This is a genomic window from Xaviernesmea oryzae, assembly GCF_900109605.1.
Classification (GTDB): Bacteria; Pseudomonadota; Alphaproteobacteria; order Rhizobiales; family Rhizobiaceae; genus Xaviernesmea; species Xaviernesmea oryzae.
Window position 1 is genome coordinate 1 of the sequence record NZ_FOAM01000018.1, and the last position, 57,671, is coordinate 57,671.

Annotated in this window: 46 protein-coding genes and 2 pseudogenes (1 of these 48 running past the window's edge); 35 read left to right on the forward strand and 13 right to left on the reverse strand. The window is 63.8% G+C overall.

What is annotated here, in order from left to right:
• The 7 genes and pseudogenes from BMX61_RS24810 to BMX61_RS19440 form a co-directional block, all read left to right on the forward strand.
• On the forward strand, positions 1 to 428 hold a 428-nt coding region (locus BMX61_RS24810; protein ID WP_170854983.1), incomplete at its 5' end, for a hypothetical protein.
• Between the two features lie 551 nt (positions 429 to 979).
• A complete protein-coding gene (locus tag BMX61_RS19415; protein WP_075629609.1) occupies positions 980 to 2,026 on the forward strand; it encodes a LacI family DNA-binding transcriptional regulator in 1,047 nt (348 codons plus the stop codon).
• A 238-nt stretch (positions 2,027 to 2,264) separates the two neighbouring features.
• Entirely contained in the window at positions 2,265 to 3,536 is a 1,272-nt protein-coding gene (locus tag BMX61_RS19420) for an ABC transporter substrate-binding protein (protein ID WP_075629610.1), read from the forward strand.
• Positions 3,537 to 3,884: 348 nt separating this feature from the next.
• Positions 3,885 to 4,796 (forward strand): carbohydrate ABC transporter permease, encoded by a 912-nt coding sequence (locus tag BMX61_RS19425; protein ID WP_075629611.1) that lies wholly within the window; start codon positions 3,885 to 3,887, stop codon positions 4,794 to 4,796.
• Complete coding sequence (locus tag BMX61_RS19430; protein ID WP_234794748.1) at positions 4,793 to 5,650, forward strand: carbohydrate ABC transporter permease; 858 nt, start codon at positions 4,793 to 4,795, stop codon at positions 5,648 to 5,650. Before BMX61_RS19425 ends, BMX61_RS19430 begins: the two co-directional genes overlap by 4 nt.
• Positions 5,651 to 5,660: 10 nt before the next feature.
• Positions 5,661 to 7,910 (forward strand): glycoside hydrolase family 2 protein, encoded by a 2,250-nt coding sequence (locus tag BMX61_RS19435; protein ID WP_075629612.1) that lies wholly within the window; start codon positions 5,661 to 5,663, stop codon positions 7,908 to 7,910.
• A 10-nt stretch (positions 7,911 to 7,920) separates the two neighbouring features.
• Positions 7,921 to 9,003 (forward strand): annotated as a pseudogene (locus BMX61_RS19440) (ABC transporter ATP-binding protein).
• Positions 9,004 to 9,065: 62 nt separating this feature from the next.
• On the opposite strand, the gene BMX61_RS19445 reads toward BMX61_RS19440, so the two are convergent.
• A complete protein-coding gene (locus BMX61_RS19445; RefSeq protein WP_083639627.1) occupies positions 9,066 to 10,322 on the reverse strand; it encodes a GlxA family transcriptional regulator in 1,257 nt (418 codons plus the stop codon).
• Between the two features lie 436 nt (positions 10,323 to 10,758).
• Here BMX61_RS19445 and BMX61_RS19450 point away from each other — a divergent pair, with 436 nt between their 5' ends.
• From BMX61_RS19450 to derI, 3 genes are all read left to right on the forward strand, one after another.
• Positions 10,759 to 11,553, forward strand: coding sequence for a DeoR/GlpR family DNA-binding transcription regulator (locus BMX61_RS19450; protein WP_075629613.1), 795 nt, complete (start codon positions 10,759 to 10,761; stop codon positions 11,551 to 11,553).
• Positions 11,554 to 11,802: 249 nt separating this feature from the next.
• A complete protein-coding gene (locus BMX61_RS19455) occupies positions 11,803 to 12,585 on the forward strand; it encodes a triose-phosphate isomerase (RefSeq protein ID WP_075629614.1) in 783 nt (260 codons plus the stop codon).
• 107 nt (positions 12,586 to 12,692) lie between these two features.
• Positions 12,693 to 13,148: a D-erythrulose-4-phosphate isomerase gene (gene derI / locus BMX61_RS19460; RefSeq protein ID WP_075629615.1), complete on the forward strand. Its 456-nt coding sequence runs from the start codon at positions 12,693 to 12,695 to the stop codon at positions 13,146 to 13,148.
• Between the two features lie 75 nt (positions 13,149 to 13,223).
• On the opposite strand, the gene BMX61_RS19465 is transcribed toward derI, so the two are convergent.
• Complete coding sequence (locus BMX61_RS19465; protein ID WP_075629616.1) at positions 13,224 to 14,450, reverse strand: M24 family metallopeptidase; 1,227 nt, start codon at positions 14,448 to 14,450, stop codon at positions 13,224 to 13,226.
• A gap of 245 nt (positions 14,451 to 14,695) precedes the next feature.
• Between BMX61_RS19465 and BMX61_RS19470 the strand changes: the two genes are divergently transcribed.
• From BMX61_RS19470 to BMX61_RS19500, 7 genes are all read left to right on the forward strand, one after another.
• A complete protein-coding gene (locus BMX61_RS19470) occupies positions 14,696 to 16,177 on the forward strand; it encodes an ABC transporter substrate-binding protein (protein WP_075629898.1) in 1,482 nt (493 codons plus the stop codon).
• Positions 16,178 to 16,256: 79 nt separating this feature from the next.
• On the forward strand, positions 16,257 to 17,222 hold the full coding sequence (locus BMX61_RS19475; RefSeq protein WP_075629617.1) for an ABC transporter permease: 966 nt from the start codon (positions 16,257 to 16,259) through the stop codon (positions 17,220 to 17,222).
• Positions 17,219 to 18,073 carry an ABC transporter permease gene (locus BMX61_RS19480; RefSeq protein ID WP_075629618.1) on the forward strand — a complete coding sequence of 285 codons (855 nt, stop codon included), beginning with the start codon at positions 17,219 to 17,221 and terminating at the stop codon, positions 18,071 to 18,073. Before BMX61_RS19475 ends, BMX61_RS19480 begins: the two co-directional genes overlap by 4 nt.
• The gene (locus BMX61_RS19485; RefSeq protein ID WP_075629619.1) at positions 18,070 to 18,882 is read left to right on the forward strand and encodes an ATP-binding cassette domain-containing protein; all 813 of its coding nucleotides are present in this window, start codon (positions 18,070 to 18,072) and stop codon (positions 18,880 to 18,882) included. Before BMX61_RS19480 ends, BMX61_RS19485 begins: the two co-directional genes overlap by 4 nt.
• Complete coding sequence (locus BMX61_RS19490) at positions 18,879 to 19,658, forward strand: ABC transporter ATP-binding protein (protein WP_234794749.1); 780 nt, start codon at positions 18,879 to 18,881, stop codon at positions 19,656 to 19,658. Before BMX61_RS19485 ends, BMX61_RS19490 begins: the two co-directional genes overlap by 4 nt.
• A gap of 106 nt (positions 19,659 to 19,764) precedes the next feature.
• On the forward strand, positions 19,765 to 20,988 hold the full coding sequence (locus BMX61_RS25405) for a diguanylate cyclase domain-containing protein (protein ID WP_139198963.1): 1,224 nt from the start codon (positions 19,765 to 19,767) through the stop codon (positions 20,986 to 20,988).
• Between the two features lie 233 nt (positions 20,989 to 21,221).
• Complete coding sequence (locus BMX61_RS19500; protein ID WP_075629621.1) at positions 21,222 to 21,650, forward strand: OsmC family protein; 429 nt, start codon at positions 21,222 to 21,224, stop codon at positions 21,648 to 21,650.
• A 363-nt stretch (positions 21,651 to 22,013) separates the two neighbouring features.
• Here the strand turns inward: BMX61_RS19500 and BMX61_RS19505 are convergent, their stop codons facing one another.
• Positions 22,014 to 22,163 carry a DUF1127 domain-containing protein gene (locus BMX61_RS19505; protein ID WP_075629622.1) on the reverse strand — a complete coding sequence of 50 codons (150 nt, stop codon included), beginning with the start codon at positions 22,161 to 22,163 and terminating at the stop codon, positions 22,014 to 22,016.
• A gap of 450 nt (positions 22,164 to 22,613) precedes the next feature.
• Between BMX61_RS19505 and BMX61_RS19510 the strand changes: the two genes are divergently transcribed.
• The 8 genes from BMX61_RS19510 (at position 22,614) to BMX61_RS19545 (ending at position 32,628) form a co-directional block, all read left to right on the forward strand.
• A complete protein-coding gene (locus tag BMX61_RS19510) occupies positions 22,614 to 23,957 on the forward strand; it encodes an extracellular solute-binding protein (RefSeq protein WP_075629623.1) in 1,344 nt (447 codons plus the stop codon).
• Between the two features lie 108 nt (positions 23,958 to 24,065).
• Positions 24,066 to 24,956, forward strand: a complete 891-nt coding sequence (locus BMX61_RS19515) for a carbohydrate ABC transporter permease (RefSeq protein WP_075629624.1) — start codon at positions 24,066 to 24,068, stop codon at positions 24,954 to 24,956.
• Positions 24,957 to 24,963: 7 nt separating this feature from the next.
• Positions 24,964 to 25,851 (forward strand): ABC transporter permease subunit, encoded by an 888-nt coding sequence (locus BMX61_RS19520; RefSeq protein ID WP_075629625.1) that lies wholly within the window; start codon positions 24,964 to 24,966, stop codon positions 25,849 to 25,851.
• Positions 25,852 to 25,893: 42 nt separating this feature from the next.
• Entirely contained in the window at positions 25,894 to 27,006 is a 1,113-nt protein-coding gene (locus tag BMX61_RS19525; RefSeq protein ID WP_075629626.1) for a sn-glycerol-3-phosphate import ATP-binding protein UgpC, read from the forward strand.
• 69 nt (positions 27,007 to 27,075) lie between these two features.
• Positions 27,076 to 27,996, forward strand: a complete 921-nt coding sequence (locus tag BMX61_RS19530; protein ID WP_075629627.1) for a sugar phosphate isomerase/epimerase family protein — start codon at positions 27,076 to 27,078, stop codon at positions 27,994 to 27,996.
• A gap of 387 nt (positions 27,997 to 28,383) precedes the next feature.
• Entirely contained in the window at positions 28,384 to 29,040 is a 657-nt protein-coding gene (locus tag BMX61_RS19535; RefSeq protein ID WP_075629628.1) for an ABC transporter ATP-binding protein, read from the forward strand.
• Positions 29,037 to 31,454 carry an ABC transporter permease gene (locus BMX61_RS19540; protein ID WP_075629629.1) on the forward strand — a complete coding sequence of 806 codons (2,418 nt, stop codon included), beginning with the start codon at positions 29,037 to 29,039 and terminating at the stop codon, positions 31,452 to 31,454. The genes BMX61_RS19535 and BMX61_RS19540 overlap by 4 nt, the downstream gene beginning before the upstream one ends.
• 94 nt (positions 31,455 to 31,548) lie before the next feature.
• Positions 31,549 to 32,628, forward strand: a complete 1,080-nt coding sequence (locus BMX61_RS19545; RefSeq protein ID WP_075629630.1) for a lipocalin-like domain-containing protein — start codon at positions 31,549 to 31,551, stop codon at positions 32,626 to 32,628.
• A 111-nt stretch (positions 32,629 to 32,739) separates the two neighbouring features.
• Here the strand turns inward: BMX61_RS19545 and BMX61_RS19550 are convergent, their stop codons facing one another.
• Together BMX61_RS19550 and BMX61_RS19555 are read right to left on the reverse strand one after the other, a co-directional pair.
• Positions 32,740 to 33,996 (reverse strand): hypothetical protein, encoded by a 1,257-nt coding sequence (locus tag BMX61_RS19550; protein WP_234794751.1) that lies wholly within the window; start codon positions 33,994 to 33,996, stop codon positions 32,740 to 32,742.
• 326 nt (positions 33,997 to 34,322) lie between these two features.
• The gene (locus BMX61_RS19555) at positions 34,323 to 34,970 is read right to left on the reverse strand and encodes a TetR/AcrR family transcriptional regulator (protein ID WP_075629631.1); all 648 of its coding nucleotides are present in this window, start codon (positions 34,968 to 34,970) and stop codon (positions 34,323 to 34,325) included.
• Positions 34,971 to 35,311: 341 nt separating this feature from the next.
• Here BMX61_RS19555 and BMX61_RS19560 point away from each other — a divergent pair, with 341 nt between their 5' ends.
• The 6 genes from BMX61_RS19560 (at position 35,312) to paoC (ending at position 44,746) form a co-directional block, all read left to right on the forward strand.
• The gene (locus BMX61_RS19560; RefSeq protein ID WP_075629632.1) at positions 35,312 to 36,403 is read left to right on the forward strand and encodes an efflux RND transporter periplasmic adaptor subunit; all 1,092 of its coding nucleotides are present in this window, start codon (positions 35,312 to 35,314) and stop codon (positions 36,401 to 36,403) included.
• On the forward strand, positions 36,400 to 37,479 hold the full coding sequence (locus BMX61_RS19565) for an efflux RND transporter periplasmic adaptor subunit (RefSeq protein ID WP_075629633.1): 1,080 nt from the start codon (positions 36,400 to 36,402) through the stop codon (positions 37,477 to 37,479). Before BMX61_RS19560 ends, BMX61_RS19565 begins: the two co-directional genes overlap by 4 nt.
• Entirely contained in the window at positions 37,476 to 40,571 is a 3,096-nt protein-coding gene (locus tag BMX61_RS19570; protein WP_075629634.1) for an efflux RND transporter permease subunit, read from the forward strand. Before BMX61_RS19565 ends, BMX61_RS19570 begins: the two co-directional genes overlap by 4 nt.
• A gap of 350 nt (positions 40,572 to 40,921) precedes the next feature.
• Positions 40,922 to 41,584 carry an aldehyde dehydrogenase iron-sulfur subunit PaoA gene (paoA, locus tag BMX61_RS19575; RefSeq protein WP_075629635.1) on the forward strand — a complete coding sequence of 221 codons (663 nt, stop codon included), beginning with the start codon at positions 40,922 to 40,924 and terminating at the stop codon, positions 41,582 to 41,584.
• A complete protein-coding gene (locus BMX61_RS19580) occupies positions 41,581 to 42,531 on the forward strand; it encodes an FAD binding domain-containing protein (protein WP_075629636.1) in 951 nt (316 codons plus the stop codon). The genes paoA and BMX61_RS19580 overlap by 4 nt, the downstream gene beginning before the upstream one ends.
• Before the next feature lie 4 nt (positions 42,532 to 42,535).
• Positions 42,536 to 44,746, forward strand: coding sequence for an aldehyde oxidoreductase molybdenum-binding subunit PaoC (paoC, locus tag BMX61_RS19585; protein WP_075629637.1), 2,211 nt, complete (start codon positions 42,536 to 42,538; stop codon positions 44,744 to 44,746).
• A 48-nt stretch (positions 44,747 to 44,794) separates the two neighbouring features.
• On the opposite strand, the gene BMX61_RS19590 is transcribed toward paoC, so the two are convergent.
• Entirely contained in the window at positions 44,795 to 45,691 is an 897-nt protein-coding gene (locus tag BMX61_RS19590; RefSeq protein WP_075629638.1) for an AraC family transcriptional regulator, read from the reverse strand.
• 149 nt (positions 45,692 to 45,840) lie between these two features.
• On the opposite strand from BMX61_RS19590, the gene BMX61_RS19595 reads away from it, so the two are divergent.
• The 4 genes and pseudogenes from BMX61_RS19595 to BMX61_RS19610 all read left to right on the forward strand — a co-directional run bounded on the left by BMX61_RS19595 (position 45,841) and on the right by BMX61_RS19610 (position 50,159).
• On the forward strand, positions 45,841 to 46,803 hold the full coding sequence (locus BMX61_RS19595) for an SDR family NAD(P)-dependent oxidoreductase (protein WP_075629639.1): 963 nt from the start codon (positions 45,841 to 45,843) through the stop codon (positions 46,801 to 46,803).
• Between the two features lie 252 nt (positions 46,804 to 47,055).
• Entirely contained in the window at positions 47,056 to 47,814 is a 759-nt protein-coding gene (locus BMX61_RS19600) for a meso-2,3-butanediol dehydrogenase (RefSeq protein WP_075629640.1), read from the forward strand.
• A gap of 168 nt (positions 47,815 to 47,982) precedes the next feature.
• Positions 47,983 to 49,038: an ornithine cyclodeaminase gene (locus BMX61_RS19605; RefSeq protein WP_075629641.1), complete on the forward strand. Its 1,056-nt coding sequence runs from the start codon at positions 47,983 to 47,985 to the stop codon at positions 49,036 to 49,038.
• A 162-nt stretch (positions 49,039 to 49,200) separates the two neighbouring features.
• Positions 49,201 to 50,159, forward strand: a pseudogene (locus tag BMX61_RS19610) (IS481 family transposase).
• 66 nt (positions 50,160 to 50,225) lie between these two features.
• Here BMX61_RS19610 and BMX61_RS25145 read toward each other — a convergent pair.
• The 7 genes from BMX61_RS25145 to BMX61_RS19645 form a co-directional block, all read right to left on the reverse strand.
• Positions 50,226 to 50,987, reverse strand: coding sequence for a prepilin peptidase (locus BMX61_RS25145; protein ID WP_075629642.1), 762 nt, complete (start codon positions 50,985 to 50,987; stop codon positions 50,226 to 50,228).
• Between the two features lie 37 nt (positions 50,988 to 51,024).
• Positions 51,025 to 51,567 (reverse strand): hypothetical protein, encoded by a 543-nt coding sequence (locus tag BMX61_RS19620; protein ID WP_139198964.1) that lies wholly within the window; start codon positions 51,565 to 51,567, stop codon positions 51,025 to 51,027.
• Positions 51,564 to 52,154 carry a type II secretion system protein GspM gene (gspM, locus tag BMX61_RS19625; protein WP_075629644.1) on the reverse strand — a complete coding sequence of 197 codons (591 nt, stop codon included), beginning with the start codon at positions 52,152 to 52,154 and terminating at the stop codon, positions 51,564 to 51,566. Before gspM ends, BMX61_RS19620 begins: the two co-directional genes overlap by 4 nt.
• Positions 52,151 to 53,269 (reverse strand): PilN domain-containing protein, encoded by a 1,119-nt coding sequence (locus tag BMX61_RS19630; protein WP_075629645.1) that lies wholly within the window; start codon positions 53,267 to 53,269, stop codon positions 52,151 to 52,153. Before BMX61_RS19630 ends, gspM begins: the two co-directional genes overlap by 4 nt.
• Positions 53,270 to 53,297: 28 nt before the next feature.
• The gene (locus BMX61_RS19635) at positions 53,298 to 54,305 is read right to left on the reverse strand and encodes a hypothetical protein (protein ID WP_075629646.1); all 1,008 of its coding nucleotides are present in this window, start codon (positions 54,303 to 54,305) and stop codon (positions 53,298 to 53,300) included.
• A gap of 10 nt (positions 54,306 to 54,315) precedes the next feature.
• Complete coding sequence (gene gspD, locus BMX61_RS19640) at positions 54,316 to 56,589, reverse strand: type II secretion system secretin GspD (RefSeq protein ID WP_139198965.1); 2,274 nt, start codon at positions 56,587 to 56,589, stop codon at positions 54,316 to 54,318.
• A gap of 436 nt (positions 56,590 to 57,025) precedes the next feature.
• On the reverse strand, positions 57,026 to 57,671 hold the 3' portion of the coding sequence (locus tag BMX61_RS19645; protein ID WP_075629647.1) for a prepilin-type N-terminal cleavage/methylation domain-containing protein. The gene runs 8 nt beyond the window's last position; only the last 646 of its 654 coding nucleotides appear in the window; its start codon lies beyond the right edge, outside the window — the gene reads right to left on this strand; its stop codon occupies positions 57,026 to 57,028.

Genomic DNA, 57,671 nt, shown 5'->3' on the forward strand with positions numbered 1-57,671 from the left:
CTTCAATTGTCAAAAAACAGAGAGCAAAGCAGCCCTCAAACCCACACAAAACCAACCCAAAACGACACCAAATCAACCCCACCAGCCACAAGGGCCAACAAGGCAGAAACGCCGCCATCCGGCAGATCCTGTCGGAAAACATTCAGCCAAAAAACCGGCCAAACACAAAAACGAAGAAAACCAGCGCCAGAAGCGCCGCAACCCCTCGTTCGATGAGCGCCTTATACGGCCCCACACCCAAAAACGTCAATCCTCAAAATGAAGGAAACATGACGGATAAGCGTAACCCGCTGAAATGGCAGCAGGAAAAATGGCGTCCACAAGCCCGCACCCAACCAAGCCTCCCCGCAAACACGCCAAAGCGGACGCCAAACAGGCGCACAAATGGGAGCAGCAAGGAGGAAAAATGGAGGGAATGTGGAGAATAGGCTCGGCAATGATTTGGGACACCCATGCGACGTCTCGCGCGCGGACATGGCAGCAGATGCGCGGGACACGCCCGAGCATGACGAATGAGGGGCGGACAGGTGAAGACGGCGGCGGCGCGCGATCGAGTTCGCTCTTCAAGCGATGGCAGCGACCTCGCATCTCTGGATGTGTGCCTTGTCACGGAGGGGCGCGGAAATAGGACAACCGTCGCTGCATCCACTATCCCGGTAGTTTCGTCCCGTTCGAGGATGGGAGCTATTCCAGGGACCGCAGGGCCTTCACAGATCGAGACGGCGTCTGGTGGGCTACGGCCGGCCGGGATCCTGAGACGCTTATCCCTCCAATAGGACGCGCCACCGGACAGATATGCATTGGGCGACGCGTCCCATACGCGCACCAGCTTCAAACAGCGGTCATCGCCTTGATCTTCTCCTTAGGCTGCGCATAGCTTGACGGAGACGGTTTTCGCTTGAAGCCGCATAAGGCGGCCGGTAAATATTTACCTGGATTCGGCGGCCGCCCGGATTTCGCACAAGCCAGATGAGCATGCATGGTCACGATCAAGGAAATTGCCAAGGCTGTGGGCGTCTCTTCCGCGACCGTGTCGCGCGTGCTCAATTACGATCCAGCGCTGTCCATTTCTCCAGCCAAGCGCCAGGCGGTTATCGAGACGGCGGAGGCGCTGAATTATGCAACCCCACGCAGCCGGAAGGGTTTAGCCAGTCTGAGCCTTGCTCCCCTTCCCCTGGCACGCTTTGCCATCGTGCATTTTCTCCAATCGACGGAAGAGCTAGCAGACCCCTATTATATCGGCGTGCGGCTGGGGATCGAAGCGCGCTGCCGGGAGATCAAGGCCGAAATCGCCAAGATTTACCATGCGGATATGGCCGCCGATCCGCAGGTGCTGCAGTCCGTCTCCGGCACCATCGTCATCGGCAAACAATCGAACGACGTGATCGACTGGCTGGCCGCACAAGGACGGCCGCTGGTGTTTGCAGACTTCCTGCCGCCGTACGAGCGCTTCGACGGCGTGCATTGCGATCTGCCGCGGGCGACAGCTGATATGCTCGATGCGCTTGAAGCTGCCGGCTATCGGCGGATTGCCTTTATCGGCAGCCACGAACATCTGAATGGCGAGACCCAGCTTTACGGTGAGCGGCGATGCCGCGCCTATATCGACTGGATGACGGCTCACGATCTTTTCGACCCGTCGCTTCTGGTGCTTGGCGACTTCTGCAACAATGGCCAGAACCTGCGGCTGGAGGCGGGCTATGCATTGGCGCAGCAGGTGCTTGCCCTGCAGCCGCGGCCGGACATCGTGATGACCGCCAATGACAATATGGCGATCGGCGCTTACAGGGCGATCCGCGAAGCGGGGCTTCGCATTCCCGAGGACATTGCCGTCATCTCCTTCAATGACATTCCAGTCGCGCAGTTTCTGACGCCGCCGCTGTCGAGCCTGCGTATTCAAGGAGAGTACATTGGCGAGTCGGCGGTCGATCTGATGATCGAACGCCTGGCCGGACGCAGCTATACAAAAACAGTGACGATCCCCAGCGCCATGAGCTGGCGCGAAAGCTGCCGCGCGCCAGGCTGAGCCGGCACGAACGCCCCCGATATCCAAGAATATTGCCCGTGGTTTCGAAGCGACCGAAACCGCCTTCATGCCGCGCGAGGCCGCGACATCGCGCGCAGCATACACGCTGCGAAATGCTCTTCGCAGGTGCAATAAATATTTACTAAATTTTTGTTGCGCGTCCGCGCAAATTCGGAAATAGTCCTTGCCAGGACGGGGTTGGAGCCGTCCGAAACGAGCGACATCTGGAGGGACGTCCATGATACATTCAACGCTGAGGGCGCGTTGCGCCGCCGTGCTGCTGGCGGGCGCCAGTCTTCTGGCTGCATCCGCCGCCTTTGCCGGCGAGATCAAGGTCTGGTGCTGGGACCCGAATTTCAACGTGGCGATCATGAAGGAGGCCGGGGAGCGCTATGCCAAGGATCACCCGGACACCAAGGTGACCGTGATCGATTTCGCCAAGTCCGACGTGGAGCAGAAGCTGCAGACAGCGCTCTCGTCCGGCACGGCTGACGGCCTGCCCGATATCGTGCTGATCGAGGATTACGGTGCGCAGAAATATCTGCAGTCTTTCCCGGGCGCCTTTGCCGCCATGTCCGGCAAGGTCGATTATGCCGGTTTCGCACCCTATAAGGTGAAGCTGATGACGGTGGAGGGGCAGGTCTATGGCATGCCCTTCGATTCCGGCGTGACGGGGCTTTACTACCGCAAGGATTATCTGGAGCAGGCAGGCTTCAAGCCCGCCGATCTCGAAAACATCACCTGGGACCGGTTCATCGAGATCGGCAAGCAGGTGACGGAGAAGACCGGCAAGAAGATGATCGGCATCGACGTCAACGATGCCGGCTTTACCCGCATTCTCCTGCAATCGGCTGGCCGCTGGTATTTCGACAAGGACGGCAATCTCGACATCGCCAAGAACCCGGCGATGAAGGCGGCGCTCGAAGTTCAGCAGAAGATGTTCCGCGCCGGTATCCACCGCCCCGCGTCCGGCTGGACCGACTGGGTGAACGGCTTCACCTCCGGCGACGTCGCGGCCATCACGACCGGTGTCTGGATCACCGGTACGGTCAAGGCACAGGCCGAACAGTCCGGCAAATGGGGCGTTGCGCCCATTCCGTCCTTGACCGTCGAGGGCGCCACCCATGCGTCCAATCTCGGTGGCTCCAGCTGGTATGTCACCGAGAATTCCAAGGTGAAGGACGAGGCGATCGACTTCCTCAACACCATCTTCGGCAAGGATGTCAGCTTCTACCAGAAGATCCTGACAGAGCGCGGTGCCGTGGGCTCTCTGACGGCTGCCCGCACGGGCGAAGCCTATAATCTGGCCGATCCCTTCTTCGGCGGCGAAAAGGTCTGGCAGCACTTCTCCGATTGGCTGGCCAAGGTGCCTCCGGTCAATTACGGCGTCTACACCAACGAGGTGGATGCGGCCGTGAATGCCCATCTGCCGGAGCTCGCCAAGGACGGGGTCTCGGTCGACAAGGTTCTGGCCGAGATCGAGTCCCAGGCGCAGGGCCAGATCCAGTAAGGCACCCGGTCAGGCGCGGCACCTCTCCTTTCATGGGGTGGCAGCCGCGCCATCGCCCCGATCTGCGCGGTGTGGGTCGACGCTTGGCGTCCTCCAGGCGATGAGCCACGGTGATCGCGGTCGTGATCCCGCCGATGGTCATGCCCGGGCCTGTCCCGAGCATCGGCAAGGATCGAGTCTTATTGACGCGAGTAGATCCTCGGCACAAGGCCGAGGATAACCGCTCATGAGCAGCCAGGTCACTGCTCCTTCAAACCCTTCGCTGCTTATTGTCCCAAGGATGATCATGCCGCTGCGGAGGACGCTGCGACGTGCTGCCTAATTATATGGAATTGCCCGAGGTCGCCCATGGCACTCTCTTTTTCCCAGACCTCCCGGGGCCGCGCCGGCGCCCGAAGCGCCAGTCTCAATGGCTGGCTCTTCACCGCGCCGGCGCTCGCTCTGATCGGTCTGTTTCTGGTCTATCCGATCCTGCGCTCGCTGGTTCTGTCCTTCTATGCTGGCAAGGGCATGATGCTGAAGCCGGCAGGCTTCTCCAACATCGTCAGGCTCTGGAACGACCCGATCTTCATCAAGGCCCTGGTCAACACCACCACCTTCTTCGTGGTGCAGGTGCCGATCATGATCCTGCTGGCGCTGGTGCTGGCGGCGATGCTGAACAGCGAGCGGCTGCGCTTTGCCGGGCTCTTCCGCACCGCGATCTTCCTGCCCTGCGTCGCCTCGCTGGTCGCCTATTCCGTGCTGTTCAAGGGCATGTTCGCCGCCGATGGGCTGGTCAATTCGACGCTGATGGCGATCGGCCTGGTCGATCAGCCGATCGGCTGGCTGACGGACCCGTTCTGGGCCAAGGTCCTGGTGATCATCGCGATCACCTGGCGCTGGACCGGCTACAACATGATCTTCTATCTGGCCGCGCTGCAGAACATCGACAAATCGATCTATGAGGCCGCCCGCATCGATGGTGTGCCGGCCTGGGCGCGCTTTGCCCATCTCACCGTGCCCATGCTCAAGCCTGTCATTCTCTTCACCACGATCATCTCGACCATCGGCACGATCCAGCTGTTCGACGAGGTCTATACGCTGACGGAAGGGCGCGGCGGACCGGCGGATTCGACGCTCACCCTGTCGCTCTATATCTACAATCTCACCTTCAAATACATGCCGAGCTTCGGCTATGCGGCCACGGTTTCCTACGTGATCGTCGTGATGGTGGCGGTGCTGTCCTTCCTGCAATTTTACGCCGCGAGGGACCGGGCATGAGCATGGCTTCCACCGCCACACCGGCCGGCGCACCGGCACTGCCCTTCCGCAGGATCCTGGCACGCGCCGGGCTTTATCTGACGCTGTCCATTGCCGCCTTCCTGTCGGTCTTTCCCTTCATCTGGATGCTGATCAGCGCCACCAATTCCTCCGGCGACATCATCCGCGGCAAGGTGGCCTTCGGCGACCAGTTCTGGATCAACCTGACCAATTTCATGAACCAGGTCGATCTGGCGCTGGTCATGTGGAATTCGTTCAAGGTCGCGATCCTGTCGACGGTGCTGACCATCGCAGTCTCCTCGCTGGCCGGCTACGGCTTCGAGATGTTCCGGTCAAAGATGCGCGAGCGGCTCTATTCGCTGGTTCTGCTGACGCTGATGGTGCCCTTCGCGGCGCTGATGATCCCGCTCTTCATGATGATCGGCAAGGCCGGGCTCATCAACACGCACCTGGCGATCCTGCTGCCGACGATCGCTTCAGCCTTCATCATCTTCTATTTCCGCCAGGCGACCAAGGCCTTCCCCACCGAGCTGCGCGATGCCGCTCGCGTCGATGGCCTGAAGGAATGGCAGATCTTCCTGTTCATCTATGTGCCGGTGATGCGCTCCACCTATGCGGCGGCCTTCGTCATCGTCTTCATGACCAGCTGGAACAACTATCTCTGGCCGCTGATCGTGTTGCAATCCAACGAGACCAAGACGATCACCCTCGTCGTCTCGGCACTCGGTTCGGCCTATTACCCCGATTTCGGCATGGTGATGATCGGCACGATTCTCGCCACCCTGCCCACCCTCATCGTCTTCTTCGTCATGCAGCGCCAGTTCGTGGCCGGCATGCTCGGTTCTGTGAAATAGGATGTCGACTATGCGTCAGATGGAAAGCTTCAATGCCGGCTGGACCTTCCGCGAGGGCTTCGATCCCGCCGCCGTGGGTTCGCGTCAGTCCGGCGAGACCGTGCGCCTGCCGCACAGCGCGGTCGAGCTGCCCTATAATTATTGCGACGAAACCAGCTATCAGAAGGCCTTCACCTATCAGAAGCTGCTGAGCTATGACGGGCGTTTCGATGGCCGCGAGGTTTCACTCGTCTTCGACGGTGCGATGGCCGACAGCGAGGTCTTCGTCAATGGCGAAAAGGTCGCCGCCCATCCCGATGGCTATACACCCTTCGAAGCGCGGCTGACGCCGCATCTCAAAGCCGGCGACAACCTGATCACGGTGAAGATCGACGGCTCCGAAAATCCTGCCATCCCGCCCTTTGGCGGCATGATCGACTATCTCTGCTATGCCGGCATCTATCGTGACGTCTGGCTGAAGGTGACGCCGAAGCTTTCCATTGCCAATGTGAAGATCGAGACACCGGATGCACTCGCCGACACCAAGCGCGTCACTGCCCGCGTCGATCTCGTGGCCGCCGACGGTGTTGCCGTGGCCGGGACCATCAAGGTGACGCTGACGGATGCGAAAGAGGCCGCCATTGCCTCGACCGAGGTGCCGGTCGCCGGGCTGCAGACGCTGGTGACGATTGACGGCCTGACCGGCCTGTCGCTCTGGGATATCGATACGCCGACGCTCTATCGGCTGACCGTGGAGCTCGAACCGGAGACCGGACGGGATACGGTTTCCAGCCGCTTCGGCTTCCGCACCGTTGAATTTACCCCGACCGGCTTCCTCTTGAACGGCAAGCCCCTGAAGCTGCGCGGCCTCAACCGCCACCAGGCCTATCCGCATGTCGGCTACGCCTTCGGTCGGCGCGCGCAGGAGCTCGATGCCAACGTGTTGAAATTCGAGCTGGCCTGCAACATCGTGCGCACCTCGCATTATCCGCAGGCGAAAAGCTTCCTCGATCGCTGCGACGAGATCGGCCTCTTGGTGTTCGAGGAAATCCCCGGCTGGCAGCACATCGGCGACGAGGCCTGGCAACAGGAATCGATCCGCAATGTCCGCCGCATGATCGAGCGCGACTGGAACCACCCCTCGATCATCATCTGGGGCGTGCGCATCAATGAAAGCCAGGACAACCACGCCTTCTACGCCGAGACCAACCGCTTGGCGCATGAGCTGGACACGACCCGCCAGACCGGCGGCGTGCGCTTCATCACCAATTCCGAGCTGCTCGAAGACGTCTACACCATGAACGACTTCATCCTCGGCCAGGAGGAGATGCCGGGCAACAATCGCGGCCGCGTGGTGCTGCGCGATCGGGTGGAGACGACCGGCATCGCCCGGCCGATCCCCTATATGATCACCGAATATAATGGTCACATGTATCCGACCAAGCGCTTCGATCAGGAGCAGCGCCAGGCCGAGCATGTGACACGCCACCTGCTGATCCTCGACAAGGTCGCGAGCGAGGAAACGATTTCCGGAAGCACCGGCTGGTGCATGGCCGATTACAACACGCACAAGGATTTCGGCGCCGGCGACCGCATCTGCTATCACGGCGTACTCGACATGTATCGCGAGCCGAAATTTGCCGCTTACGCCTATGCCTCTCAGGGCGATCCGCGCAAAAAGCCGGTGCTGAAGCCCGTGACCTATTGGGCACGCGGCGAGCGCAATATCGGCGGCGTGCTGCCGCTGATCATTCTGACCAATTGCGATTATGTCGAGGTCGCCTTCGGCGACGCCGCGCCCAAGCGCTTCGAGCCCGACCGCGCCACCTATCCGGGCCTGGCGCATCCGCCTGTTATCCTTGACGAGCGCAATGTCGATCCGAAGGAATTCGGCACCTGGGGCCGTGTCTGGCGCGAGGGCACGATCACCGGCTATGTCGATGGCAAGGAGGTCATCCGCGTGATGCTGCCGGGCGATCCCCTGCCGACGCGGCTGGAGGTGGCGCCTGACGACACCAGGCTCAAGGCGGGCGAAAAAGACGCGGTGCGCGTGATCCTGCGCGCACTCGACCAGGGCGGCAATCCCCTGCCCTTCTTCGACGATCCGGTGGCGCTGACGCTCGAAGGCCCGGGCCGCATCATCGGGCCGGCGCTCGCAAGCTTCAAGGGCGGGGTCACCGGCCTCTGGGTCGAAGCGGGCGATGAAGCGGGCACGCTGACGTTGACGGCGCGTTGCGCGCCGTTTGGCGAGCAGACCGTCAGCTTCACGGTCGAGGCGTAAGGGAAAAGCCATGGCGGATGTTCGGCTTCAGGGCGTTAGAAAGACCTTCGGCGTTCTCGACGTGATCAAGGGCGTGGACCTCGATATTCGCGCCGGCGAGTTCGTGGTTTTCGTCGGCCCATCCGGTTGCGGCAAATCCACGCTTCTCAGGATGATCGCCGGGCTGGAGGATATCAGCGAAGGCACGCTGACGATCGGCGGGCAGCCGATGAACGATGTCGATCCCTCCCAGCGCGGGATCGCCATGGTGTTCCAGTCCTATGCGCTCTATCCACATATGACCGTGCGCGAGAATATGGGCTTTGCGCTGCGTTTTGCCGGCATGGGTAAGGACGAAATCGCCAAGCGCGTGGCCGCCGCCGCGCGCATTCTCGAACTCGAGCCGTTGATGGAGCGCAAGCCCAAGGCGCTTTCGGGCGGCCAGCGCCAGCGCGTGGCCATTGGCCGGGCGATCGTGCGCAATCCGCGCGTCTTCCTGTTCGACTAGCCGCTCTCCAATCTCGATGCCGAGTTGCGCGTCCACATGCGCGTGGAAATCGCCCGGCTGCACAAGGAATTGAAGACCACCGTCATCTATGTCACCCACGATCAGGTCGAGGCGATGACGCTGGCGGACAAGATCGTGGTGCTTCGGGCCGGCGCGGTCGAGCAGGTCGGCGCGCCGCTGGAGCTTTATGACGATCCCGCCAATCTCTTCGTGGCCGGCTTCATCGGCGCGCCGCGGATCAATGTCTTTACCGGCCAGGTGAGCGCTCGCCTGCCCGGCGCCGCCGAAGTGACGCTCGACGGCTTCGCCGATCGTCGGCTGAGCGTGCCCGTCAAGGGCGAGGTGCCGGCCGAGGGCACGGAGATCCGGCTGGGCATCCGGCCCGAACATCTGACGGAAGGCGGCGCCGAGACCTTGCCGATCGAGATCGACATGTTCGAACATCTGGGCGGGGAGACCTTCGCCTATGGCCGCTCCCGCTCGGGCGAAACCATCATCGTCTCCACCCGCAACGGCCGCCACCTCAAGGCCGGCCAGGTTCTGGAGGCGGGTTTCGATCCGCAAAAGGCCTTGCTGTTTGCTGCCTCAGGCGAACGCATCCGCTAGGCACATCGCGAATACCGGCTCGTTCAAGGCGAACCGGTCGAGCGCAGCGGCGCCCTCACGCCTCAGCGCTTCGGGCGGAAATGGCGCGGGGGCTTGCCATAACGGGCCTTGAAGGCGGTGGTGAAGTGGGCGGAGTCGGCAAAGCCGGTCTCCTCCCCGATGCTCGATATCGACAGCGCCCCCTGCTCCAGCAGCACGCGCGCCCGGCGCAAGCGGGCTTCGAGGATGAAGTGCTTCGGGGTCATGCCAAGCGTCGAGCGAAACAGGCGGGAAAACTGCCGGGCGGACAAGCCAGCAGCCCGCGCCATTTCGCTCGGCGACACATCGCGCCCATGGCGGCTTTCGATCAGCGCCACCGCCCGCGCGATCCGGGGATCGTCCATGGCCAACGGGCGCTCGCTATGGACCTCCGCGCCAGTACGACGAGACGCCGCTTCATCATCCGACTCATCGTCCTCCCCTTGCAACGACGCATCACCCGCGGCCATATCGGCTTGCGCCGGCCAAGGGTTGAGGCCGATAACCTCAGCCAGCTTCCCTGCCGCTTCCACGCCCAGGCGGCCTGCCATAAACGGCATCAGCCAGGAGAGGATGGCAAGGCCGCCGCGCATCGTCACCCGTCCGCCGTCTTCCAGCACATGCGCGTCGTCCATGACCGTGAGGCCGTGGAAGGCGGCGTGGAACGCGGCACCGTCTGCCGGATCGAGGCAGACGCGGCGCCCGGCAAGCAGTCCTTCCTCCGCCAGCACGAAAGCGCCTGCGCCGACCGCGCCGATGAGCACACCCGACGTCGCGACGATCCGCAGATAATTGGCCATGGTGGGACACGGCGCTTGCCGCCAGGAATGAGGCCCGGCCAGAACCAGAACCGCGTCGAAGCCGGCCGGATGAACATAGGCGGTATCCGGCGTCACCACCGTGAAATCCCCCGCGACCGCATGCAGGCCGGGTTGATCGCCAAGGATTGCCAGCCGCATCTCGCCGGCGCCCAGAGCCGAGGCGGCGAGCAGCGTTTCGCGCAAGGCCGCCAGCGCGAGCGTGGAAAAGCCGGGCCAGAGCAGAAGGCCGATGGCAAGCGCCGGCCGCTCACAGCCGGGTTCGACCAAGCTACGCGACCAGACCGCATCCAGCCACTGCACATAATCATCGCTGGACAGCAGGTCCTCGCCGCGCCCTTCCGCTTCTTGCGTCGAGCGTTGCGTCTCGAGAAGACCAGGCAGATCTAACGACGGGTCCGCAACAGGTTTTGTTCGAGCCGCGCCGCTCGCCGGCACCAGACCCGCATTGTCGATGCCGTCGCCGAAAGTGCGTTCCATCATGTGTCAGTCCTGCCCCGGATCGGCGTGGACGCCAGCCAGCGTCCCTCGTCGCGTATCAGCGCCCGCCGAAAGCGTCCGGCGTTGCGCTTGGCGTTATCAGCCACTGCTTGTCACGCATGCCGATGGCGCAGTTGAGCAGAAAACGCTGCGTCAGGCGCCCGGCATCATCAGCTTCGCATGCCCAAGGCACAGGCAGATGTCAGTCAAATCGAACACAGACGGATCTTGCGCGCGATGCGGAAGGTTTACCGCTTTCTACAACCCTATTCGACTTTTCGAATGCGTGCAATTGCAGGCGCAGCCTCCCGCGTCGACCGAGACAGACAACACAACAGGCAAGAGAACAAAATCACAAGATTTCCTTTGATGATCACGACATAATTTGTTATATCTCACCCCAGGATAGTGACCCTCTTGTGGAGCCCTAACATCACGCATGAAGCGGGAAGAGCGTAAACAGGCGATTGTCGACCTTCTGATCGAGAAGCGGGTCGTCGATCTCGACGACCTGGCTGAACGCTTCTTCGTCTCGCGGATGACCGTGCACCGGGATCTCGACGATCTCGAGCAGGCTGGCCTTCTGCGCAAGGTGCGTGGCGGCGCGACGATCGAGCCGGGAACCCGCTTCGAGAGTGATTTCTCCATCCGCGAATTGCAGGAAACCGGGGCCAAGCGCGCCATTGCCAAGGCTGCGCTGGACGAGGTGGAGCCCGGCATGAGCGTGATGATCAATGACGGCTCGATGGCCGCCTTGCTTGGGACGATGCTGGTGGAAAAGCGGCCGCTAACGGTGATCACCAACAATGCCGCCGTTCTGGAAGCCTTGAAGACGGCGCGCGACATCACGCTGATGGCGCCGGGCGGGATCTATTCCGCGAAATTCAATGCCTATCTCGGCCTGTTGGCGGAAGAGGCTCTGGCAGGACTTTCGGCGGATCTCGCCTTTATTTCGGCTCCGGCCGTTTCCGGTGGCGTGGCCTATCATATGGACGAAGCAGTGGTGCGCGCCAAGCGCGCGATGATGGGGGCCGCGCGGCGGCGCTGCCTCCTCGTCAACCACCGCCGTTTCGGCCGCACGGCGCTGCATCGGCTTGCGGGAGTCGATGCCTTCGAGGCGGTGATTACTGACCGGACGCCGCCGGAAGATGTCGCCCAAGCGCTTGCCGAGGCTGGGGTCGCTCTCCGTGTGGCGCCGGGCGAAGGAACAGAGGCCGCAAGAATGCCTGGTTAGGTGAGTTTATCAAAGGGGCGTGAATCCCGCCGTGGTGATGGTCAGGGGATTTTTGCTCAAGCTCGACGACGGCGGAAAGCAGGGCAAGGTTCGTCACGAAGCGAGCGCCTGCTCAGCAGGCGAGAGCGTCGAGCCAGGCATCGGCCTTCGCGACAGAAAAGAGGGGCGCGCAGATCGTGGCGCGCCGGACATGCCGCAGCGCCAAGGCCCCAGTTCGGCCTCGCGGGCGGGTAGGAGGAGGATAGGAATATGACGCAGACGGAACGCCAGATCTGGATCGGCACCAGCTGGAAGATGAACAAGACGCTGAGCGAGGCCCTGACGTTTGCGGAGACCTTGAAGGCTGCACATGCGCGGATTGATCCGCGCATCCAACCCTTTGTCATCCCGCCTTTCACGGCCGTGCGTGAGGTGAAGGCGGCACTGGCGCAAACGCCGGTCAAGGTCGGCGCGCAGAACATGCACTGGGAGGATCGCGGCGCCTGGACGGGCGAGATCTCCCCCATGATGCTGGTGGATTGCGGGCTGGATCTGGTCGAGCTTGGCCATTCCGAGCGGCGCGAGCATTTCGGCGAGACCGATGCGACGGTGAACAAGAAGGTGAAGGCCGCGCTGCGCCATGGGCTGACTCCGCTGATCTGCATCGGCGAGACGTTGGAAGATCGCGAAAGCGGCCGGGCGGCCGAAGTGCTGGGGCGTGAAGTGGAAGGCGCGCTGGCGGGTCTGACACCCGAGGAAGCAGTGCAGCCGATCCTGCTGGCCTACGAGCCGGTCTGGGCAATCGGCGAGAAGGGCATTCCCGCGACGGCCGACTATGCAAATGCACGCCAGGCGGAAATCGCCGCTGTGGCCCGCGGCCTGCTGGGCCGGCATGTGCCCTGTCTCTATGGCGGCTCCGTCAACCCCGAAAACTGCGCCGAACTGATCGCCAGCCCCGACATCGACGGCCTCTTCATCGGCCGATCCGCCTGGCAGATCGAAGGCTATCTCGACATTCTCGCCCGCGTCGCCGCAACATTTCACCCCCGTTGAACCCGAAGCAAGTCAAGGCCTTCTCGCCCGATCGAAAACCCAATGCCGGTGCGGGACCGACAAGGCCAGGCAAAGCGTTTCACCTGATAGAGCCAGAGGATAAGACCATGAAAATCGCAGTAGCCGGAGACAGCGCAGGCGAAGGCCTTGCCAAGATTCTTGCCGACCATCTGAAGGACCGTCACGACGTGCAGGAAATTTCCCGCACCGATGCCGGACCGGACGCCTTCTACGCCAGCCTTGCCGATCGCGTCGCCTCGGCCGTTCTCGATGGCACCTATGATCGCGCCATCCTGGTCTGCGGCACGGGCATCGGGGTTTGCATTTCCGCCAACAAGGTGCCCGGCATCCGCGCGGCGCTGACGCATGACACCTATTCTGCCGAGCGTGCGGCCCTGTCCAACAATGCCCAGATCATTACCATGGGTGCGCGCGTGATCGGCAGCGAGGTGGCCAAGGCCATCGCCGACACCTACCTCGCAAATAGCTTCGACGAAAACGGCCGCTCGGCCGGCAATGTCGACGCGATCAACCAGGTCGACGCCAAGTATCACAAGGCCTGATCGGGCCTGACACCGAATGACGGCGGCGCTCGACGCACGGACACCGCCGTCTTCCTCGGCATGAAGGACATCAGCCTAGCCGAGCACGAGAAGGCCTCGCGGAAGCGTGCTGATCCGTTCCGCCCCGGTCTGGGTGATGAGGAACATGTCCTCGATCATCAGCGCGCCCAGCCCTTGTCCGTAGAAGGGCGCTTCCAGCGCGACGACCATGTTCGGCGCCAGCACTTCGGTGCTATCAGCCGAGAAGAACGGCCATTCCTCGATACCGACGGCGGCACCGACCGAGTGACCGAAATGTCCGCGATCATAGCGGCTGAGCCCCTGCCGGCGCACGGCCGCCTGCATCGTGGCGTGAACATCCTTGAAGCGCATCCCCGGCCGCAGCGCGGCAACGCCCGCCTCGAAGGCCTCTTCCAGCGCGCCGAAAACGGACAGCGCCACTGGCGACGGCGAACCGAAGCAATAGCTGCGTGCGCCGTCGGAGGAATAGCCATCTACCAGCGTGCCCACATCCGCCTTGATCAGCGCGCCGCGCTCAACGCGGGCCTTGAGATCATTGAGATCCGGGCCGACGGAGATGTAATCCCAGGTGCCGCTGAGCGAAAAGCCACCCTGCGCCGCAGCCTCGGCCGCGCCGGTCTTCCAGGCCGCGGAAAGAGCCGCGCTCTCCACGCCATCCGAGACGGCCTGTGCCATACGGATCAGCCCGGCTTCGGCGGCGGCGGAGGCCTGGCGCAGCCGCAGGATTTCGCCCGGGTTCTTCACCGCACGCAGCCGCCGCAGGCAAAGCGAGCCATCCGTCCAGATTGGCGATGGCACTGCTTTTGTCAGCGCGGCGAAATCGGCGGCCGGCATAAAATCGAGATCGACGCCTATGCGCGCGCGATCAAGGCCGCGCGCGCGCAGCAGATCGAACAGCAGGGCGAAGCAGGTGTCGCGATCAAAGGTCTCGGGGCGGGGCGTCCGTGCGCTTTCGTCTGGATAGGCAGCGTTGATCTCGTCCAGGCTGGTCACGGCGCCAAGATCGATCTGGTCGATCCAGATGCGATGCGTTCGAAGATCGACCTCAGGCGCCATGCGGGCAATGGTGGGAGCCGCGTGATCGCTGGCAATGGCGGCGAGCTTTTCGCCCGGATCGGCCGGCACCAGCGCAATCGCCGCTCCGGCCCGCCCCCACATGGTTGCCACGCCGGCCGGCGCACCGATGGCATATCGAAAGGCCTCGGGCTGAAACAGGACCAGCGCGTCGAGTCCTTCTGCCTGCATCAGCCGCTGTGCGTGCCCACGATCGATCTCGCTCATGCTCTCGAACTCCTTTTTTCAAAGGCTTAGCCGTATAGGTATAATGATGCAAAGCGTGAAAAAAATTTTCAAGAAGGCGCTCTCAAAGCGTAGGAGATTTCCTTCTCGTGCGGCAAAATCTTGGCAGACGCCCTTCCTGAGATTGGCCGAAGCTCTATGCTCGCTTGCTGAAAGGCCGAAAGGCCATATGTGAAAAGGTGGCATGGATGAGCAATTTGCGGGGCGGCGAAATCTTGGGCAAGGGCATGAAGGCGGCAGCCATGGCGACGGCCATGATGCTGGTGACGCTGGCGGGCGGCCAAGCGGCGGCCGCGGATTTCGATCCGGATGCCACCATCAATATCGGCTCGCTCTACGAGCCGCAGAATCTGGACAACACGGCGGGCGCCGGCCAGGGCTTGAACGAGGCTTTCAACGGCAATGTCTACGAAGCACTGTTCAGCCTGGCCGATGACGGCACGGTGCAGCCGGCACTGGCCAAGGACACCAAAATCAGCGAGGACGGGCTGACCTACACGTTCGCCCTGCAGCCGGGCGTGACATTCCACTCAGGCAAGGCACTGACCTCGAAGGATGTAAAATTCTCGATCGAGCGCGTCACCTCGGCGGATTCCAAAAGCTCGCGCAAGAACAGCCTGAAGCCGATCACCTCCATCGAAACGCCTGATGATTCGACCGTCGTCATCAAGCTGTCGAGCCGGTCGATCTCGCTGCCCTACAATCTCAGCTATGTGTCAATCGTCAGCGAGACAGCGAAGGATCTGACCTCGAAGGAAGACGGTACAGGTCCGTACAAGCTCGCCAGCTGGCGGCGCGGCTCGGCGCTGGCGCTGGCCCGCTTCGATGGCTATTGGGGCGCCAAGCCCTCGAATGGCGATGTGGTCTTCCACTATTTCACCGAGGCAACGGCGCTCAACAACGCGCTTCTGACCGGTGCCGTGGACATCATCACCTCCGTGCAGAGCCCGGACTCGCTCGCGCAGTTCAAGGACAACAAGGACTTCACGGTCGCCGAGGGCAAGTCCACCACCAAGCTCCTGCTTGCCTATAACGACCGCGTGGCCCCCTTCGACAATGTGAAGGTGCGCAAGGCCTTGGCGCGCGCGGTCGACGATGCGAAGCTGCTGAAGGCGGTCTGGGGTGATTACGGCACGCTGATCGGCTCCTTCGTTCCGCCGACAGACCCCTGGTATGTGGATCTGACGAAAACGGACGCGTACGATCCCGAAAGCGCCAAAGCACTGTTGAAGGAAGCGGGCTATCCCGATGGCTTTAGCTTCACGCTCGATACGCCGAATTACGACCCGCATCCGATCGCCGCGCAGTTTCTGCAAAGCGAGCTGGCGAAGGTCGGCGTCAAGGTGAAGATCAACATCATCACCGCCAATGAGTGGTACACGAAGGTCTACAAGGCGCATGATTTCCAGGCGACCCTGCAGGAACACGTGAACCACCGTGACATCGTCTTCTACGGCAATCCGGATTTCTATTGGGGCTACAACAATCCAGAGGTCGTTGACTTGATCAAGCAGGCGGAAGCCAGCACAACGACCGACGAACAGACGGCGAAGCTCAAGAAGGCCAATGAGATCATTGCCGAAGACGCAGCCAGCAACTGGCTCTATCTCTATCCGCAGATCGTCGTCTCGGCGAAATCGGTCACGGGCTATCCGCTGAACGGCCTGAACGCCCAGTTCTACGTGTCAGGCATCAAAAAGGCGGATTGAGACCTCAATCCCAAGCTGCCCTTTGGCCCATCGACACCCGCCCGAGCTTTCGGGCGGGTTGCCTGTTTTTCGGGAGGCGATGATTTTCTCTTACGTTCTGCGCCGGCTGATCATTCTGGCGGTCTCCATCCTGGTCGCATCGGCGGTCCTTTTCCTGCTTCTGCGCCTGCTGCCCGGTGATCCGGCCAATGCGCTGGTCTCGATCGGGGCCGATCCCGAGCAGATCGAAGCTGCACGCCGGCAGGTCGGCTCCGATCTTCCCCTGCCGCAGCAATTCATCCAGTTCGCCGGCGGGCTGATGCGTTTCGATTTCGGCAATTCCTTCATCAGTCGAACGCCTGTGCTTCCGGAAATCGGCGCGCGGCTGTCGGTCACGGTGCCGCTGACGCTTGGCGCCTTCCTGCTCGCGGTGGTGCTCGCCGTGCCGCTCGGTATCATCGCCGCCGTCCGGAAGGCGCGGTGGTATGGCGGTCTGATTGCCGTTGTGTCGCAGCTCGGCATCGCTGTGCCGGTCTTCTGGATCGGCATCCTTCTGGTCACGCTTTTCGCAGTTCAGCTGCGGCTTCTGCCCTCCGGCGGCTTTCCGGCGCGCGGCTGGCAGAGACCAGAGGCCGCGATTACCGCGCTCATCCTGCCCATCGTCACCGTGGCGCTCGTCATGGCCGCTTCGCTGATCCGCTATGTGCGCGCCGCGACGCTCGATGTGCTCGGCAGCGACTATCTGCGCACGGCCCGCGCGCTCGGCGCTAGCTTCAGCGAGGCGCTGGTGCGCCACGGCATCCGCAATGGCGCGGTTCCGGTAATCTCCATTCTCGGCATCGAGCTCGCCTCCACCCTTCTCGGCGCCGTAGTGGTGGAACGGGTCTTCTCACTTCCGGGCCTCGGCTCCATGCTGCTTTTGGGCATCGAGCAGCGCGATTATCCCACAGTGCAGGCCGTTCTCTTCATCTCGACGCTGCTGGTGCTCCTCGTCGGCTTCGCGGCCGATATCCTGCAGCGGCTGGTCGATCCCAGGCTGCGCGGCGTGATCGGCAGCCGGCCATGAGCGACCTGGTTTCCCTCCCCGCGACGACCAGGACACGCGGTCCCCTACCGCGCGCACTCTTGGTCGGGCTTTTCATCGTCGGCCTGCAACTTGTCATCGCCCTGATGACGCTGGTTTGGACGCCTTACGACCCTTCTGCCCTCGCCGGTCAAAGGCTGGAAGCGCCCTCGCTCATCCACCTTGCCGGCACGGACCGGCTGGGACGCGATCTCTTCACGCTGATCATGATCGGCGCCCGCATCGCGCTCACCGTCGGCTGCGGCGCAATCCTGATCGGCGGGCTGATCGGGGTGACGATCGGTCTTGCCGCAGCTTTTGCCGCACGCACGCTGGACGATGTCTTCGCCGCCGGCCTCGACATTCTCATCGCATTTCCTACGCTGCTGATCGCCATGCTGATCGTCGCCTCCAGCGATGGCGCCAGCCTCTGGACGGCAACGCTGGCAATCGGCGTTGCCAACTCCGCGATCGTCGCCCGTCTCACCCGAATTCTTGGCAAGCGCGTTCTGGCGCTCGACTATATCACCGCCGCGCGGATCTCGGGATCCTCCTGGCTGTCGATCGTCTTTCGCCACGTGCTGCCGAATATCTGGCCGACGCTGATGGTCAATCTGGCGCTGCAGTTCGGCCTGGCGGTGATTGCCGAAGCCTCGCTCTCCTATCTCGGCCTCGGCACACCGCCGCCGAACGCCTCCTGGGGGCGGTTGTTGCAGGAGGCGCAGGCAACGGTCCAGACCGCGCCGCTTGGCGCCATCGCGCCGGGGCTGGCGCTGGTTGCGCTGGTGATCGGCATCAATCTCTTGGCCGATGGCCTGCGAGACCTGTCAGATCCCGCGCGGAGGTCCGCATGAGCGCGCTTGTTCTCGACATCGACCGGCTGTCGATCACCTCGGGCGCGCGCCGCCTTGTCGAGGAAATCAGCCTGCGCGTGGCGCCGGGCGAGCGTGTCGGCCTGATCGGCGAATCCGGCTCCGGCAAATCCTTGACCGCACTGGCATCGGTCGGCCTTCTGGCCGAGGGACTTGTGCCCTCGGGCTCGATTAGGCTTGGCGGCCATCAAGTGGTCGGCGCGGCGGATAGTGCCTTGGCCAAACTGCGCGGCGAAGTGGCCGCAATGGTCTTTCAGGAGCCGCTGACTGCGCTCGATCCTCTCATGCCCATCGGTCGCCAGCTGGCCGAAGTGGTGCGCCGCCATGCGCGGCGTAACCGGCATAGCATGGACCGAAGAAGTGTCGAACGGGCAGTGCTCGACCTCGTGCGGCAGGTCTCTCTTCCGCATCCAGACCGGCTGGTGCGCTCCTTCCCGCATGAAATATCCGGCGGCCAGCGACAGCGCGTCGCCATCGCCATGGCGCTCGCCTGCGAACCACAGCTTCTGATCGCCGACGAACCGACGACGGCGCTCGACGTAACCACGCAGGCGGAAATCCTGACTTTGCTGCGCGATCTCGTCACAGCCCGGAACATGGCCTTGCTGTTCATCAGCCATGATCTGCCCGTGGTTGCGGGCATCGCCGAGCGCGTCATCGTCATGCGTCAGGGCGCTATTGTCGAAGAAGGCACCGTAAGCCAAGTCTTTGCCAAGCCGGCCCATGCCTATACCAAAAGCCTGATGGCCGCGGCGCGCAGCTTCGACGACGCGCTGGAGATACCGAGATGATGCCGAATGCCCAGCCGCATGATGCAGCGCTGTTCGATGTCCGCGACCTGTCCTTCACCTATCCGCGCGGCCCTCAGGTTCTGAGCGGCATCAATCTTCGTGTGGAGCGAGCCGAAAGCCTTGGCATCGTCGGCGAATCCGGTTCCGGCAAGACCACGCTGCTGAAGCTCCTGCTCGGCCTCGCCCGGCCGAGCACAGGTGAAATCTTGGCAAGCGGACAGGTGCTGGACCCCGGCAACCGGCACGGCATGCGCACCTTTCGCCGCCGCGTGCAGGCCGTGTTTCAGGACCCCTATTCCTCGCTCGACCCGCGCCAGCGCGTGAGGGACATTATCGCCGAGCCGTTGCGCGCGCTGAAGATCGACGGCGATATCGACACCGCAGTTGCAAAGGCCCTGCAAGCCGTGGACCTGCCGGCTGATGCGGCCTGGCGCAGGCCGCACGCCTTTTCAGGCGGCCAGCGCCAGCGCATCGCCATAGCCCGCGCCATCGTTTCGCAGCCGGAGGTGATCCTGGCGGATGAAGTGGTCAGTGCGCTCGATCTGTCGACGCGGATCCGCATCGTCGCGCTGCTGCAGCAGCTTTCGGCCCACATCACCTTCATCATCGTCTCGCATGATATCGGGCTGGTGGCGGCCCTGTGCAGCAGGACGATCATTCTCGAGCACGGCCGGATCGTCGAAAGCGGGCGAACACGCGAGATCCTGGCGAACCCGCAGCATCCCTATAGCCGACGGCTGCTCGCGAGCATTCCGCGCATGCCGGCGGCACGGTAAACGCTGTTTCGATCACACAACGACATCTAATTTTGCAAAATCAAACAAATCGAAAGGGTTGCTGACCTAAAGTCCGGGCTTACCAGAGATTGTCGGGGCTTCATCCTTGATCCGTTTGTTGAAAAGCGAATCCGATGCTGTGCGCAGGGAGTTGGTGGCTGAGCTCGCCTATTCCATCATCCCAACCAGCATTTTGGGCGCGATCACGCTGATAATCGGTGTGTTTTCTGCCGCTTCGCTGGCACGGCCGTTGATCCTTGAGGCAACGATCGTAACGACGGTGATGTCGTTTCTGAAGGTTGCCGTCATGATCCTGCACAGGCAGCGAAACAAGACGGGACACGTGCTCTCCTCCGAATCGCTCCGATGGGAGATGATGCATGGCGCGCTGACCTTGGCCATGGCCGCCGGAATCAGCACCCTGGCGACGATGATCTTCCTCGCACCAGATCTTTCCCTCCAGATGCTCGCCACCGTCTTGATCTTCGGCTATGCGGCCGGCGTGATCACGCGCGTTTCCGTCCGGCCCGCGATTGCGGCTTCGGCGGTCATTACAGTGGGTTTCCCACCGATCGCGGCCTGTGTCCTGGCCGGTGACCGGCCGCATCTTATCTTGGCGGCGACCTTCCTGGCCTTCATTCTCGCAGGCATGCAAAGCGTCGTGCATGTTTATCGCACGGCAAAGCGCCAGATCGGGTTGAAGCATGACATGGCGGCCTTGGCGCAGCGAGACAGCTTGACGCGCCTGCCAAACCGGCTTGCAATCCGCGAGGCCTCCGACAATCGCGCGTGGCCCTCGGATCGAGCCATTGCACTGCATTGCTTTGATGTCGACGGGTTCAAGCTGGTCAATGACGCTTATGGTCATCAGATCGGCGATCGTCTGCTTGAGGCAATCGCCGATCGCTTGCGGGCCATCCTCCCTGAGGGCGTCATGGCCGCGCGCGTCGGCGGCGATGAATTCATGGTGCTGCAGCCCGGCCTATCGGACGAAAGGGAGGCTGAGCGCCTCGCCTACCGCTTGTTCGCCAATCTGACTGAGCCCTATGATCTCGATGGACGGCTGGTCCGCATTGGCGTCAGCATTGGCTATGCGATCGCGCCAGGCGCGACTGCGGATCGCGAAACCATGATCCGGCAGGCGGATGCGGCCTCCTATATCGCCAAGCGACGCGGCGGCGGCGTGGAATATCATGGTGCGGCCACACAGGATGCAGCGCATCAAAATTCCACCAAGCCCGCAGCCTCTCCAACGAGAGAGGCGGCGTCGTGCGATTCATCGCCGGCACATGCAGCGGCCGATACTCAACCTTGTGCTGCGTATCATTAAATTACGGAGAGAAGACCAAATCTCCACACCAGACGAGCGTGATCGAACGTTCGCTCGCCCTTTTCAAAACCATGCATTGGAATGTGAGGTTGGCTCTTGCCGGACCAAGGCAAAGAATTCCAATATCTGGCTCATCTGTCCTGGCTGGGCTCGGCACGCCTATGAAACGAGAGTAGATATCATGTAGTCGCTCGATTCCACGGGCGTCATAAGAGGTCTGGAGGCCTCTCACCATGGCAGAGACGACACCCCGCGTTCGGCCGACAGGCGCCACATCGACACTTGGCCGCACCGGTTTTCCTCATATCGTCTCGGCCACCGGCGGTGAAATCGACATCGTCACCGGCGCGAGCCAACCGGGCTTCAATCCGATCGATCTCCTCTATGCCTCGCTCTCGGCCTGCCTTGCCATGAGTGCGCGCATCGCGGCCGGCAAGCTCGGCGTTCTCGATCGGTTGGAGGGCGTGGAGGCGGCCGTGACGGGCGTTAAGGCGCCCGACGAACCCTCGCGCGTCCTGCGCTTCGAGATCACGATGCGCATCACCGGCGATCTGGATCAGCAGACCCGCGCGGCGATTGCGCATATGGCCGAAGACGGCATATGCACCGTCAGCAACACGATGAAGGCCAATCCCGGCTTTGCGCTCACGCTTGAGGAGTGACGCAGAGGCAGGGGTGGGAAGGCTCTGACGCCCATTGCCGAAGCATCGTCGCCTATCACTGGCGTCCGGCCCTTGTGACCACGCGGCGTTTCGAACACCAGGACTTCCTTGGTGCGCAATTCCATTCCCGGCTCGATAGCCAGTCCACAGAAACAGCAACGCCCGCCCGCAGGATCTGCGGACGGGCGTTTTTAAGCTTTCGGCTGTGATGATGCCGAGCGTCACTCAAGCTCGGCAAAACCGCTTAAACCAGCTGCTTGAAACCGTGCGCGAAATCAAAAACACCGCGCACTGGCTTCAAGTTTGGCGTTCATTGCTTCTTTGCCTACCGCAAGACCGCTCTACGGTCTCGCGGCGCAGGATTTAGCGCTTGTTGACGGCAGCGCGAGCGACGACGCGGATGTCGGTGCGGTCGATGCCGAGATCGTGCAGCTCGCGGTTGCTCATGCGGCCGAGTTCGCTGACGGTCTGGCGATACTGGCGCCAAGCGGAAAAAGAGCGGGTGAGGTTCATGGCGGTCTCCTGGTCACAATCCGGGTCCGGCCCCTTGGCCATCCCCTTGAGGTGGAGCCGTTCGCGGCCCCTTCATCGACCAGAGCGTCTCTCCTTCTTTCGAAGGGCTGCCGGAGGTTTCCCTCTCGACCAGCTGGCCCGCTCCGGCCTGTTCGATGAAGGCAATATAATCGTTTGAACCTGCCAGAAACCAGCGCTGATGCCTCAAGGCACCCCTGCGCTCAGCGCATGGATCGGCGCGCCCGGCGTTAAGCACCGGGTAAGCTCGGCATGGGTCAGCCGAGGGAGCAAGCCCCTCAGGCGATCCGAATGGCCACTGCCGCTGTCATAATAGCGTCAGAAAACCTCAGACAAACTGTAATAATCGGGGCCTATGAGGGCCGCGGGTCATCCGCGGCGAGGCGTCAGCCATCGGCGGAGGGACACCGAACCCTTTCCGAGAGGACGACGATGAAACATTCCGCTCTTCGCGCCGCACTGGCCGGCCTGTTTGCCGCCACCACGCTCGCCGCCGCCCCGGCCTTTGCTGAAAAGACCAAGTTCGAGTTCTGGCATGGCCTGTCGGGCGATCTTGGCGAGCGCGTCCAGGAAGCCTGCAAGAAGTTCAACGACAGCCAGGCCGATTTCGAGATCCTCTGCACCTCGCAGGGCGGTTACGACACGACGCTGCAGAACACCATTGCCGCCTATCGCGCCAAGAAACAGCCCGCCATCGCCCAGATCTATGATGCCGGCACGCTGGACATGATGCTGTCCAAGGCCTTCGTTCCCGCCAAGAAGCTGATGGCCGACAACGGCTACAAGATCGACTGGGACAACTACTTCCCCGGCATCGCCAACTACTATGCCACCGCCGGCGGCGAGCTGCTGTCCTTCCCCTTCAACTCCTCGACCGCCGTCATCTATTACAATATGAGCGCCTTCGAGAAGGCCGGCGTGACCGCAAAGCCGGAAACCTGGGAAGACGTGGCCGAAGCCGCCAAGAAGCTCAAGGCAGCCGGCTATGAATGCCCGATGGCTTTCAGCTTCGACCCTTGGCCGCTGATGGAACAGTTCTCCGCCATCCACGATCAGCCGATCGCCACGGAAGCTAATGGCTACAAGGGCCTGAACGCCGAGCTGACGGTCAACAAGACCAAGTTCATCGACGAGCTGAAGTTCTTCAAGAAGATGCAGGATGAGAAGCTCTTCGTCGTCAAGACCAAGCAGCTCGGCATGGATACGGTTCCGGCCTTCACCTCGCAGACCTGCCAGATCACCATGAGCTCGATCGCCGATCACGGCACGGTCGGCAAGACCCTACCGGAAGGTGTGAAGTGGGATGTCGGCATGCTGCCGGTGTTCAAGGGCACGGAGCGCAAGAAGTCGCTCGTCGGCGGTGCCTCGCTTTGGGTTCTCGCCGGCCGTCCGGAAGCCGAATACAAGGGCGCTGCCGCCTTCCTCAACTTCATCGCCCAGCCCGACATGGTGCAGTGGTGGTCGACGGTCACGGGCTATATCCCGGTCACCAAGACCGGCTTTGAAGCCATGAAGAAGAACGGCTTCTACGACAAGGCTCCTTATAAGGGCCGCGAAATCGCCATCGAGAGCCTGACGCTGACCCAGCCGAGCGAGAACACCCGCGGCATCCGGCTCGGCAACTTCACCCAGATCCGCAAGGAAATCTCGACCGCACTCGAAGCCATCTACATGCAGAACGCCGACATCCAGAGCACCATCGACCAAGCCGTCGAGCGCTCGAACCAGGGTCTGCGCCGCTTCGAAAAGACCTATGCCGGCGAAAAGCTGAATTAAGCCTCACCGCCCGATCCGGGCCTGCCTCACCCGTCGGGGCAGGCCCTTCCCCTTGACGCCACCGGTCACCCGCCGGCCGTCTTCAGACTCCTCGCCGGACACCGCCCTATGGAAAAGCGCTCCGTCTTCAAGAGCACCTGGCTGCCAATCGTCTTCGCGCTGCCGCAGCTCACCCTGATTCTCCTGTTCTTCTACTGGCCTGTCGCGGCCGTGATGAACTGGGCTTTTACCCTGGAGCCGCCTTTTGGCGGAGCGGCCGAATTTGTCGGTCTGGACAATTTCCGCGAGGTCTTCCACGATCCCTTCTACTGGAATTCGGTGCTGGTCAGCATCATCTTCGCCGTCTGTGGCGCGCTCTCGGCCATCTTCATCGGGCTGGTACTGGCGCTGGCGGTAGACCGGCAGTTGCCGGGCTCCGGCTTCTTCCGCTTTCTCTATATCCTGCCTTTCGCCGTGGCTGGCCCTGCCGGCGGTATTGCCTTCCGCTTCATCCTCTCGCCCGAGCGCGGGCTGGCGGCGATCCTGAATTCGATCGAGCCTGATCTTTGGAACCCGGCGAAATATGGCAGCCATGCGCTCGCCTTCGTCATCATGATCTTCATCTGGAAATGGGCGGGCTACACCTTCATCTTTCTGCTGGCCGGTCTGCAGTCCGTGCCGCGCGCCCTTATCGAGGCCGCCGCCATGGACGGTTCCGGCCCGATCCGCCGGGCGATCGACATCCAGGTGCCGCTGCTGGCGCCGACGCTGTTCTTCCTGCTGGTGACCATGATGACCGAGGGCTTCGTCGGCTCGGACACCTTCGGCATGGTGCATGCAACCACCGCCGGCGGGCCAAACCGTGCCACCGAGGTCATGGTCTACCGCATCGTCGATGAAGCCTTTCACGGGCTCAACTATTCCGGCGCGTCCGCCCAGAGCATCGTGCTCATCGGCCTGATCATGGTTTTCACCTTCATCCAGTTCCGCTTCATCGAGCGGCGCGTCCATTACAAGTGAGGCGGCCATGATCCAGCGCACTCCCTTCGCCGATGCCCTCACCTATGGGCTGATGATCCTGGGCTTCCTCCTGCTGATCGGCCCCTTCGTCGTCGTGATTGCCGGCGCCAGCCAGTCCCTCCAGCAGGTCAATGCCGTGCCCTTTCGCTTCATGCCGGGCACGCATTTCCTCGAAAACGCCTCGGCCGCCTGGACGCGCGGCGATCTCGGCCATGCCATGGTCAACAGCCTGATCATGGCGACGCTCGTTACCGTTGGCAAAGTGGCGCTTTCGGCCTGCACGGCCTTCGCCATCGTGTTCTTCCGCTCGCCGCTCAAGCACCTGTTCTTCTGGACCGTCTTCATCACCTTGATGCTGCCGCTCGAAGTGCGCGTCGTGCCAACCTATGCGGTGGCAGCGGATATGTTCACGCCGTTCCGCCTGCTGATCCAGTTCCTCACCGGCATCGAGATCAAGGTGGAGTGGAACCTGCTCAATTCCTATGCCGGCCTCGTCCTGCCGCTGATCGCCACGGCTACCGGCACCTTTCTTTACCGGCAGTTCTTCATGACGCTGCCGGATGAACTGGCCGAGGCGGCGCGCATGGACGGCTCCGGTCCGGTGCGCTTCTTCTTCGACATGCTGGTGCCGCTCTCGCGCACCAATATCCTGGCGCTGACCACGATCATGTTCGTCTATGGCTGGAACCAGTATCTCTGGCCGCTGCTGATGGTCACCGACCCCTCCTACAAGACCATGATGATGCAGCTGCGCGCGTTGCTGCCGGCCGAAAACGGCATCCCCGACTGGAACGTCACACTGGCGGGCTCGCTGATCATCATGCTGCCGCCCGTCCTCGTCGTTGCCATCCTCCAGCGCTGGTTCGTGCGCGGCCTGGTCGCGAGCGAAAAATAATCCTCCCTTTCGACAAGCCCCCATCAGAAGGCCTCAACGACAATGGCTCAGATCGATATCCGCTCCGTGCGCAAGAGCTACGGCAAGACCCAGACCCTGCATGGTGTCGACCTCATCTTCCCGACCGGGGAGTTCGTCGTCATCCTCGGCCCCTCTGGCTGCGGCAAATCCACGCTTCTGCGCATGATTGCGGGATTGGAGGAGATCACGGCCGGCGAAATCGCCATCGGTGGGACGGTGGTCAACAGGCTGGAGCCGCGCGAGCGCGGTTGCGCCATGGTGTTCCAGAACTATGCGCTTTATCCGCATATGAGCGTGGCCGACAATATCGGCTATGCGCTGAAGGTCGCAGGCGTGCCGAAGGCCGAGCGCCGCCGACGGATCGAGGAGACCGCGTCGATCGTTGGCCTGAGCGACTATCTCGAGCGTAAGCCGGCCGCGCTGTCCGGCGGCCAGCGCCAGCGCGTGGCCATGGGCCGCGCCATGATCCGCGAGCCCAAGGTCTTCCTGTTCGACGAGCCGTTGTCGAACCTCGACGCCAAACTGCGCGTCTCCATGCGCGCTGAAATCCGCAAGCTGCACCAGCGGCTGAACGCCACGTCGGTCTTCGTCACCCATGACCAGGTGGAAGCAATGACGCTGGCCGACCGTTTGGTGGTCATGAACAAGGGCCAGGTCGAGCAAGTGGGCCAGCCGCTGGACATCTACCACCGCCCAGCTTCCACCTTCGTCGCCTCCTTCATCGGCTCCCCGGCGATGAACCTGATGGACAGCCGCATCGAAGGCGGCACGGTGCGCATCGGCGGCCATGCCGTGCGGCTTTCGCCTGCCGCCGCTTCTCTTGAAGGTCGAGAGATCACAGTTGGCATCCGGCCGGAGCAGGTTCGCCTATCCTCAAACGGCACCGGCGTGATGGCCGTGGCCGATTTTGTCGAGGAGCTGGGTTCCGGCCGCATCGTCCACGCCGCCATGGAGGGGCAGGCCTTCGCCGCTGCCATTGGCGAAGAGGTGCGTGTACAGCCCGGCCAGCCGATCGCTTTCGAGCTGCCCGCCGAGCACCTGCATCTCTTCGACCGCGAGAGTGGCCGCCGTATTGAGGTTGAGGGCCCAGCCGCATCGCCCGTGGCAGCGGTCCCGGCTCTCGCTCTGTCCTGAGATCGAAGACATTCACCGGACCGGTGCGCGAGAACCGCTGCCGGCCTCAACATCCTGAAAGAGGGTTTCATGACCGAGATCATTTCCGCCGTCGGCTTTTGCAATCATACGGGCAAGGGAGACCTGTCGACCCTCGAAGCGTCCCTGCGCATCGTCGCAGACACGGGCGCAGAGGCCTGCGAAGTCGGGATCTATGGCGAGGAAATCGTTTCCGGCGGCCGGATCATCGAAGAGCGCTTCGCCCGCACGGCGGCGATCCTGAGCAATTACCGCTTCAAGAAGCTGTCCTTCCACGGCCAGATCTGCTCGAACTTCATGGATGCAGCGAACCTGCACCTGCAGAAGAAGGTCGTGCGCGCCATGCTGGAACTCTGCAACCGTCTCGGTGCCGGCATCCTCGTTCATCATTCGGGCGCGGCCCAGCTCGGCGACGGCGTCACCGGCACAGATCTCGACAAGATGGAACGCGAGGCGCTGCATGAGATGGCAGACCTCGCCAAGACCTATGGCGTGCGCATGGTGCTGGAAAACATCTTCACCACCGAAAGCGGCCAGTATCGCCAGACGCCGTCGCAGGTCGCCGAAACCGTGCGCGCCGTCGGCCATGACAATCTCGCCGCGCTGATCGATTTCAGCCATGCCTATATCGAGTCGACCTTCAAGGGCCTTAATTTCCGCGACCAGCTGCGCGCCATGGCGCCCGTCACCGGCCATCTGCATGTGCATGATAGCTTCGGCCTGCCCTATACAATGGAGAAATTCTATCATCCGGCGGAAGCCACCGCGCTGGGGATCGGCGATCTGCACCTGCCGCTCGGCTGGGGCGACATTGCCTGGGAAGAGATCTTCTCCGAACTGACCTTCCTGCCGGACACCACGCTGATCATGGAGATCGGAGCCGAGCGCTTTGCCGCCGAGCAGCCGGCCTGCCTGGAGCGCGCGCACAAGCTCGCTGCCCTCGTCAACGAGCGCCGGAAGGCCGCCGCCTGAGGCCGCAAAACGCAAGCCCGGCGCGCGGGGCTCGCGTGCCGGGCTTTTCTGATTGAGACCGACAGTTCCTCATGCCGCCGTCTCGGCTATCGGACGCCTTCTCCGGCGTCACGCGCCTGGCTGTTTATCCCGACGTCGTATTTATCCATGAATCGGCTCACACTTTTCGCTCCGCTGCCCTAAGTGCTGGATAAACCGGATCGGCGCGCCAGCGCCCATTCTCAACCGAACGAGAACTTTGCGAGGCCTTGGCCCGTTCAGCCCTTCAAACATGTTGGCATGCGTTGACGCCAGCGGATGAGCCAGGGCCGTGACGCCCACCCTCTTCAGCCTGTCCCGCAACAGGATCGGAGGCCGGGCATCGCGAAGCCACAATCAGGACCCTTCATGCTGCTGACCTTTACCGACGTCTTCAAGCGCTACCAGACGGCCGAGGGTCCGCTAACGGTACTGGATGGTCTCAGCCTCTCTCTTGATGGCGGCGAGACCCTGGCGCTGACGGGAGAATCCGGCAGCGGCAAAAGCACGCTTCTGCATCTGGCGGCCGGACTGGACCAGGCGGATGCGGGTGCGGTGCGGATCGACGGCGTCGAGATCGGTGCGCTGAAGGATACCGGGCGGGCAGCGATGCGCCGCGAGGTTGTCGGCCTGATCTTCCAGCAGTTCAACCTGATCCCGTCGCTGACCGTCGGTGCCAATCTTGCCTTTCATGCCCGCCTCGCCGGCCGGCACGATGCCGCGTGGCAAGCAGATCTCGCGGCGCGTCTGGGGCTGGAGAACCTGCTGAACCGATATCCCGAACAGCTTTCTGGCGGCCAACAGCAGCGCGTGGCGATCGGCCGCACGCTGGGTGCTCGGCCGAAGCTGGTGCTGGCGGATGAGCCGACCGGCAATCTGGATGAGGCGACCGGGGATGGGGTGATCGCGCTGATGCTAAACCTCGTCCGCGAAACCGGCGCGGCGCTGCTGATGGTCACCCATTCGCAGCGGCTCGCCGAGCGGCTGGACCGGCGCATCCACCTTACGGGCGGGCGCATCCTGTGACGCTCACCGTCGCCCTCTCCGCGCTGTTGTCGCATTGGCGGCGCCGACCGGCGCAACTGGCGCTGCTGATCCTCGGCCTGTCGCTTGCCACCGCGCTCTGGTCCGGTGTGCAGGCGATCAATGCGGAAGCGCGCGCCAGCTACGACCGCGCCGCCGCCCTGCTGGGCCAGGACCGGCTGGCGCAGCTGGCGCGCCGTGATGGCGGCGCCATTGCGCAAACGGATTTCGTAGCCCTGTCGCGCGCCGGCTGGCTTGTCTCTCCGGTGCTCGAAGGCACGCTTCGGCTGGAGGGGAGCCGGCTGCGCCTGCTGGGTATAGAGCCTCTGAGCCTGCCGGCCCAGGCCGAAACGCTGGATCTCGGCAGGGGCGGCGGCGATCTCCTGCCGTTTATCACCCCGCCCGGTCTGCTCTATGCCGCGCCGGAGACGGTGAAGGCACTCGCGGCCGTTCCCGGTCTTCCGCCGCTGCGCGCATCGCCAAATCTCCTGCCCGGAACAGCCTTGACCGATATCGGCACGGCGCAAAGACTGCTTGGCCGCCCGGGCGAGATCAGCCGGCTGCTGGTTCTGCCGGAACAACCAATGGGACGGGCGAACCTCGAAAACGTCGCACCCGATCTGGCGCTGAAGGCACCGGAAGCCGGCGGCGATCTTTCGCGGCTGACGGATAGTTTCCATCTCAACCTCACGGCCTTCGGCTTCCTTGCCTTTGCCGTCGGCCTGTTCATCGTCTATTCGGCCATCGGGCTCGCCTTCGAGCAACGTCGTGTCACCTTCCGCACCCTGCGCGCATTGGGTCTATCGGCCCGCGCACTGACGGCGGCACTTCTTCTGGAGCTGATTGTTTTTGCGCTCGCGGCCGGGCTTATCGGCGTGGCGCTCGGCTATCTCGTCGGCGCCGCTCTGCTTCCCGGCGTGTCCGCCACGCTGGAAGGCCTCTATGGGGCGAGCGTTCCGGGCACGCTGTCGCTGCGGCCGCAATGGTGGGTGTCAGGCCTTGCCATCGCCCTCATCGGCACGCTGGCCGCAGCAATGCAGAGCCTCTGGCGCGTCTGGCATCTGCCGCTGTTGGCACCGGGAAGTCCACGTGCTTGGGCCCGTGCCTCGGAGCACGCGCTCATCGGTCAAGCCGCTGCCGGCCTCGGGCTGCTTATCTTGAGCATCGGTCTCGGCCTCTGGGGCTCGGGGCTGATTGCAGGGTTCACAGTCCTCGGCGCGCTTCTGTTCGGTGCGGCTCTCTTACTGCCAGTTCTTCTCGCGCTCGTGTTGGCCGGCTTGCAGCGACTCGTGCGCCGGCCAGTTGCCGAATGGTTCCTGGCCGATTCCCGCCAGCAACTGCCCGGGCTGTCGCTGGCGCTGATGGCGCTTCTGCTGGCGCTCTCGGCCAATATCGGGGTCGGCACCATGGTGTCGAGCTTTCGCCTGACCTTCACCGGCTGGCTGGACCAGCGCCTTGCATCTGAGCTCTATGTCACAGCCCGGAACCCCGCAGAGGCAGAGCGTCTAACCACCTTTCTCCAGGGCAAGGTCGATGCGATCCTGCCGATCTGGCATATCGAAGGTTCGCTGGAGGGGGCACCGGGCGCGGTCTATGGCGCGGCCGATCACGCGACCTATCGGGATCACTGGCCGCTGCTTGCAGCCCTGCCGGATAGCTGGGACCGCGTGGCGACGGGCCGCGCGGCGATGATCAACGAGCAGCTGGCGCGCCGAGCCCGTCTGAAGCCCGGCGGCAGCCTGACGCTCCCCGGCGGATGGCAGGTCGAGATCGCCGGCATCTATTCCGATTATGGCAATCCCGAAGGGCAAGCGATCGTCAACAGCGGCGCCCTGGTGGCGCACTATCCCACGGTAGAGCGACTGCGCTTCGGCCTGCGCCTCGCGCCGGGCGGGGTGCCCGCACTGATGGCCGAGATCGCCGACCAGCTCAAGCTTCCCGCGGACAATATGGTCGATCAGGCAACGATCAAGCGCCGTTCGCTCGATGTGTTCGAACAGACCTTCACCGTCACCGCCGCGCTCAACGTCCTGACTCTTGGCGTGGCGGGGCTGGCGATGGTTGCCAGCCTAACGACGCTGTCGGCTATGCGCCTGCCGCAACTTGCTCCCGTCTGGGCCATGGGCCTGACACGGCGCCGGCTGGTGCGGCTGGAGCTAGCCCGCACGCTGATGCTCGCCGCGCTGACCTTCCTCGCCGCTCTGCCCGTTGGCCTTGCGCTTGCCTATGTCCTGCTCGCCATCATCAATGTCGAAGCCTTTGGCTGGCGCCTGCCGATGCACATCTTTCCCGCCGATTGGCTGCGCCTCGGCCTTCTCGCTTTGCTGGCGGCGCTTCTGTCGGCGCTGATCCCGCTGCGGCGGTTGGCACGCCTGGCGCCAGCCGATCTTCTCAAGGTTTTCGCCCATGAACGATGAACCACACGGCCAAAGCCAAGAGGGAATGCCAACCCACCGACATCAGACACCGCATCGGTCGCTCTTCAGCATCAGGCGATACCAGTCCGGACACATGCGTCACAGGCTGGCAAGCCTGCTCTGCTGCATGCTGGCCGCTGTCATTGGGATGAGCCAGCCCGCGGCGTCCCAGGGCTTTGCCGGACTTGGCACGACGGCCAAAGGCTTTGCCATGCCCAGGACGGGCTATGCCTTCACCTTTCCTGCCGACCACGGACCCCATCCGCATTTTCGCATCGAATGGTGGTATCTTACCGCCAACCTCAAGGGCGCGGACGGTAAGGCTTACGGAGTGCAGTGGACGCTGTTTCGCAGCGCGCTCGCGCCTGGGGACCAACCTGGCTGGCAGAGCCCGCAAGTCTGGCTCGGCCATGCCGCCATCACCACGCCCACCGCGCAGCATGTCGCGGAGCGCTTGGCGCGGGGTGGCATCGGGCAGGCCGGCGTCTCGCCAGCCCCTTTCGCCGCCTGGATCGACGATTGGGCCATGCGCCGGCCGGACATGTCCGCCACGGGCGGCGATGCGCTCGATGACCTCAACCTTTCAGCCAGCGGCACGGACTTTCGCTACAGCCTGGCGCTGAAGGCGCGCGGTCCGCTGGTGCTTCAGGGGCAAGGCGGCTATTCGGTCAAATCGGCGGCAGGACAGGCGAGCTTCTATTACTCCCAGCCCTTCTATACGGTAACCGGACGGCTTGACCTGCCGGGCGGCGCAGTCGATGTCACCGGCCAGGCATGGCTGGATCGTGAATGGTCTTCCCAGCCTCTGGCTGCCGACCAAAGCGGCTGGGACTGGTTTTCGTTGCATTTCGACACGGGCGAAAAGCTGATGGGCTTTCGCCTGCGCGACAAAGGCGCCGGCTTCACCTCCGCCACCTGGATCGCCGCCAATGGTCAGCCGGAACCGCTGCCTCCCGGCGCCCTGACGCTGACGCCAGGGCGCAAGGCGCGCGTCGCCGACCGTGATATTCCTGTTGAATGGCGACTGGAACTGCCGTCCAAAGGCATCGACATCTCTACCAAGCCCTTGAACCCGCAAGCCTGGATGGCAACGCGCACGCCCTATTGGGAGGGGCCGATCCGCTTCTCCGGCAGCCGAAGCGGGCAAGGCTATCTCGAAATGACCGGCTATTGAGCGGTTCATCGTGTCATGGCTTGGCACGAACCGCCGCCCGATGATCTGGCGGCATCGCCTGAACGGCTAAATTCGTGGTTTGCCTCTGATGCACCGCTCCACATCGATTGATCAAAGGCTCGCGGACATCTCGTCGGCCCCCAGTTTCGGCAGCCGGCTTTGCGAGAAATAAGCGAAGCGGGCGGCTGGAAGCGGGCCAGCGGTCATCAGGGTGAAGTCGAAGGGCGCGCGGCGATCGGCAGCCAGGACATATTGCCGATGAACACGCAGGAAATTTAGCCGGATGCGACGATAGCGCTCCGCTTTCAGCATTTGCTTCAAACGAATGAACACGAAGCGCGGCTGCGGCGCGTCGCGATGGCCGCAGAGTGCGACCGGCGGGGCGCGGTAGAAGTGGATCGCATCCGTCAGACATTGCACTTCGAACCAGACGAGACCGGGTTGCGCAGCTACGCGGCCGACATGGGCGCGGAGGCGGCCGGCCGGGCGCAACAAGGCGCATTGCAGCAGCGCGCCGCCGAGACCGGCAAAGACGACCTGCCGTCCGGCAAGGATCTGTGGCTCGCGCTCCAGAAGCGTGCCGAGCACATGCACCGCGAGGCTAGCACCCATGCTGTGGGCGCTGACCACCACTTCGTCGCTCGCCGTTTGCAGGGCCGCGCGCGCCGCCGCCACGCGGCTCTCGAGCCAATGATCGACGACGGGATCGTCGAGTGCCGAGACAGCCACGGCCATCCGCCAATCGGCCAGGAGATGCAGCACATGCAAACGGGCGGAGAGGATTGGAAACAGCCGGGCGAATGCAATGGCGGCAAGCGGCAGCGTGACGATCAGCGTCCAGATGCCAAAGCCGAACATGAGCGGCAGGCAGGCAAGTCCGACCGTCAGCGCAAGCGCCAGACCGATGAAAAGGAATGGAAACAGGAAGAAGAGGCCGAAACGCCAGGCATTGCGGAAATAGGCGACCACGCCTCCCTGATAGACCACGCGACAGCCGGCGCGAAAACCGGCCAGGAGGCGCATCACGAGCCCGCCCTTGCTGAAATGACGCACCAGAGCATCGTGCTCGAAAAGATGGATGCGGCTCTGCACCTCCTGATTGGCTGCCTGACAGCAGACATCGAAGAAGGCAACGTCGGTCTCGCCCTCCCCCGGCTGAAGCGGGCCAGCCTTGACATGCAGATCCCAGACCGAAACGCTTTGCGCGGCGGTGCGTGCGTAGCGCGTGCGATGGGCCGCCGCATCCAGCGGCTCGAAGCCGGGAAAGTGCAGCACAGTGCGCCGGCGCACCAGGGCCGGTGGCGCATTGGCCGAGGGATCGCCCTTCATGCTCAAGACCCTGTCTGGTGCGGCTTGATCATCGCGCATGGTCCAATCGCCTCGTCATCGCCGTCCTTTGTCAGTCCGCGGCTACCGGCTGCGCATCGACACGCAGGCTCCGCGCTTTTCGTCAGTTAAAGCCAACGCTCAGGCCTGGCATATGGCGAGAAATTGCGCAGCCAGCGCATAGGCAGGAATGTGGCGGGTGAAGGACGAGCACATGGTTTTGCAGGCAATTAATTAAAAAAGCGCCACCGAATGAACGGCATTGGTCAAAATGCCCTAACAGAGAGGTAGACGCATAGGCCGCCCTTGACGCCGGCCCTCCTGTCGGGATCGAGGCTAAAAGCGTCTTTGGTCGAACGAGACCGGGCTCAGCCTTTGTGCGGCGATGGCGTGAGCGGCAGGAGGCTGGAGAGCAGAAGCTCGATATGCGCCTCTATAAAGGCATCGAGATCGGCGCTCTTGCGATCGTCATAGATCAGATGTTCGATCGTGCGCAGCAGCGCCGGACTGATCAGGATTTCCGGCATGTCGCAGAGGGGCGTGGGGCGAAAGGCGCCGCAGGCGACGCCCTCGCGGATCAGCTCGCCCGCTGCCTCGAACATCGGCTTCATGAATTCCTCTTCCTGCCGATCCACCAGATGCGGAAAGCGCGCGCCTTCGGACACGACGAAGCGCAGCAGCTCGCGGCTGATCCTGTTGTTGACCAGACGGGCGTAGACATAGCGGACGAAAGCTTCGATGCGACCGGGATAGGGGCCGTCCAGTCCTCGAATATAGTCGCGCGCATCGGCGAGCGGCGCGGAGATGTGGCGCATCATTTCGCCGAACAGCACCTCTTTGTTTTCGAAATAGACATAGACCGTGCCTTTGGTCACCCCGACGCGCTTGGCGATGTCTTCCACACGCGTCGCCGTATAGCCCTTGGCGGAAAACTCCTCGAAGGCTGCCTCCAAGATCTCCAGAGGTCGCGCCGCCTTCTTCTGTGCGCGCGGGCCTTGCGGCTCCTTTTCGACCATTCTTTGTGCCTTTCCAGCCGTCCGGCCAGCCCGTGCTATCGATCTTCAAACGTAACTGAAACGAACATATCGCTGCCGCTCCGGATGCAAATGGCCTGCCAGCGAAAGCCGCAGGGCAATCCGGTTGTGATCCCGAGGATCGGGGATATGCCCGCCATTCTCGCGTGGCCAAGGCATCATGACGCACCTCGTCATGCTCTTCGCAGGTCGCGCCGATCACCCGTTTGCGCTTCCCTTAACCACGGCATCCACACCCATGTTGCACCGCGATTATTTCATTGACTAAGTGGTCAGTCAATTCTATTCAGCAATAGTGAGGTCCCCCAATAACCGAGGCCGATATGGGACAAAGCCCGAAATTTCTCCTGCCGGCGGGGCTGGCGCTGCTGGCCGGCATAGCCCTCTCCGCCTGCAGCCAGCCTGACGACAACAAAACGGTCGAGCAGCGCACTGTCGAGATCACCGAGACGGCACTTGCCGATTACGCACCGACCACGGCCGTAACGGGCGAGATCAAGGCGCGCATCCAGTCCGAATTGTCTTTCCGCGTCAGCGGCCGCATCACCGAACGGCTTGTCGATGTCGGCTCGAAGGTGACGAAGGGCGAGGTTCTGGCCCGGATCGATCCACGCGAACAGACGGCCGATGTCGATGTTGCGCAGGCGAGCCTTCAGGCAGCGGATGCGCAGCTGACTCAGGCGCAGCTCGACTTCAACCGCCAGAAGAACCTCTTCACCAGCGGCGTGACGTCGCGCGCGCGGCTCGACCAGGCGCAGGAAGCGCTGCTGGTGGCACAGGCCACGGTGGAATCGGCGCGGACTCAACTCGATGTCGCGCGCGATGCGCAGTCCTATACCGAACTGAAGGCCGATGCCGATGGCGTGATTACCGCGCGCAATGCCGAGGTCGGCCAGGTGGCCCAGGCGGCGCAGTCGATTTTCACGCTGGCGCATGATGGTCCCCGCGATGCGGTGTTCAACGTCTTCGAGTCGCTGTTCCTGCAGAAGCCGGATGACGCCGTTGCCGTCAGCCTCCTGTCGGATCCCACGCTCAAGGTGATGGCGCCGGTGCGCGAAATTTCTCCTACCATCGATTCCGCAACGGGCACCATCCGCGTCAAGGTAGGTCTCGACACGGCCGGCCGGGAGCTGCCCTTGGGCGCACCGGTGGTCGGCACCTTCACCGGGCAGAAGCGGCAGGCCATTCTCCTGCCATGGAACGCCATCGCGTCGGATGGCGGCGCACCCGCGGTCTGGGTGGTCGATCCCAAAACCTCCGTCGTGTCGATGAAGCGGATCGAGGTCGCGGAATATGAGACCGGACGTTTCGCCGTATCCTCGGGCCTGGCGCCGAAGGAGCAGGTCGTCGTCGATGGCGCAAAGTTCCTGCTGCCGGGCAAGACCGTGAGCGTTTCCAAGGAGGTGAGCCCGTGAACCGCAGGTTACTCGCCGCACTCGCGGCTGCGCCCCTGATCCTGTCGGGATGCGAAGACAAGAAGGAAACGGCGGCTGCCGAGCCCGTGCGCCCTCTGATTTCCCAGGTCGTCGCGCCTCGGGCCGCGACGACGCTTCGGCTTGCCGGCGTCGTGGAGCCGCGTGTCAGCACCGATCTCGGCTTCCGCGTTCTTGGCCGAGTGATTGCCCGGGAGGTCAGCGTCGGCGATCTCGTCACCCGGGGCCAGGTCGTTGCCGCCGTCGATCCGCTCGCGCTGGAACTGGCAGTGCGCAGCAGTCAGGCGGAAATCGCCAATGCCCAAGCCCAGCTCGCCAATGCCGCGACCACGGCGGCGCGCCAGCGCACGCTGGCCGAAAGCAAGAGCGACAGCGAAGCATCGTTGGAAACCGCCGAGCAGGCGGAAAAGACCGCCCGCGCCACCGTGGCCAAGGCCGAAGCCAATCTGGCCAAGGCACGCGAACAGCTGAGCTATGCTCAGATCCATGCGGAATTCGATGGCGTGGTGACGGCCACATCCGCCGAAGTCGGGCAGGTCGTTTCCCCCGGGCAGACGGTGCTGACCATTGCCCGGCCCGATCTGCGCGATGCCGTGGTCGATCTGCCGGAAACCGCCATGCGGGGCTTGAAAATCGGCTCACCCTTCGAGGTGATGCTGCAGCTGGACGCCAGCGTGCGCGTTTCTGGAACCGTGCGCGAAATCGCGCCGGAGGCCGATTCGACCACGCGGACCCAGCGCGTCAAGATTGCGCTCAACAACCCGCCCGACGCCTTCCGCCTCGGCTCCATCGTGACCGTGAGCTCCACCACGGATGCCTCCCCCACCATCGTCGTGCCGATGAGCGCGATCCTGACCCGCGACGGCGCCAGCGCCGTCTGGCTGGTGGATGAGGACAAGGAGACGGTCAGCCTGAAGCCGGTGACACTCGCGCAGGCCGATGGCGATGGCGTCGTCGTGTCGCAGGGCCTTGCCGCCGGCAACCGCATCGCGCTGGCCGGCGTGCATCAGTTGAAAGAAGGCCAGAAGGTCAAGATCACCAGGGAGATGGCTCCGTGAAGAAGTTCAACCTCTCGGATTGGGCGCTCGAACACCGCTCGCTCGTCTGGTATTTCATGATCGTCTTCATGATCGCCGGTGTCTTTTCCTATATCGGCCTCGGGCGCGAGGAAGACCCGAATTTCACCATCAAGACCATGGTGATCCAGGCGCAATGGCCGGGGGCCTCGGCCGAGGAAGTGACCAAGCAGGTCACGGATCGGATCGAAAAGAAGCTCGAAGAGCTGGAGTCGCTCGACCATACCCGCAGCCTGACGACATCGGGCCAGACGATCATCTTCGTCGATCTTCTGCCCACCACCAAGGCACGCGATGTGGCACCGACCTGGCTGCGCATCCGCAACATGATCGCCGATATCAAGGGTCAGTTTCCGTCCGGCGTCGTCGGTCCCTTCTTCAACGATCGTTTCGGCGACGTCTTCGGCAATATCTACGCCTTCACCAGCGACGGCCTCAGCCAGCGCCAGCTGCGCGACCGGGTGGAAGAAGCCCGCTCCAAGATTCTGACGGTCGAGAATGTCGGCAAGGTCGACATCATCGGCGCGCAGGACGAGGTCATCTATCTGGAATTCTCCACCCGCAAGATCGCCGCCCTTGGCATCGACCGGCAAAGCCTGATCTCGACGCTGCAGTCGCAGAACGCGGTGACGTCCTCCGGCTTCGTGGAGGCCGGACCCGAACGCGTGGCGCTGCGCGTCTCAGGCCAGTTCACCTCGGAGGAAAGCCTGCGCGCCATCAATCTGCGCGTCGGTAATCGCTTCTTCCCCTTGAGCGATGTCGCCACCATCCGGCGCGGCTATGTCGATCCGCCCTCCTCGCTGTTCCGTTTCAACGGCTTGCCCGCCATCGGCCTGGCCATCGGCATGAAGGACGGCGCCAACCTGCTGGATTTCGGCAAGGCTCTGGACGCTGAGATGGACCGGGTGACCGCCGAAATGCCGATCGGGGTGACGATCAGCCGTGTGTCCGATCAGCCGGCCGTGGTGGAAGAGGCCGTCTCCGGCTTCACCCGCGCGCTGTTCGAGGCGATCGCCATCGTGCTGGCCATCAGCTTCATCTCGCTTGGCATGCGCGCTGGTCTGGTGGTGGCGATCTCCATTCCCCTCGTACTGGCCATCACCTTCCTGGTCATGGCCTATAGTGGGGTTTCGCTGCAGCGCATCTCACTCGGCGCGCTGATCATCGCGCTCGGCCTACTGGTCGATGACGCCATGATCGCCGTGGAAATGATGGTGGCACGGCTGGAAATGGGCGACGACCTGCGCAAGGCGGCGACCTATGTCTACACCTCGACTGCCTTCCCTATGCTGACCGGCACGCTGGTGACCGTCGCCGGATTCATTCCGATCGGCCTGAATTCGAGTGCGGCGGGTGAGTTCACCTTCACGCTCTTCGTCGTCATCGCCGTGTCGCTGGTGGTCTCCTGGATCGTGGCCGTGCTGTTCACGCCGCTGCTCGGCGTGACGCTGCTGCCCAAGAGCATGAAGAAGCATCACGAACACAAGGGCTTCTTCGCCAGGCTGTTCGCCGGCGCACTCAATGCCGCCTTGCGACTGCGCTGGATCACCATCCTCCTGACCATCGTCGCCTTCGGCACATCGATCTATGGCATGCGCTTTGTCCAGCAGCAGTTCTTCCCCAATTCCGACCGCGTGGAACTCGTGGTCGACTGGAATCTGCCGCAGAATGGCTCGATCGGCGAAACGGACAGGCAGATGGCACAGTTCGAGCGGGAAATGCTGCAGGGCAATCCCGGCATCGACCACTGGTCGACCTATGTCGGACAGGGCGCGCCACGCTTCCTTCTGTCCTTCGACGTGCAGCCCTCCGATGTCACCTTCGGCCAGACGGTGATCGTCACCAAGGGCGTGGCCGAACGCGACAGGCTGCGCACCGAGCTGCAGGCCTATCTCACCCGCACCTTCCCGGGCACAGACGCCTTCGTGAAGCTTCTGGACATCGGCCCGCCCGTCGGCAAGCCCGTGCAGTACCGCGTCAGCGGGCCGCAAATCCAGACCGTGCGCAAGCTGGCTCAATCGCTTGGCGTCATCGTCGGCGCCGATCCGCGCCTGACCGCCATGACCTTCGACTGGAACGAGCCGGCCCGCGTGGTGCGCGTCGACGTGTTGCAGGACAAGGCCCGTCAGCTCGGCGTCTCCTCGCAGGATATCGCCACGGCGCTGAACGGCATCGTGGAGGGAGCGAGCGCCACGCAGGTGCGCGACGACATCTATCTCGTCGATGTCATCGGCCGGGCGCAGGCGCAGGAGCGCGGCTCCATCGACACGCTGCAGAGCCTGCAGCTGCCGAGTTCGAGCGGCAAGTCGGTGCCGCTGTCTGCCATCGCCACCTTCCGCTACGAGCTGGAACAGCCCGTCATCTGGCGTCGCTCCCGCCAGCCGACGATCACCATCAAGGCAGGCGTAATCGGTGCAACCCAGCCGGCGACTATCGTCCAGGCCCTGGCGCCTCAAGTCGCCGAATTCGCCAAGTCCCTGCCGGCCGGCTACAAGGTGATCGCGGGCGGCGCGGTCGAGGAAAGCGCGAAGGCGCAGGGCCCGATCGCTGCCGTGGCGCCCATGATGCTGTTCATCATGGCGACGATCCTGATGATCCAGCTGCAGAGCTTCCACCGCCTGTTCCTGGTCTTCGCCGTGGCGCCCACGGCCTTGATCGGGGTGGTCATCGCGCTTCTCACCAGCAACGCGCCGCTCGGCTTTGTCGCCATCCTCGGCGTGCTCGCGCTGATCGGCATCCTGATCCGCAACTCGGTCATTCTCGTCGTGCAGATCGAGGATCTCCGGCGCGAAGGCGTGCCGCCCTGGAAGGCGGTGATCGAGGCGACAGAGCACCGCATGCGCCCGATCATGCTGACGGCCGCCGCCGCCACGCTCGCGCTCATCCCGATCTCGCGCGAAATCTTCTGGAGTCCGATGGCCTATGCCATGATGGGTGGCATCGTCGTCGGCACAGTCTTGACGCTGCTGTTCCTGCCGGCGCTCTACGTCACCTGGTTCCGCATCCGTCCGGATACGCCGGCCGATACGCCGCGGACCAGCGCCGAGCCGGAGCACGCGCCGGCGGCCGGTTGATCGAAACGCCCACCACCTTCGCCCTTCGCCAGCCTGCTGGCGGAGGGCTTTGTCGTTTTGGCATCGGCGCAGAAGCCAGCTTCGCTGTGCTATCCAAAAGATGTCCACGCCGTCGTCTCCTCAACGCGTGACTACGCACCCTCACGATCAGTTGATCTTGTCGGTCGAAGACATACGCAACCTTCTGTAATTGCTTTGTCTTTTTCATTTGACAGATTTGGCCGAACCTGTTGGCTCAGGCTTTTCAGATTTCCAAACCTAACCAAGCCCATCTCCCGACCTAAACTTCCTCCCTTGCACGCGGCGGTAACGGCCTCGGCGTGGGACCAATCAAACCCAGGGAGGGGCGGATGAGCGATTTCGGTCGAACCGGATGCAGCCAGTCGGATGTAACCCGGCGCACAGTGCTCAAGACCACGGCGGCCGCCTCCGTCGTGCTGGCGGGCGGGCGGCAGACGCATGCGGCGCAAACGCCCGCGACAGGACAGCAAGGAGGCACCGTGACATCGACAGTCACATTCACAGTCAATGGCGAGACAAACAGGCTGGAGCTGGATTCGCGCACGACGCTGCTCGACGCGCTGCGCGAGCATCTGCATCTGACCGGCACGAAGAAGGGATGCGATCACGGCCAGTGCGGCGCCTGCACTGTGCTGGTCGAAGGTCGGCGGATCAATAGCTGCCTGTCGCTCGCCCTCATGCATGAAGGCGAGAGCGTAACCACCATCGAGGGCCTGGGCAGCCCGGATGCCCTGCATCCGATGCAGGCGGCCTTCGTGGCTCATGACGGCTATCAATGCGGCTATTGCACGCCGGGGCAAATCTGTTCCGCCGTGGCGGTGCTGGAGGAAATCGCTGCCGATATCCCGAGCCACGTCACGACCGATCTGACCGCGCCCGCGCAGCTGAGCGAGATGGAAATCCGCGAACGCATGAGCGGCAATATCTGTCGATGCGGTGCCTATTCCAACATCGTCGAGGCCATGACCGAAGTGGCCGGGAGGCGCGCATGAAGCCCTTTACCTATGAGCGCGCCAAAAGCCCGGCGGAAGCCGCCAGCCGCGCGGCGGCCGTCAATAATGCCCGGTTTATCGCCGGCGGGACGAACCTTCTCGATCTCATGAAACTCGAAATCGAGACGCCGGCCCATCTGATCGACGTCAACGGTCTCGGCCTCGACACGATCGAACCGACGGAGGCTGGCGGCCTGCGCATCGGCGCACTGGTGCGCAATACAGACCTTGCGGCCGACCCGCGCGTACGACGTGATTACGCAGTTCTCTCGCGTGCCCTGCTCGCCGGTGCCTCTGGTCAGCTGCGCAACAAGGCGACGACGGCGGGCAACCTGCTGCAGCGCACCCGCTGTCCGTATTTTTACGATCCGGCCCAGCCTTGCAATAAGCGCCAGCCTGGCTCCGGCTGCTCTGCCATCGGTGGCTTTTCCCGCCAGCTCGGGGTGATCGGCGTCAGCGAGGCCTGCATCGCCACCCACCCGAGCGACATGGCGGTGGCCATGCGCGCGCTCGATGCCGCGGTCGAAACCGTCAAGCCGGACGGGCAGACGCGGACCATTCCGATTGCCGATTTTCATCGTCTTCCTGAAGATCGCCCAGAAATCGACACCACGCTGGACCATGGCGAATTCATCACCGCCGTCACGCTTCCGCCGCCGGTCGGGGGTCAGCAAGTCTATCGCAAAGTGCGCGACCGCGCCTCCTATGCCTTCGCCATCGTCTCCGTCGCCGCCATCGTCCAACCGGACGGGACCGGCCGTGTGGCGCTGGGCGGCGTGGCGCACAAGCCCTGGCGGGTGGAAAAGGCTGAGGCCGAACTGCCCCGTGGCGCGAAGGCGACAACCGCCGCCCTGCTCGATGGCGCCAAGCCCACCGAGGAAAATGCCTTCAAGCTGACGCTGGTCGAACGCACGCTGTCTGCCGTGCTGATGGATGCGAGGGGATGAGACCATGAAATTCGACAGCCCCGCAACCACCAATCCGATCGACCAGCTCAACGTCGTCGGCAAGCCGCTCGACCGGATCGACGGGCCCTTGAAGGTCTCCGGCCGTGCGACCTATGCCTATGAATGGCACGATCCCGCCATCAAGCCTGCCTATGGCGTGATCATCCATGCAACGATCCCCAAGGGCCGCATCCGGCGGATGGATGCGTCTGCCGCCAGCCGTGCGCCGGGGGTTCTGACCGTGGTCACGCCGGAGAGCCTGCCAAAGCTGATCGGCAAGCTGGAAAAGGGCAAGTTCAACACGGCGACGCTGATGGGCGGCCCCGAGATCGATCATTACCACCAGGCTATCGGCCTCGTGGTGGCGACGAGCTTCGAAGCGGCCCGTGCCGCCGCCAATCTCGTGACCATCGAGTACGAGGAAAAGCCCGGCAATTTTGCGCTGGATAAGCTGATCGATGCCGCCGGCCTACCCAAGGACGGCGAGCCGGACTCCGGCGTCGGCGATTTCGAGGCCGCATTCGCTCAGGCGCCCGTGACGCTTGACCAGCGCTACAAGACTCCGGATCACTCCCACGCGATGATGGAACCGCATGCGACGCTCGCCGTGTGGGATGCGGACGGGCTGACAGTCTGGACCTCCAACCAGATGGTTGCCTGGGGCCGGTCGGATCTCGCAAAGACGCTCAACCTGCCGGAGGAGAAGGTGCATCTGATGTCGCCCTTCGTCGGCGGCGGATTTGGCGGCAAGCTCTTTCTGCGGGCGGATGTGGTCATGGCCGCACTCGGCGCCAAGGCGACGGGTCAGCCGGTCAAGGTCGCGCTTGCCCGGCCGATGCTGATGAACAACACCACCCACCGTCCGGCAACGCTCCAGCGGATCCGCATCGGCGCGACCCGCGAGGGCAAGATCACCGCCATCGGCCATGAGAGCTGGTCAGGCGATCTGCCGGGCGGCGGCCCGGAACTGGCGGTGCAGCAGACCCGCCTGCTCTATGCCGGCGAAAACCGGATGACGCGCACACGGCTCGCCGTGCTCGACCTGCCCGAGGGCAATGCCATGCGCGCACCGGGCGAAGCACCCGGCCTGATGGCGCTGGAAATCGCCATAGACGAGATGGCCGAAAAGCTCGGCATGGATCCGATTGCCTTCCGCATTCTCAACGACACCCAGGTCGACCCGGAAAAGCCGGAGCGTCCCTTCTCCCAGCGTGCCTTTGCCGAGGTGTTCCGCATCGGCGCCGAGCGTTTCGGCTGGGACAAGCGCCAGGCCCGGCCGGGGCAGCTGCGCGACGGTCGCTTCCTCATCGGCCATGGCGTTGCAGCAGCCTTCCGCAACAATATGGTCACGAAATCAGGTGCCCGCGTGCGGCTCGGCAAGGACGGTATCGTCACCGTCGAAACCGACATGACGGATATCGGCACCGGCAGCTACACGATCCTTGCCCAGACGGCGGCAGAAATGATGGGCCTGCCGATCGAACGCGTGGCCGTGCATCTCGGCGATTCCCGCTTCCCCGTCTCCGCCGGCTCCGGCGGGCAATGGGGCGCCAACAACTCCACTGCCGGCGTCTATGCTGCCTGCGTCAAGCTGCGCGAGGCCGTCGCCAAGCGGCTGGGCATCAATGCAGCCGATGTCAGCTTCGCCAATGGTGAAGTACGGTCCGGCGGACGCGCCCTATCTTTGACCGAGGCTGCGAAGGATGGAGAGCTGGTTGCGGAAGATTCGATCGAATATGGCGACCTCGACAAGACGCACCAGCAATCGACCTTCGGCGCGCATTTCATCGAGGTGGGCGTGGATGCGGCGACGGCCGAAGTGCGCATCCGCCGGATGCTGGCCGTCTGCGCAGCCGGACGCATCCTGAACCCGAAGACGGCACGCAGCCAGGTGATCGGCGCCATGACCATGGGCGCGGGCGCGGCGCTGATGGAGGAGCTGGCGGTCGACACCAGACGCGGCTTCTTCGTCAATCATGATCTCGCAACCTATGAGGTGCCGGTTCATGCCGACATTCCGCATCAGGAGGTCATTTTCCTAGATGAAACCGACCCGATGTCCTCGCCGATGAAGGCCAAGGGGGTCGGCGAGCTCGGCCTCTGCGGCGTTGCCGCCGCGATCGCAAACGCCGTCTACAATGCGACCGGCGTGCGCGTGCGCGACTATCCCGTCACGCTCGACAAGCTGATCGACCGGCTGCCGGACGTGGCCTGACGGATCGATCAGACTCTGCCGTCCGTCTCCAGCGACGGACGGCAACCATCAGATTAGCTCTCCCGCCTCGACCCGGCCGCCACGCAGACGCTCGGCATCGCGCAGGGGCGGAGCGCCGAACAGGCGCGCATATTCACGGCTGAATTGCGACGGGCTCTCATAGCCGACGGCATAGGCGACGCGTGTGGCATCGCCACTTGCCGTCAACATTCGCCGGGCCGCCTGCAGCCGCAGAGCCTTTTGATATTGCAGCGGGCTCATCGCGGTGACCGCCTTGAAATGACGGTGGAAGGTCGGCACGCTCATGCCGGCGATGTCGGCGAGCGTCTCCGTACGCAAGGTCTCGTCATAATGATCGCGGATCCACAGAAGAGCACGGCGCACCTGCGCCAGTCGGCTGTCTTCGCGCGCCACCTGCCGGAGCATCGGCCCATGCGCTCCCTGTAGAAATTGATAGAGCACTTCACGCTCGCGCGACTGGGCGAGGAAGGCGATATCGCCCGGCCGGTCCAGGAGCGCCAGCAGATGATCCCAGGCCTCCAGAAGCTCGGTCGTGACAGGCGCCACGCCGAAGCCCGCCGCCGGCATCGCCTCCGGTGCGGGCGGCAGATCGGCCAGAAGTTCGCTCAGCAGATCCCGGTCCAGCGCCAGGCTGGCAACGATGTATGGATCATCCGCGCAGGCCTCGATGATGCAGCCCGTAGCCGGCAGGTCGAGCGAGGCGATGAAACAGCTGGCAGGATCATAGCGCAGCACCCGGTCGCCGATCGTCACCTCCTTGACGCCGCGCAGGACGAGGCAGGCCATGGGCTCATAGAGCGTCATCACCGATTGATGGCTTTGCCGGGCGATGGCGAGCCCCACATGCGGCAAAGGCGTGTTGAGCCGTGTTCCATCCGTATGGCGCATCACGCGCTGACACATGCGGTCGAGAAGATCTTGCATGGCGCCAAGATCGCGCCTCGTCGCGCCAAGTGCAAGAGGATTGATAGGATCAGGCAAGGGAACGAGGCAATCGGGCAGGTAATTCGCAGCAAAATCGACAAAATCAGGCAAGCGAGACCACAGGGTCTCACCAACGGAAAGGCAAAACCATGACGACTTTTGGTGCGACATCAACGACGGACAACGTGCTTGCCGGCAAGGATCTCCACGGCAAGCGCGTGCTCGTCACCGGCACCTCCGCCGGCCTTGGCATCGAGACCGCGCGCGCCCTTGCAGCCCGTGGGGCCGAGGTGGTGGGTGCGGCGCGCGATCTTGCCAAGGCGGAAAGTGCGACGGCCAGCGTGCGCGACGCAGCGCAATCGGGCGGTGGCAGCTTCTCGCTCACCCAACTCGATCTCGCTTCGTTGGCGAGCGCACGGGCATGTGCCGACCGGCTGCTGGCCGACGGCCGCCCCTTCGACGTCATCATCGCCAATGCGGGCGTGATGGCGCCGCCCTTCGGACGCACGGCGGATGGTTTCGAAACCCAGTTCGGCACCAATCATCTGGGCCATTTTGTGTTGATCAACCGCATTGCCGGCCTGCTTGGCACAGGCGGCCGGCTGGTCAACCTCGCTTCCGCCGGGCATCGCTTCGCCGATGTCGATCTCGACGATCCGAATTTCGAGACGGGCGCCTATGATCCCTGGGTCGGCTATGGCCGTTCCAAGACGGCCAACGTGCTGTTCGCCGTCGAATTCGACCGGCGTCACCGCGCGCGCGGCGTGCGGGCAGCCGCCGTTCATCCCGGCGGCATCCGCACCGAACTCATGCGCCATATGAGTGCGGCCGATGAAGACGCTCTGATCGGCTCGATCAACGCCGCCCATGCCGCCGCCGGCCTGCCACCCTTCGTCTTCAAGTCGATCCCCGAGGGTGCGGCGACATCCGTCTGGGCGGCGGTCGTCGCCGAGGCGGATCATGTCGGTGGCCGCTATTGCGAGGATTGCCATGTGGCCGAGGTTCAGGACGGCGAAGGCATTCGCGGCGGCGTGCGCCCTTATGCCATCGATCCCGAGCGGGCAAAGGCACTTTGGGCCAAGAGCGAAGCGCTGGTCGGCGAGCAGTTCTGACCGGTGATCACACCCGGGGCGGCCGCGCAAGCGGCCGACCTGCAAGCGCTTGCACCAAACGATGTGCCCAGCCGTCGCTCGGGCCAAAGCCTTTGAGGCACGCTCCGGGCCTTTGCGCCGCAACGGTCCTGCGGATCGGCTGCGGATATCGCGTTGCCCAGGAGCGCCCCGACCTGGGACGCCGCCTTGCGGGGAACATCCGCCCTCTCCTGCCGTTTGCACCGCGATGCACTCGAGAACAGGAGCGGATGGATGCAGCGTTTCAGCGGCAAGGTGGCGATCGTGACGGGGGCAGGCTCCGGCATCGGCAAGGCGACGGCCGAACGCTTTTTGCAAGAGGGCGCCAAGGTCGTGCTCGTCGGCCGCCGCCGGGAAAAGCTTGCATCGGCGGCGGCCTCTCGCGAGGATCAGGCGCTCGTCATCGAAGCGGACGTCTCCGACGAGGCCGAGATCAAGGACGTGGTCGCCCGAACCATCGAGCGCTTTGGCCAGCTCGACATTCTGGTCAACAATGCCGGCGTTGCCGTCGAAGGCGATGTCGCCTCCCTTACCACCGATGACTGGCGCAAGGTGATGGCCACCGATCTCGACGGCGTCTTCTTCGCCAGCCGCGCCGCGATCCCGCATCTGAAGACCACGCGCGGCGTGATCGTCAATGTCGCTTCGGTTTCCGGCACCGGCGGGGATTGGGGCATGGCGGCTTACAATGCGGCCAAGGGCGGCGTCGTCAACCTGACGCGCGCCATGGCCATGGACCACGGCAAGGACGGCATCCGCGTGAACGCCGTCTGCCCGAGCCTGACGCGCACCGACATGACCGAGGACATGATGGCCAACGAAGCCTTGCTGGCCAAATTCAACGAGCGCTTCGCCTTGGAGGGTCCAGGCGAGCCGGAGGATGTCGCGGCCGTGATCGCTTTTCTGGCGAGTGACGATGCCCGCTTCGTTACCGGTGTCAATCTGCCCGTCGATGGCGGCATGTCCGCCTCAAACGGCCAGCCTCCACAATAGGCAAGGCACCCTGACACCGCACGCAGTTTCGTATGATCGCCAAAGAAAAGCGGCGCGACGACCCACTTGCACCTGCAGCCATGGGGGTTGCCCATCGACCCGCTCCGGGTCACTCTGACAGGCCCGGCCGGTGACGGTCCGGGCCTTTCGGTTTCGGAGTTACCAAGGATGAGCCTGCCCTCGCCTCTCGCCGTCGTTCCCTTCGTCAGCGTCGAAAACATGATGCGCCTCGTGCTGGCAATTGGCGTCGAGGAGGTTTTGACCGCCCTTGCCGCCTATATCGAGGAGGATTTTCGCCGTTGGGATGCGTTCGACAAGACGCCGCGCGTGGCATCGCACAGCCTTGACGGCGTCATCGAACTGATGCCGACGAGTGATGGGCGGCTCTACGGCTTCAAATATGTCAACGGCCACCCGAAAAACACCCGCGACGGCAAGCAGACGGTGACCGCTTTCGGCGTGCTGTCGGATGTCGACAGCGGCTATCCGATCCTGCTCAGCGAAATGACCATTCTGACGGCCCTTCGCACGGCCGCCACGTCGGCAGTGGCGGCAAAATATCTGGCGCCGGACAATGCACGGGTGATGGCGATCATCGGCAATGGCGCCCAGTCGGAATTTCAGGCGCTGGCCTTCAAGGCCCTGCTCGGAATCGATACGCTCCGCCTTTATGACATAGACCCTGCCGCCAGCCGGAAATGTGCGCGCAACCTTGCAGCCAAGGGCTTCGACATCACCATCTGTCCCTCCTGCCAGGAGGCGGTGGAGGGCGCCGGGATCATCACCACCGTGACCGCCGACAAGCAGAACGCCACGGTTCTGACCGACAACATGGTTGGCGGCGGCGTTCATGTTAATGCAATCGGCGGCGATTGCCCCGGAAAGACGGAGCTGCATCGCGACATTCTCCTGCGCTCCGACATCTTCGTCGAATTCGCGCCGCAGACCCGGATCGAGGGCGAGATCCAGCAGCTCGCGGCGGATCATCCCGTGACCGAACTCTGGCAGGTGATGAGCGGCCATCGCGAGGGCCGGCGCTCGGCCAGCCAGATCACGCTTTTCGACTCCGTCGGCTTTGCCACCGAAGACTTTTCGGCGCTACGCTATGTGCGCGATCAGCTGATGCAAACAGGCCTTTACGACGAACTCGACCTCTTGGCCGATCCCGACGAGCCGCGCGATCTCTATGGCATGCTCATGCGGGCGGCGGGGCCGGCGCTTTGAAGCGAAAGGCCCGTTAACGGTGAGCTGCGGCGTCATCACCAAGACAGAAATGGAGAGTCGGACAACCGGTTAGTGTCTAGTCCCAGGCTTTGCCGGTGCAATCTTCTCACAGGAGTGTGGGGAGGCACTGTGAGTTAGGTTCCACACGGGAGCGCCACGACGATTGAGGCAGTCCGTCGAGCGATACAGCATAGTCAAGAGAGCCTGAGGGCGTTGGCGAAGCGCCATGGCTCAATCGGAAGACCATCGCCAAGTGGAAGAGGCGTCGCTCGACGGCTGACCTTCCCACGGGTCCGAAGGACCCACGATCAACCTTGTTGTCGATCGAAGACGAGGCGGTGGTTGTCGCTTTCCGCAGCCACACGCTGCGCCCGCTGGACGACCGCCTCTATGCGCTCCAAGCCACCATCCCGCACTTGAGGCGCTCATCGTTGCACCGTTGCCTGAAACGCCACGGCATCAGCCGTTTGCCCGACGTCGAAGGCGACAAGCCTGCCAAACGCAAGTTCAAGTCCTACCCGATCGGCTATTTTCACATCGACATCGCCGAGGTGCGCACCGAGGAAGGCAAGCTATACCTGCTGGTTGCGATCGACCGGACTTCCAAGTTCGCGTTTGTCGAACTGCACCAGAAGGCGACCCGCCGCGTGGCCGCTGATTTCCTCCGCCACCTCGCCGCGGCGCTGCCCTACAAGATCCACACCGTACTCACCGGCAACGGCATGCACTTCACCGACCCGACCGGCGATGGCTGGACGCCTAAGGACATCAAGGTGATGCGCGCGCAAAACCAGCCCATCTGGTGCCACGCCTTCGAAGCGGCTTGCGCCGACCTCGATGTCCAGCACCGTCTGACCAAGCCGAGGCACCCGTGGACGAACGGCCAAGTCGAACGAATGAACCGCACCATCAAGGACACTACCGTCAAACGCTACCACTACGACAGCCATGATCAACTCCGGCAGCATCTCAGCGACGTCGTCGCTGCCTACAACTTCGCCCGCAGGCTCAAGACACTCAAAGGGCTCACACCCTACGAAGCCATCTGCAAGGCATGGCAAAACGAACCCGCTCGATTCATATCAAATCCGCACCATCAATCGCTGGGACCAAACATCTAGCCTTCTGTGTCGGAACCGATCAGGCATATGAATCCGACATCGTCGCTTTTGATGTGCTTTCGCGACTTACGGGCTTGCAATCGGCCAGGCTGGTGCGGACAATCCCGCGCTCTGGCAGAGAAACGCGATCCAGAACGCCGAGGCGAGGCTGGGGCCGAATGGCTGTTGCGCTGTGGCGCGGTCTGAGAGGAGACGATCCAGGAGATGGCCGGTGATGCCGAAGAGCGCGGCCGCGAACAGGGCTGGCGCACTCCAGTCCGGTCCCAGCCAGATGCCGATCGCGCCGGCGAATTTCACATCGCCGAGACCAAGCCCCTCCGTGCCCTTCAGCCGCAACGCCGCTGCTCGCAGACTGAGAAGCAGGAGGACGAGCACGACGCCGCTGAAAAAGCTTGTGGCAAGCCGGTCCGTCAAAGCAGCATCGGCAAGGCCGATGGCGGCCAGCGGTAGGGTGATGCGGTCGGGCAGCCGCAGCCAGCGCAGATCGATGATCGTGAGGATCATCAGATTGACCGCCAGCCCGCCTGCCCGCATCCAGAAGACGATAGCGACGGGCACATCAGCCGACCCCGAAACTGGCGGCAGCGCAGCGGCGGAGAGGGTCGCGGCCAGAAGAGACGCCAGCGCGGCATCAACGAAGAGACCGGGCGCGCGCGGGCGCAGGGCCGCGCCTCTTTTGCCATTCCATAAGCGGCGCCAGAGCAGAACCAGCGCACTGCGGCGACGCCAGAGCCATAGATCGCGCAGAAGCGGCAGCAGGATAGGGGGCTGAAGCGCCGTGACGACGAGGGCCAACGGAACCAGGGCTGGAAGGATCGCGAAGCTCATCGGTAGACGGGCCGGGCGACAGGCGGAGGATCAGATGTCAATTCGCCGATCCTTCGGTGGCGCCGTCGCTGCCGACGTCCTGCTGGCTGCTCTGTCCGGACTCCGTCGGATCGCCGGGCTTGGGAAGCGCGAGTTCGATATGCTGGTCGTCCTTGCGCAGCACGATTTTGCGCGCGGCCAGCGTCACCAGCCTCCACCCTTCGATCTCGTCGCCCGGCGCTAGAATGATATTCTTCCCGTCATCCTTGAAGACGGCGACACCACGCCCGGCCCCTTGCACGATGCCGACGAGGGTGGCGGAAGGCGGCGTGGTCATTTCCACCACCAGTGGCGGGGCCGCAGGGGTCTCCGTCGGCGGCTCCTCGACGACCGGCGGCGGTGGTGGCGGTGGCTGCGGAGGGCGACGGTCGGGCACGAAGAGGGGCCGCTCACGCGTCGCGCTTAAGGCCTCGAGGCTCAGAGGCGCAATGGGCGATGCCTCCGTGTCAGGCGCGTCGGTCTCAGCCAAAGCGTCGGTGAACGCGGTAAGCAGCAACATGCCACAAAGCGCGATACCCGGTCCTTTGAAGCGCCAAGTCATGGCGCCCTCCAATAGCCGTGCAGCGCCATGACGAGATGCAGCAAAGGATCGCTGTCGGATTGTCCGTCGAGCTGGCGTGCCGGCGTGAGTTGCAGTCGGTCGACGATCATCACCGGATGGCCGGTCTCGATGGCAAAGAGAATCGCCTGTGCATCCTCGATCCTGGCATCGAACGTCACGTCAAGCCTGATCGGCCGAAGCCCGGCGCCGGTCGCCTGCGCATTTTCGATCTCGTTGTCCGCGCGGCCTTCCGCATTGGGCTCGGTGGAAAGAACCTCGGCGCCGCGATTCTGGACGATGTCGATCACCGCGCCCTGCAGCGCCGCCGCGGCAATGGTGGGGCTCTCGCCGGGCAGAACAGCGCCAGAGCCTTCCGGCGCGGATTTCGCGGGAGCGGCGGCAGCAAGCGTCTTGTCGATCGCGCGCTGCAGGCTGTCCGCAAGTCCCTCGCGCGCGGCAATTTCATCGCCCGATACGCGGATGGCCAGAAGATCGGTAGCCAGCAGGCCGGTCCCGACAAGAAGCACCGCGAGAAGAAGCGCGACGCTCGGCAAGGGACGCCAGGCAGCATGTGTAGCCGCGCTCATGACCGGCCTCCGGCGCTATCGCGCTTTACCGGGCTGGCGGCGGGGCCGGCACTGGTCACCCGCATCTCGATGAAGAAGCGTTGGCCCTGCTGATCTTCCCGCTTGGTGGTCGGCGCGTAGAAATGCGCCTCGGAGAAGAGGCCGGATCGCTCGATCAGGGGGATCAAGGCAGCGACATCCTCCGTTGAGATGCCGGCAAGGCGCACGCGGTCGCCTTCAAACGTTAGATCCGTGACATAGGCGCTGTCAGGCAATAAGGCGGAGAGGCGATCGAGCCGGACGATCGCGGGCGGCAGCGGCGCGGGGGGTATCTGCATCGCGTCCCCCTCGCCCGTGGCGCGCCGCGCCGTGATGGCAGCCATCTGCCGCCGCTTTGCCGCAATGGCCTGGTCGAGCGTGTCGAGCCGGGCCTGCTGCCCGGCCTGGATCCAGGCAGTCGCACCCAGGCCGGCGACGACGCCGATGACCACCACAGCGACAGTCCCTCCCGTCAGCCGCCGCATCTGCTGCAGGCGTACGGCTTCGACCGCCGGCAGCGTCACGCTGCCGCGCACACCTGCCTCGGCCGATTTGGTGCCGTCAGGCTCGATGCACAGACGGCGCAGCCCGGCGCCGATCAGCGGCGCGAGCGTCGGCTCGACCAGCCGGCGCAGCACGACGGTGATGGAGACGGCAAGCCGCTCCGGCCCGTCCGGCGCCGTCTCGGTCCGCGTCGTATAGAAGCAGTCCGCCGCACGCCAAGGTGTGACCCGCTCGATCTGGCGGCGGACATAGGCGTCAAGAAAGGGGCGGCTTTTGGTCGGCACCGGCGCCAGCGTCCGCTCGAGGATCCAGCCGTCGGGCACGCGCAGCCTGAGGTCGCTGCCCCGCAAGACCCGCAGCGCCGCCGCTGGTTCGAGGCGAACGCCGTCGACTTCGGCAATCAGCCGGCCGAGTGGCGGCTTGTCCGCCTCGCCTGCGCGGTGGAGCAGCCCGGCGGGGGCGCCCCCTTCGCCATCGAGCGACAGGATGATGACTGGCGCTGGGCGCAGGCGGTCGATGATGCGCAGCATGGCAAGCGCCAGCCCGTCGATCCAGCCGCGAACGGCGCCGTCAACGCCTCCGAGCGACGCCATCAGAGATCTCCCTGTCTGAGCGAGCCCATCATGGCAGCAATGTCCAATCCAGAAGATCCGCCGCAGCAAAATCGCCCGACGGCACGCACAGCACGCCGGTATGGCGGCGGATCAGACCATCCACCTCGACCGTGACGTCGAGGCGCACGCCGCTCGCGGTCTTGGCCGTGCTGGCAACAAAGCTCTGCATGGAGGACGGAAATTGCGACGGAGTCGCTGCGTCAGGCTCGCGCTCGGCTTGTTGTGCCAGAAAAGCCGTTGCGCGGCCTGCATCGCCTTCCATCAGGGCCGCGACAATCGGCAGGGAGGCAATGCCCGGATCGATCGGGCCGCTTCCGGCACAGGGGCTGAAGAGCGGCGCGATGCGCGCGAAGACCTCGGGCGTGATACCGGGAAGGCTCATCAGCGCAGCAAGGCTTTGGGGCCGCGGCTGGCTGACGGATGTTGGCGCCGTGACGGCACCCTGCGCGCCGCTGGGCGGTGGCGGCGGTGCAAAGCCCATATGCGCAGCCTTCCGGCCCATGCCGCCATTGCCGGTGATCGTCGGGTCGCTCAGGGCGATCGACGACGTCAACAGGCCGGCCTGGCGTTCGCTCAAGCCGGCGCCGAGAAGAACGGCATTCAGCAGCGGCGGCGCCGCGCGATGCCAATCGATACGGCCATTTTCGGACAGAAAATCCACCGTCAGGGACGCCGCGCCCAGCCTGTAGCGCAACTGGCCGCGCCGCTGCGCCACGCTGTCGAGCGCCGATATCTCGGCCCGCGCGAGATCGATGGCCGCGCGCGAAGCTTCGTCCGCCACGACCTCGCGCACGAATAGCCGCGCGGCCTCGCTTGTGGCATGCGCGGAGCGCAAGGCGGCTCCGGCAACGGCCGCCAGCAGCGCCACGGCAACGAGGACCAGCAGCAGGGCAGCGCCTGCTTCGCCTTTGCGCGATCGACCGGCCCTGAGGAGACTGGAAGCGCGGCTGCGTCTTGCCCCATCGGCGCCAAGCGGGGCCGGGAAGCCATGCGGGGCGAGGCCGGCGCGTGCCATCGGCTGAACCCTAACCGCGCGGACGGCGATAGGCCGAATTCAGTGCATCCAGGCGCGCACGGAATTGCTCGGCGGCGGCCTGTGCATCGAACTGATCGTGGATCACCTGCGGCTTGATGAAGATCACCAGCTCGTTGCGCTCGGCGTGATTGTCATGCGTCGAGAGAAGCTCGCCCAGGAAGCCCCAGTTCTGCGAGCCCGGCAGGCCGGAGCGGCCATTGGTGGTCTTGTTGCTGATCAGGCCGGCGAGCATCACGGTCTGGCCGCTGGGCACGGCGATCTGGCTCTTCACCCGGCGCTGGGAGATGGTGGGCGTCAGGCCGTCGCGGCCACCGGAATTGTCGACCACATTCGAAATCTCCTGCTGGATATCGAGCGTCACCACCCCATCCGCACCGACGCGCGGCGCAACGTTGAGGATGATGCCCGTGTCCTTATAGGTGATGTTGTTGATGACGGGCGCGCTGGTGCTGTCGGTCGATTGCGAGCTCTGCGTCTTGATGGCCACCTGGTTTCCGACCTGCAGGCTGGCCGTCTGGTTGTCCAACACCACGAGCGACGGCGACGAGAGAATCTTCACGCTGGTCAGGGCATGCAGCGCGTTCAGCACGATGCGCGGGCTGACGGTGGACCCGAGGATCAGATTGCCGCCGGGCACGACGGCATTGACCAGTGGCGAGCTGGAGGAACTGGTGAAGCCGCCCGCGCCATTGCCGGTGCCCAGCCCGAGATTTCGGCTCTCCAGATAGGCCTGGACACCATATTGCAACTGGTTGGTCAGCGCCACCTCGGCAATGGTCGCCTCAATCGCCACCTGCTCCGGCGCCTGATCGATCTGGCGGATGGTGGCCTCGATGAAGCGATATTGCTCCTTGCTGGAATAGATCAGCAGCGAATTGTTGATCGTATCCGCCGTGATCCGCACCGCATCATTGCCTCCGCCCGAGGAGGCGGAGGATGCAGGGCCCATGGCAAGGCTGGCGCCATGGGTGTCGATGCCGGCCGCCGCCGGGTCCTGGCCCGCCGAAGCGGTCAGAACGCCGGAGCGCGCATTGCCTTCGCCAGTCTGCACATCCTTGCCCTGCTCGCTGGCGGAAGAAGGCTGCAGCGCGTCGCGGTCGGAGGTGCCGACTGGCGTGCTGCCGGATCGGCCGGAGAAAATGTCGTTCAACATGCCCGCCACCTTCGCGGCCGGCGCATAGCGCAGCTTATAGACCTTGACGCCGACTGCGGCCGGATCGAGGCGATCGAGCCGCTGGATCCAACGGCCCGCCGATTTCAGCATCTCGTTGCTGCGCGCAATCACCAGCACCGCGCTCATGCGGTCCATCGGCTGGAACTGCACCTGACCCTGCGCCCAGCCGCCCTCGCCTGAAGACGCGATCTTCTGCATTTCACCGACGACGGTTTCCGGCGAGGAGTTGGCCAGCGGAAAAATGCCGACCGATTGCGCGCGCATGATGTCGATATCGATGGCGGCGGCGGCATCGAGCGCCGCGCGCCGCTCGGCCGTTGTGCCCATCACCAGCACGATGCCGCTCGCCGGATCGGGTCGGATGGCGCCGGCTTTGGTGACGAAATTCTCCATCAGCTTGGCCAGCGTCGCCACCGAGACATATTTGACCGGGATGACGGTGACGCCATAGCCGCCAGAGGCGCTGCCGACCTCCAGCCGGCTGCCGCCGATTCCATCAGGCGAAGGGACGACACGATAGACCCCGCCGCTGTTGACGATCGTGGCATCTACGCTCTTCAGCGCGGTTTCCAGCACCGGGATCAGGCTTGCCTTGGAAACGGGGCGCGCGGAGGAAATCGACACCGAGCCGGACACGCGGCCATCCACCGTATAATTGGCCTTCAGCACATCGCCCATCACGGCTTTGATGACGGCGGCCACATCGGCATTCTCGAAATTCAAGAGATAGCCTTCTCCCGAAGCGGAGATACCCGGCTCGGCGCTGCTGCGCATGCGCGCCTCCGTGCCGGGGTAAAGCTCCGCGCCGCGCGCGCCAGCACTCCCGCCGCCGCCAAGAACGGTGCCGCTGCGGGTGCGGGCGCCGGTGCGCGCATTCAGGTCGTCGGCGCCGAAGCCGGTCGGCGCCTTGGCCGAGAGATAGTTGGGGTCAAGCGCGCTGTCGGCGGTGCAGCCGGAAAGGCTGAGGGACAGCAGAGCCGCAAGCACGAGAACCGGAAGCAGCGCCACCCAGGCAAGACAATGGCTAAACCGTGCAGATGGATCGACCGGCCGGTTGGCGAACAGGCCATGATGCTGGCGCGTGGGCATGGCCGAGGCGCTTCCGGCAGGAGCCCGGACCTGAACTGGCCTGAAACTGGACGGAACCAAACACATTCTCCCAACGCGAAACCTGTCCGCGCGCAGCTCTCGGCAAGACGATGATGAAGGGAGCGGGCAATAAGCGAGCACATGCTCGCCTCGCCCTTGTCCGGCCCTCAACGTCCGGACCTCAACAGCCAGACCGCGCGGTGATGGGGAAACACACCCTCCCGATGCATCGGCGCGGTGGGTGTCGTCATGGCCATCCGGCTTTCACCGTCTCCACCCCGTCGATAATCTGCGAAATTGACTATGATCTTGTCAAGATAGCGCTGAAGTCGCCGGCTGCGCGCAAATTGCTACACAACCGCTGTACGCATCGCCATTTGTCCGTGCTCACGCATCGCCGGAGCCGGCATTGTGGCCCTTGTCGGCTGCGGCGCCCTTATTGCACCTCAGGACCAGCCGGCAGAGTAAGAGAAAGCAGACGCTTGTCATCTTTGCCCTCGCCGAAGCTTATCCACAGTTCGATGATCGACGGCAGGTCCGGGCGCGCCTCCCAGCGGGCTCTGCGCTCGCCATTGCGGTCGACAAAGATGAAACGCATGCTGACCGCCTGCGTGAGAACGGCATGGGGGTGGCCGAGGCTGCGCGGGTCGACAGTAGGACGCACGCGGTCGAATGCCGCAAACCGGCGCAGGAGATTGAGGCGCCCATCGGCGTCCTCGATGGTCAGCGCAACGGCCATCAGCGATGGCGACTTGCCAGGCTCTGTGAAGAGCCGGGGAAAGATCACCGATGTGGCATCGCCGCGAAACCAGAGCGGCGCATCCGCCTGTCCCTCTCCCTGTGGTTCTTCGGCTCTCCGCTCCGGCGTCGCCGGCAGCCGCGCCAGGCTCTCCAGCTCAAGGCCGAGGCTCACGCGCGCGCGCGTCACCTCATCCAGCCGCTCGCCGCGTGCGATCGTCAGTGACCAGCGCGACAGCGAAGTCGAGACGATGGGCAAAAACAAGGCGACCAGCAGGGCGGTGATGGCCAGGGCTGCCAAGAGCTCCACCAGCGCGAAGCCGGAGTGCCCAGCGCTACCGGTA

Excerpts from the sequence above, each read along its gene's own strand:
- BMX61_RS19525 (WP_075629626.1), top strand. The coding sequence starts at position 25,894 with ATGGCTCAGATCGATATCCGCTCCGTGCGCAAGAGCTACGGCAAGACC.
- BMX61_RS19510 (WP_075629623.1), top strand. The coding sequence starts at position 22,614 with ATGAAACATTCCGCTCTTCGCGCCGCACTGGCCGGCCTGTTTGCCGCC.
- BMX61_RS19555 (WP_075629631.1), bottom strand. The coding sequence starts at position 34,970 with ATGGTCGAAAAGGAGCCGCAAGGCCCGCGCGCACAGAAGAAGGCGGCG.
- BMX61_RS19420 (WP_075629610.1), top strand. The coding sequence starts at position 2,265 with ATGATACATTCAACGCTGAGGGCGCGTTGCGCCGCCGTGCTGCTGGCG.
- BMX61_RS25145 (WP_075629642.1), bottom strand. The coding sequence starts at position 50,987 with ATGAGCTTCGCGATCCTTCCAGCCCTGGTTCCGTTGGCCCTCGTCGTC.
- BMX61_RS19505 (WP_075629622.1), bottom strand. The coding sequence starts at position 22,163 with ATGAACCTCACCCGCTCTTTTTCCGCTTGGCGCCAGTATCGCCAGACC.
- BMX61_RS19590 (WP_075629638.1), bottom strand. The coding sequence starts at position 45,691 with ATGCAAGATCTTCTCGACCGCATGTGTCAGCGCGTGATGCGCCATACG.
- BMX61_RS19485 (WP_075629619.1), top strand. The coding sequence starts at position 18,070 with ATGAGCGCGCTTGTTCTCGACATCGACCGGCTGTCGATCACCTCGGGC.
- BMX61_RS19450 (WP_075629613.1), top strand. The coding sequence starts at position 10,759 with ATGAAGCGGGAAGAGCGTAAACAGGCGATTGTCGACCTTCTGATCGAG.
- gspM (WP_075629644.1), bottom strand. The coding sequence starts at position 52,154 with ATGAGCGCGGCTACACATGCTGCCTGGCGTCCCTTGCCGAGCGTCGCG.
- BMX61_RS19475 (WP_075629617.1), top strand. The coding sequence starts at position 16,257 with ATGATTTTCTCTTACGTTCTGCGCCGGCTGATCATTCTGGCGGTCTCC.
- paoC (WP_075629637.1), top strand. The coding sequence starts at position 42,536 with ATGAAATTCGACAGCCCCGCAACCACCAATCCGATCGACCAGCTCAAC.
- BMX61_RS19430 (WP_234794748.1), top strand. The coding sequence starts at position 4,793 with ATGAGCATGGCTTCCACCGCCACACCGGCCGGCGCACCGGCACTGCCC.
- BMX61_RS19425 (WP_075629611.1), top strand. The coding sequence starts at position 3,885 with ATGGCACTCTCTTTTTCCCAGACCTCCCGGGGCCGCGCCGGCGCCCGA.
- BMX61_RS19560 (WP_075629632.1), top strand. The coding sequence starts at position 35,312 with ATGGGACAAAGCCCGAAATTTCTCCTGCCGGCGGGGCTGGCGCTGCTG.
- BMX61_RS19605 (WP_075629641.1), top strand. The coding sequence starts at position 47,983 with ATGAGCCTGCCCTCGCCTCTCGCCGTCGTTCCCTTCGTCAGCGTCGAA.
- BMX61_RS19465 (WP_075629616.1), bottom strand. The coding sequence starts at position 14,450 with ATGAGCGAGATCGATCGTGGGCACGCACAGCGGCTGATGCAGGCAGAA.
- BMX61_RS19600 (WP_075629640.1), top strand. The coding sequence starts at position 47,056 with ATGCAGCGTTTCAGCGGCAAGGTGGCGATCGTGACGGGGGCAGGCTCC.
- BMX61_RS19490 (WP_234794749.1), top strand. The coding sequence starts at position 18,879 with ATGATGCCGAATGCCCAGCCGCATGATGCAGCGCTGTTCGATGTCCGC.
- BMX61_RS19545 (WP_075629630.1), top strand. The coding sequence starts at position 31,549 with ATGCGTCACAGGCTGGCAAGCCTGCTCTGCTGCATGCTGGCCGCTGTC.
- BMX61_RS19530 (WP_075629627.1), top strand. The coding sequence starts at position 27,076 with ATGACCGAGATCATTTCCGCCGTCGGCTTTTGCAATCATACGGGCAAG.
- BMX61_RS19415 (WP_075629609.1), top strand. The coding sequence starts at position 980 with ATGGTCACGATCAAGGAAATTGCCAAGGCTGTGGGCGTCTCTTCCGCG.
- BMX61_RS19620 (WP_139198964.1), bottom strand. The coding sequence starts at position 51,567 with ATGACTTGGCGCTTCAAAGGACCGGGTATCGCGCTTTGTGGCATGTTG.
- BMX61_RS19515 (WP_075629624.1), top strand. The coding sequence starts at position 24,066 with ATGGAAAAGCGCTCCGTCTTCAAGAGCACCTGGCTGCCAATCGTCTTC.
- BMX61_RS19635 (WP_075629646.1), bottom strand. The coding sequence starts at position 54,305 with ATGGCACGCGCCGGCCTCGCCCCGCATGGCTTCCCGGCCCCGCTTGGC.
- BMX61_RS19535 (WP_075629628.1), top strand. The coding sequence starts at position 28,384 with ATGCTGCTGACCTTTACCGACGTCTTCAAGCGCTACCAGACGGCCGAG.
- BMX61_RS19520 (WP_075629625.1), top strand. The coding sequence starts at position 24,964 with ATGATCCAGCGCACTCCCTTCGCCGATGCCCTCACCTATGGGCTGATG.
- derI (WP_075629615.1), top strand. The coding sequence starts at position 12,693 with ATGAAAATCGCAGTAGCCGGAGACAGCGCAGGCGAAGGCCTTGCCAAG.
- BMX61_RS19580 (WP_075629636.1), top strand. The coding sequence starts at position 41,581 with ATGAAGCCCTTTACCTATGAGCGCGCCAAAAGCCCGGCGGAAGCCGCC.
- BMX61_RS19500 (WP_075629621.1), top strand. The coding sequence starts at position 21,222 with ATGGCAGAGACGACACCCCGCGTTCGGCCGACAGGCGCCACATCGACA.
- BMX61_RS19595 (WP_075629639.1), top strand. The coding sequence starts at position 45,841 with ATGACGACTTTTGGTGCGACATCAACGACGGACAACGTGCTTGCCGGC.
- BMX61_RS19445 (WP_083639627.1), bottom strand. The coding sequence starts at position 10,322 with ATGATGGAACGCACTTTCGGCGACGGCATCGACAATGCGGGTCTGGTG.
- BMX61_RS19455 (WP_075629614.1), top strand. The coding sequence starts at position 11,803 with ATGACGCAGACGGAACGCCAGATCTGGATCGGCACCAGCTGGAAGATG.
- paoA (WP_075629635.1), top strand. The coding sequence starts at position 40,922 with ATGAGCGATTTCGGTCGAACCGGATGCAGCCAGTCGGATGTAACCCGG.
- BMX61_RS19550 (WP_234794751.1), bottom strand. The coding sequence starts at position 33,996 with ATGCGCGATGATCAAGCCGCACCAGACAGGGTCTTGAGCATGAAGGGC.
- BMX61_RS19435 (WP_075629612.1), top strand. The coding sequence starts at position 5,661 with ATGCGTCAGATGGAAAGCTTCAATGCCGGCTGGACCTTCCGCGAGGGC.
- BMX61_RS19480 (WP_075629618.1), top strand. The coding sequence starts at position 17,219 with ATGAGCGACCTGGTTTCCCTCCCCGCGACGACCAGGACACGCGGTCCC.
- BMX61_RS19470 (WP_075629898.1), top strand. The coding sequence starts at position 14,696 with ATGAAGGCGGCAGCCATGGCGACGGCCATGATGCTGGTGACGCTGGCG.
- BMX61_RS19630 (WP_075629645.1), bottom strand. The coding sequence starts at position 53,269 with ATGGCGTCGCTCGGAGGCGTTGACGGCGCCGTTCGCGGCTGGATCGAC.
- gspD (WP_139198965.1), bottom strand. The coding sequence starts at position 56,589 with ATGCCCACGCGCCAGCATCATGGCCTGTTCGCCAACCGGCCGGTCGAT.